This is a genomic window from Kibdelosporangium philippinense (assembly GCF_021390435.2).
Classification (GTDB): domain Bacteria; phylum Actinomycetota; class Actinomycetes; order Mycobacteriales; family Pseudonocardiaceae; genus Kibdelosporangium; species Kibdelosporangium philippinense.
The window spans coordinates 918,104-975,774 of sequence record NZ_JAJVCN010000003.1; the positions used below are offsets into that span (position 1 = coordinate 918,104).

Annotated in this window: 54 protein-coding genes, 2 tRNA genes and 1 other RNA gene (2 of these 57 running past the window's edge); 25 read left to right on the forward strand and 32 right to left on the reverse strand. The window is 64.3% G+C overall.

The window, feature by feature from the left end; genetic code table 11:
- Both LWC34_RS36200 and LWC34_RS36205 read left to right on the forward strand, forming a co-directional pair.
- Positions 1-381: the 3' end of an MFS transporter gene (locus LWC34_RS36200; protein WP_233729752.1), read on the forward strand. Its footprint begins 861 nt before the window's first position; 381 of the gene's 1,242 nt are visible here — the last part of the coding sequence; its start codon lies beyond the left edge, outside the window; it ends in the stop codon at positions 379-381.
- The gene (locus LWC34_RS36205; protein ID WP_233722402.1) at positions 378-1,835 is read left to right on the forward strand and encodes an IS1380 family transposase; all 1,458 of its coding nucleotides are present in this window, start codon (positions 378-380) and stop codon (positions 1,833-1,835) included. The genes LWC34_RS36200 and LWC34_RS36205 overlap by 4 nt, the downstream gene beginning before the upstream one ends.
- Positions 1,836-2,040: 205 nt before the next feature.
- Here LWC34_RS36205 and LWC34_RS36210 read toward each other — a convergent pair whose 3' ends face one another.
- Positions 2,041-3,045, reverse strand: a complete 1,005-nt coding sequence (locus LWC34_RS36210) for a ThiF family adenylyltransferase (protein ID WP_233729753.1) — start codon at positions 3,043-3,045, stop codon at positions 2,041-2,043.
- A gap of 120 nt (positions 3,046-3,165) precedes the next feature.
- Here LWC34_RS36210 and LWC34_RS36215 point away from each other — a divergent pair, with 120 nt between their 5' ends.
- A complete protein-coding gene (locus tag LWC34_RS36215) occupies positions 3,166-3,696 on the forward strand; it encodes a M48 metallopeptidase family protein (RefSeq protein WP_233729754.1) in 531 nt (176 codons plus the stop codon).
- Between the two features lie 68 nt (positions 3,697-3,764).
- On the opposite strand, the gene LWC34_RS36220 is transcribed toward LWC34_RS36215, so the two are convergent.
- On the reverse strand, positions 3,765-5,054 hold the full coding sequence (locus LWC34_RS36220) for a zinc-dependent metalloprotease (protein ID WP_233729755.1): 1,290 nt from the start codon (positions 5,052-5,054) through the stop codon (positions 3,765-3,767).
- Between the two features lie 44 nt (positions 5,055-5,098).
- Between LWC34_RS36220 and LWC34_RS36225 the strand changes: the two genes are divergently transcribed.
- On the forward strand, positions 5,099-6,196 hold the full coding sequence (locus tag LWC34_RS36225) for a YlbL family protein (protein WP_233729756.1): 1,098 nt from the start codon (positions 5,099-5,101) through the stop codon (positions 6,194-6,196).
- A 57-nt stretch (positions 6,197-6,253) separates the two neighbouring features.
- Here the strand turns inward: LWC34_RS36225 and LWC34_RS36230 are convergent, their stop codons facing one another.
- Positions 6,254-6,769 (reverse strand): PPA1309 family protein, encoded by a 516-nt coding sequence (locus LWC34_RS36230; RefSeq protein ID WP_372496694.1) that lies wholly within the window; start codon positions 6,767-6,769, stop codon positions 6,254-6,256.
- 123 nt (positions 6,770-6,892) lie between these two features.
- Here LWC34_RS36230 and LWC34_RS36235 point away from each other — a divergent pair, with 123 nt between their 5' ends.
- The 3 genes from LWC34_RS36235 to LWC34_RS36245 all read left to right on the forward strand — a co-directional run bounded on the left by LWC34_RS36235 (position 6,893) and on the right by LWC34_RS36245 (position 11,402).
- Complete coding sequence (locus LWC34_RS36235) at positions 6,893-9,913, forward strand: UPF0182 family protein (protein ID WP_233729758.1); 3,021 nt, start codon at positions 6,893-6,895, stop codon at positions 9,911-9,913.
- A gap of 138 nt (positions 9,914-10,051) precedes the next feature.
- Positions 10,052-10,125 (forward strand) — tRNA-Met (locus LWC34_RS36240).
- A 512-nt stretch (positions 10,126-10,637) separates the two neighbouring features.
- The gene (locus tag LWC34_RS36245; protein WP_233724674.1) at positions 10,638-11,402 is read left to right on the forward strand and encodes a transposase family protein; all 765 of its coding nucleotides are present in this window, start codon (positions 10,638-10,640) and stop codon (positions 11,400-11,402) included.
- Positions 11,403-11,405: 3 nt separating this feature from the next.
- Here the strand turns inward: LWC34_RS36245 and LWC34_RS36250 are convergent, their stop codons facing one another.
- The 3 genes from LWC34_RS36250 to LWC34_RS36260 all read right to left on the reverse strand — a co-directional run bounded on the left by LWC34_RS36250 (position 11,406) and on the right by LWC34_RS36260 (position 13,886).
- Positions 11,406-11,732: a helix-turn-helix domain-containing protein gene (locus tag LWC34_RS36250; protein WP_233730946.1), complete on the reverse strand. Its 327-nt coding sequence runs from the start codon at positions 11,730-11,732 to the stop codon at positions 11,406-11,408.
- A 497-nt stretch (positions 11,733-12,229) separates the two neighbouring features.
- Positions 12,230-13,321 carry an IS701 family transposase gene (locus tag LWC34_RS36255; RefSeq protein ID WP_443667746.1) on the reverse strand — a complete coding sequence of 364 codons (1,092 nt, stop codon included), beginning with the start codon at positions 13,319-13,321 and terminating at the stop codon, positions 12,230-12,232.
- A gap of 163 nt (positions 13,322-13,484) precedes the next feature.
- Entirely contained in the window at positions 13,485-13,886 is a 402-nt protein-coding gene (locus LWC34_RS36260; protein WP_233729759.1) for a DJ-1/PfpI family protein, read from the reverse strand.
- A gap of 116 nt (positions 13,887-14,002) precedes the next feature.
- Here LWC34_RS36260 and LWC34_RS36265 point away from each other — a divergent pair.
- The 8 genes from LWC34_RS36265 (at position 14,003) to LWC34_RS36300 (ending at position 20,661) form a co-directional block, all read left to right on the forward strand.
- A tRNA-Met gene (locus tag LWC34_RS36265) sits at positions 14,003-14,079 on the forward strand.
- 628 nt (positions 14,080-14,707) lie between these two features.
- Positions 14,708-15,805, forward strand: a complete 1,098-nt coding sequence (locus LWC34_RS36270) for a hypothetical protein (protein ID WP_233729760.1) — start codon at positions 14,708-14,710, stop codon at positions 15,803-15,805.
- A 103-nt stretch (positions 15,806-15,908) separates the two neighbouring features.
- Entirely contained in the window at positions 15,909-16,409 is a 501-nt protein-coding gene (locus tag LWC34_RS36275) for a helix-turn-helix transcriptional regulator (protein WP_233729761.1), read from the forward strand.
- Positions 16,410-16,484: 75 nt separating this feature from the next.
- Positions 16,485-17,582, forward strand: coding sequence for a peptide chain release factor 2 (gene prfB / locus LWC34_RS36280; protein ID WP_233729762.1), 1,098 nt, complete (start codon positions 16,485-16,487; stop codon positions 17,580-17,582).
- Between the two features lie 59 nt (positions 17,583-17,641).
- The gene (ftsE, locus tag LWC34_RS36285) at positions 17,642-18,331 is read left to right on the forward strand and encodes a cell division ATP-binding protein FtsE (RefSeq protein WP_233729763.1); all 690 of its coding nucleotides are present in this window, start codon (positions 17,642-17,644) and stop codon (positions 18,329-18,331) included.
- 42 nt (positions 18,332-18,373) lie between these two features.
- Positions 18,374-19,279: a permease-like cell division protein FtsX gene (ftsX, locus tag LWC34_RS36290; RefSeq protein ID WP_233729764.1), complete on the forward strand. Its 906-nt coding sequence runs from the start codon at positions 18,374-18,376 to the stop codon at positions 19,277-19,279.
- A gap of 30 nt (positions 19,280-19,309) precedes the next feature.
- On the forward strand, positions 19,310-19,792 hold the full coding sequence (gene smpB, locus LWC34_RS36295; protein ID WP_233729765.1) for an SsrA-binding protein SmpB: 483 nt from the start codon (positions 19,310-19,312) through the stop codon (positions 19,790-19,792).
- A complete protein-coding gene (locus LWC34_RS36300) occupies positions 19,789-20,661 on the forward strand; it encodes an amidohydrolase family protein (protein ID WP_233729766.1) in 873 nt (290 codons plus the stop codon). The genes smpB and LWC34_RS36300 overlap by 4 nt, the downstream gene beginning before the upstream one ends.
- 156 nt (positions 20,662-20,817) lie before the next feature.
- Here LWC34_RS36300 and LWC34_RS36305 read toward each other — a convergent pair whose 3' ends face one another.
- From LWC34_RS36305 to LWC34_RS36320, 4 genes are all read right to left on the reverse strand, one after another.
- The gene (locus LWC34_RS36305) at positions 20,818-22,410 is read right to left on the reverse strand and encodes an IS1182 family transposase (protein ID WP_233729767.1); all 1,593 of its coding nucleotides are present in this window, start codon (positions 22,408-22,410) and stop codon (positions 20,818-20,820) included.
- A 62-nt stretch (positions 22,411-22,472) separates the two neighbouring features.
- Positions 22,473-23,744, reverse strand: a complete 1,272-nt coding sequence (locus LWC34_RS36310; RefSeq protein WP_233729768.1) for an acyltransferase family protein — start codon at positions 23,742-23,744, stop codon at positions 22,473-22,475.
- Positions 23,745-23,856: 112 nt separating this feature from the next.
- A complete protein-coding gene (locus LWC34_RS36315) occupies positions 23,857-24,501 on the reverse strand; it encodes a response regulator transcription factor (RefSeq protein ID WP_233729769.1) in 645 nt (214 codons plus the stop codon).
- The gene (locus LWC34_RS36320) at positions 24,489-25,775 is read right to left on the reverse strand and encodes a sensor histidine kinase (protein ID WP_233729770.1); all 1,287 of its coding nucleotides are present in this window, start codon (positions 25,773-25,775) and stop codon (positions 24,489-24,491) included. The genes LWC34_RS36315 and LWC34_RS36320 overlap by 13 nt, the downstream gene beginning before the upstream one ends.
- Before the next feature lie 144 nt (positions 25,776-25,919).
- Here LWC34_RS36320 and ssrA point away from each other — a divergent pair.
- Positions 25,920-26,298: a transfer-messenger RNA gene (ssrA, locus tag LWC34_RS36325) on the forward strand.
- Positions 26,299-26,724: 426 nt separating this feature from the next.
- On the opposite strand, the gene LWC34_RS36330 is transcribed toward ssrA, so the two are convergent.
- Positions 26,725-28,182, reverse strand: coding sequence for an IS1380 family transposase (locus LWC34_RS36330; RefSeq protein ID WP_233722402.1), 1,458 nt, complete (start codon positions 28,180-28,182; stop codon positions 26,725-26,727).
- A 112-nt stretch (positions 28,183-28,294) separates the two neighbouring features.
- Between LWC34_RS36330 and LWC34_RS36335 the strand changes: the two genes are divergently transcribed.
- From LWC34_RS36335 to LWC34_RS36345, 3 genes are all read left to right on the forward strand, one after another.
- Positions 28,295-29,596, forward strand: a complete 1,302-nt coding sequence (locus tag LWC34_RS36335; RefSeq protein WP_233730947.1) for an ABC1 kinase family protein — start codon at positions 28,295-28,297, stop codon at positions 29,594-29,596.
- A gap of 101 nt (positions 29,597-29,697) precedes the next feature.
- On the forward strand, positions 29,698-30,594 hold the full coding sequence (locus tag LWC34_RS36340; RefSeq protein ID WP_233729771.1) for a hypothetical protein: 897 nt from the start codon (positions 29,698-29,700) through the stop codon (positions 30,592-30,594).
- Between the two features lie 1,094 nt (positions 30,595-31,688).
- Positions 31,689-32,039 (forward strand): YciI family protein, encoded by a 351-nt coding sequence (locus LWC34_RS36345; RefSeq protein ID WP_233729772.1) that lies wholly within the window; start codon positions 31,689-31,691, stop codon positions 32,037-32,039.
- 5 nt (positions 32,040-32,044) lie between these two features.
- Here LWC34_RS36345 and LWC34_RS36350 read toward each other — a convergent pair whose 3' ends face one another.
- The 5 genes from LWC34_RS36350 to LWC34_RS36365 all read right to left on the reverse strand — a co-directional run bounded on the left by LWC34_RS36350 (position 32,045) and on the right by LWC34_RS36365 (position 34,159).
- Entirely contained in the window at positions 32,045-32,218 is a 174-nt protein-coding gene (locus tag LWC34_RS36350; RefSeq protein WP_372496696.1) for a hypothetical protein, read from the reverse strand.
- 59 nt (positions 32,219-32,277) lie between these two features.
- A complete protein-coding gene (locus LWC34_RS36355; RefSeq protein ID WP_233729774.1) occupies positions 32,278-33,159 on the reverse strand; it encodes a class I SAM-dependent methyltransferase in 882 nt (293 codons plus the stop codon).
- Between the two features lie 68 nt (positions 33,160-33,227).
- A complete protein-coding gene (locus tag LWC34_RS57280; RefSeq protein ID WP_284051787.1) occupies positions 33,228-33,353 on the reverse strand; it encodes a hypothetical protein in 126 nt (41 codons plus the stop codon).
- Between the two features lie 77 nt (positions 33,354-33,430).
- Positions 33,431-33,802 carry a WhiB family transcriptional regulator gene (locus LWC34_RS36360; RefSeq protein WP_284051788.1) on the reverse strand — a complete coding sequence of 124 codons (372 nt, stop codon included), beginning with the start codon at positions 33,800-33,802 and terminating at the stop codon, positions 33,431-33,433.
- 123 nt (positions 33,803-33,925) lie between these two features.
- The gene (locus tag LWC34_RS36365) at positions 33,926-34,159 is read right to left on the reverse strand and encodes a hypothetical protein (RefSeq protein WP_233729775.1); all 234 of its coding nucleotides are present in this window, start codon (positions 34,157-34,159) and stop codon (positions 33,926-33,928) included.
- A 254-nt stretch (positions 34,160-34,413) separates the two neighbouring features.
- Here LWC34_RS36365 and LWC34_RS36370 point away from each other — a divergent pair, with 254 nt between their 5' ends.
- From LWC34_RS36370 to LWC34_RS36385, 4 genes are all read left to right on the forward strand, one after another.
- On the forward strand, positions 34,414-34,821 hold the full coding sequence (locus LWC34_RS36370) for a contact-dependent growth inhibition system immunity protein (protein WP_233729776.1): 408 nt from the start codon (positions 34,414-34,416) through the stop codon (positions 34,819-34,821).
- Between the two features lie 334 nt (positions 34,822-35,155).
- Positions 35,156-36,004 (forward strand): aldo/keto reductase, encoded by an 849-nt coding sequence (locus tag LWC34_RS36375; protein ID WP_233730949.1) that lies wholly within the window; start codon positions 35,156-35,158, stop codon positions 36,002-36,004.
- Between the two features lie 4 nt (positions 36,005-36,008).
- A complete protein-coding gene (locus LWC34_RS36380; protein WP_233729777.1) occupies positions 36,009-36,833 on the forward strand; it encodes an oxidoreductase in 825 nt (274 codons plus the stop codon).
- Entirely contained in the window at positions 36,820-37,413 is a 594-nt protein-coding gene (locus LWC34_RS36385; RefSeq protein ID WP_233729778.1) for a TetR/AcrR family transcriptional regulator, read from the forward strand. The genes LWC34_RS36380 and LWC34_RS36385 overlap by 14 nt, the downstream gene beginning before the upstream one ends.
- On the opposite strand, the gene LWC34_RS36390 is transcribed toward LWC34_RS36385, so the two are convergent.
- A complete protein-coding gene (locus LWC34_RS36390) occupies positions 37,402-39,489 on the reverse strand; it encodes an ATP-dependent DNA helicase UvrD2 (RefSeq protein ID WP_233729779.1) in 2,088 nt (695 codons plus the stop codon). The two genes, LWC34_RS36385 and LWC34_RS36390, sit on opposite strands and share 12 nt — an antisense overlap.
- A gap of 426 nt (positions 39,490-39,915) precedes the next feature.
- Between LWC34_RS36390 and LWC34_RS36395 the strand changes: the two genes are divergently transcribed.
- Positions 39,916-40,644 carry a DUF4191 domain-containing protein gene (locus LWC34_RS36395; RefSeq protein WP_233730950.1) on the forward strand — a complete coding sequence of 243 codons (729 nt, stop codon included), beginning with the start codon at positions 39,916-39,918 and terminating at the stop codon, positions 40,642-40,644.
- On the opposite strand, the gene LWC34_RS36400 is transcribed toward LWC34_RS36395, so the two are convergent.
- Both LWC34_RS36400 and LWC34_RS36405 read right to left on the reverse strand, forming a co-directional pair.
- Positions 40,645-42,636: a sensor histidine kinase gene (locus tag LWC34_RS36400; protein ID WP_233729780.1), complete on the reverse strand. Its 1,992-nt coding sequence runs from the start codon at positions 42,634-42,636 to the stop codon at positions 40,645-40,647.
- Positions 42,633-43,106 carry an RDD family protein gene (locus LWC34_RS36405; protein WP_233729781.1) on the reverse strand — a complete coding sequence of 158 codons (474 nt, stop codon included), beginning with the start codon at positions 43,104-43,106 and terminating at the stop codon, positions 42,633-42,635. Before LWC34_RS36405 ends, LWC34_RS36400 begins: the two co-directional genes overlap by 4 nt.
- A gap of 178 nt (positions 43,107-43,284) precedes the next feature.
- On the opposite strand from LWC34_RS36405, the gene glnA reads away from it, so the two are divergent.
- On the forward strand, positions 43,285-44,709 hold the full coding sequence (glnA, locus tag LWC34_RS36410) for a type I glutamate--ammonia ligase (RefSeq protein ID WP_233729782.1): 1,425 nt from the start codon (positions 43,285-43,287) through the stop codon (positions 44,707-44,709).
- A gap of 363 nt (positions 44,710-45,072) precedes the next feature.
- Here glnA and LWC34_RS36415 read toward each other — a convergent pair whose 3' ends face one another.
- From LWC34_RS36415 to LWC34_RS36480, 13 genes are all read right to left on the reverse strand, one after another.
- Positions 45,073-46,461, reverse strand: a complete 1,389-nt coding sequence (locus tag LWC34_RS36415) for an IS1380 family transposase (RefSeq protein WP_233723285.1) — start codon at positions 46,459-46,461, stop codon at positions 45,073-45,075.
- 76 nt (positions 46,462-46,537) lie between these two features.
- Positions 46,538-47,503, reverse strand: a complete 966-nt coding sequence (locus tag LWC34_RS36420) for a hypothetical protein (RefSeq protein WP_233729783.1) — start codon at positions 47,501-47,503, stop codon at positions 46,538-46,540.
- 103 nt (positions 47,504-47,606) lie between these two features.
- A complete protein-coding gene (locus LWC34_RS36425; RefSeq protein ID WP_233729784.1) occupies positions 47,607-48,830 on the reverse strand; it encodes a tyrosine-type recombinase/integrase in 1,224 nt (407 codons plus the stop codon).
- Between the two features lie 205 nt (positions 48,831-49,035).
- A complete protein-coding gene (locus tag LWC34_RS36435) occupies positions 49,036-50,604 on the reverse strand; it encodes a replication initiator (protein ID WP_233730951.1) in 1,569 nt (522 codons plus the stop codon).
- Between the two features lie 20 nt (positions 50,605-50,624).
- On the reverse strand, positions 50,625-51,020 hold the full coding sequence (locus LWC34_RS36440) for a hypothetical protein (protein WP_233729785.1): 396 nt from the start codon (positions 51,018-51,020) through the stop codon (positions 50,625-50,627).
- A complete protein-coding gene (locus LWC34_RS36445; protein WP_233729786.1) occupies positions 51,017-52,465 on the reverse strand; it encodes an FtsK/SpoIIIE domain-containing protein in 1,449 nt (482 codons plus the stop codon). The genes LWC34_RS36440 and LWC34_RS36445 overlap by 4 nt, the downstream gene beginning before the upstream one ends.
- Before the next feature lie 366 nt (positions 52,466-52,831).
- Positions 52,832-53,092 (reverse strand): hypothetical protein, encoded by a 261-nt coding sequence (locus LWC34_RS36450; protein ID WP_233729787.1) that lies wholly within the window; start codon positions 53,090-53,092, stop codon positions 52,832-52,834.
- A gap of 1 nt (position 53,093) precedes the next feature.
- On the reverse strand, positions 53,094-53,540 hold the full coding sequence (locus tag LWC34_RS36455; protein ID WP_233729788.1) for a hypothetical protein: 447 nt from the start codon (positions 53,538-53,540) through the stop codon (positions 53,094-53,096).
- 11 nt (positions 53,541-53,551) lie between these two features.
- Positions 53,552-53,845 (reverse strand): hypothetical protein, encoded by a 294-nt coding sequence (locus LWC34_RS36460; RefSeq protein ID WP_233729789.1) that lies wholly within the window; start codon positions 53,843-53,845, stop codon positions 53,552-53,554.
- 98 nt (positions 53,846-53,943) lie between these two features.
- Positions 53,944-54,504, reverse strand: coding sequence for a flavoprotein (locus tag LWC34_RS36465; protein WP_233729790.1), 561 nt, complete (start codon positions 54,502-54,504; stop codon positions 53,944-53,946).
- Positions 54,504-55,745, reverse strand: coding sequence for a helix-turn-helix domain-containing protein (locus LWC34_RS36470; RefSeq protein ID WP_233729791.1), 1,242 nt, complete (start codon positions 55,743-55,745; stop codon positions 54,504-54,506). The genes LWC34_RS36465 and LWC34_RS36470 overlap by 1 nt, the downstream gene beginning before the upstream one ends.
- An 80-nt stretch (positions 55,746-55,825) precedes the next feature.
- The gene (locus LWC34_RS36475; protein ID WP_233729792.1) at positions 55,826-56,860 is read right to left on the reverse strand and encodes a HEPN domain-containing protein; all 1,035 of its coding nucleotides are present in this window, start codon (positions 56,858-56,860) and stop codon (positions 55,826-55,828) included.
- A gap of 11 nt (positions 56,861-56,871) precedes the next feature.
- Positions 56,872-57,671: the 3' portion of a DUF262 domain-containing protein gene (locus LWC34_RS36480; RefSeq protein ID WP_233729793.1), read on the reverse strand. 505 nt of this gene lie beyond the right edge of the window; the window shows 800 of its 1,305 coding nt (coding positions 506-1,305); the start codon falls outside the window, past its right edge; it ends in the stop codon at positions 56,872-56,874.

Consider the following 57,671-nt stretch of genomic DNA (forward strand, 5'->3'; position numbering starts at 1 on the left):
GTCACCGACCAGCTCAGCCACAAGCAACCGACGCGTAAATGGACAACGGCGACCTGCTACGGCCTGCTCGCGGCGGTGCTGCTGATCGTCGGCTTCAACCTCGAAGCGAGCGGGCTCCAACTTGTTCTGATCGGAGCCGGTGTCTTCTTCTCGGCCGCCGCATCCGGCCCAGCGACCGCCATAGTCGCCAACCTCACGCACCCCTCCATCCGGGCCACCGGATTCGGAGCACTCACCCTGGTCAACAGCCTTCTCGGCCTAGCATTGGGCCCCTTAGCCCTGAGTATTCATGGCGATCTTGATTCGGGCGCCGTGTCGGAACAGGGAAAAGTGCTCCTGAGCTGGGAAGATGAGGTTGCTAATGCCTGTTCTTACCCATGAAGCTCTGGAGCACTTTCGACGTGGATGTTACTGGGTGGTCGCGGGATCTGGCGGTAGAAGTCGGTGGGCGTGGCGTGGTCAGTCATGCCGGGACCGCGGCGGTGCGGTTGCTGGCCGACCGCACCGGGTTGACGGAAGGCTTGTCGCGGGCGATGGCGCGGCGTGGGTTCATGCCGGTGCATGACCGTGGCCGGGTGTTCGCCGACACCGCGGTGTTGATCGCTGACGGCGGGCGGGTCCTGTCGGATCTGGCTGTCCTGCGCGATCAGGCCGAACTGTTCGGGCCGGTCGCCTCAGATCCGACGTTGTGGCGCACGTTGGACGCGGTCGGTCAGGTGCAGCGCAACAAGATCGCCCGTGTGCGTGCCCGGATCCGCGAGCATGTGTGGTCGTTGATCGAGCGACGGCACGGCCGGATTCCGCCGTCGCGGGTGGCCGACCGTGATCTGGGCACGACCGTGGTGGTCCGGTTGGATGGTTCGCTGGTGATCGCGCACTCGGACAAACAACTCGCCGCGGGAACCTACAAGGGCAGCTTCGGTCATCATCCGCTGCTGGCCATGTGTGACAACACCGGCGAATCGCTGGCCCTGTTGCTGCGCACAGGAAGCGCCGGATCCAACACGACAGCTGATCACCTCGAGGTCCTCGACGCCGCGATCGCCCAGATCCCGGCGAAACATCGAAGGAACCTTCTAGTCACCGTGGACGGCGCGGGCGCCTCCCACGGTCTCATCAAGTACATCACCGCGCTGAACGCCAAGCCAGGCAGGCAGGCGCACTACAGCGTCGGCTGGGAACTCGGTGCGCGGGAACGAGCCGCGATCGGCCGTGTCCCCGCGAAGGCATGGCAGGCAGTGCTCGATCACCACGGCGATCCTCGGCCGCTGGACAAAGCCGGCGTGGTGGAACTGACCGCGCTACTACGTCACCACCCCGACGGGGACCAACTGGAGAACTGGCCGGCCGATCTGCGGATCATCTGTCGTCGTGAGAAACCCCACCCCGGCGCACAGTTGTCCCTGTTCGAAGAAGCCGACGGCTGGCGCTACCAACTGGTGGCCACCAACACCCCGGGCAGCGGTTCGGGCGCCACCGTCCAGTTCCTGGAAGCCCGTCACCGCCCGCACGCCCGAGTCGAGGACCACGTCCGCTGCGGCAAGCAAACCGGCCTCGGTCACCTGCCCTCCACCAAGATCGAGATCAACCGGGCCTGGTGTCTGGCCGCCACCATCGCCATCGACCTGCTCGCCTGGCTGCGCCTGCTCTGCCTTGAGGGCACCCTCGCCAAAGCCGAACCCAAAACCCTGCGCTACCGGCTACTGCACACCGCCGCCCGCATCGTCCGCGGCCAACGCAAACGCAAGATCAAAATCCCGGAAACCTGGCCCTGGGCCGACCCTCTCGCCGCCTGCCTCCGGGCAGCGCTGGCCCTGCCACCACCAACTCGATGACCCCTGTCCCTGCCCCTCGACCTGAAAGGCCCGCCCCCCAACCCGGCGCCCAGCCAACACCGGCGGCCGGGCTCGAACCCTGACCATCACCACACAGCAACCAACTCAAGATCAACATCCGAACCGGCACAGGCGGACACGTCACCCACGTGAATGATCAAGGCTAGGTAATTCTCTCCTGTAGAACGCCGATCTCGCAGCCATTTCACTGTCGCGCGCCACACGTGCAGAACACATGTGGCGGCCATGGCCGTCGATCCAACTTGCCATGGAACGGATCAAGTTCAAGTGTTTCGTTCCAGATCGGCGGGCGTGTGCCACCGACCGAGAGGTATTCCAGCGCACGCATCGCCTGCTCGGCGCCCATGGCGGCCGTCGCGTACGCGCATGTGAGATCGGCATGCTGCCGTTGGCCGACCAACTGTGCCGCGACCGCTGGCCACTCCTGGTCAAGATCGGCTCGATGCAGGTCAGCGCAGCCGAGGCAGCTGCTGCGGCCGGGCACTACGAACGGCCCCACGATCCCGATGCCCTCACGAACCCGCACGCTCAGGTGCGGCACCGACTGCGACAACAGGCTGGTGACGAACTCCGGCTTCGGCACCGCGGAATCCGTCAGGACCACGAGATCCGGATCGGTCACGGGTCCGGATGGCAGCCGCAAGCGCGCCGCCTCGGCCCGCGGCTTGCCGATGTCCTCGTCGAGATATCCACAGCCTGTGTCCTCCGGCTCGACAACACCGTCCGCGTCCACCTCCACCGCGCCGATACCCGCGGTCACGAGCATCTGAGCCACGGCAAGGCCGATCCGCCCTGAGCCGTGCACGAGCACGGACGATTTCGTTCTGGTCTCCGCCAGTTGGCTCGGCTGGTTGCCTGTGCGCAGTGACCACGTCGCCGCGTCTGGGGAGAGCCGCCCAGGCATCGTGGTCTCGGTGACGTCCTCGATCAGGCCGAGCTCGTGCAGCTCGCTCAGCAACCCGGACAGGGTCAGCCGATCGCCCGGTGGCGCTTTGGCCAGCAACTGTCTTGTCCGAATCTGGCCGTCCAGATTTTGAATACTCTCCGCAACCGTTTTGGTTACTCCGCCGATCACGACGGCGTGCCGGGGATCGAGCCCGAGCTGGATCTCGCCGTCGCCACGACGCAACACCGGCAGGCCGGTGAGCACTTTCGGCCGGCGTGGCAGTGACCTTCCATCATGCGACATACCTCAAGGCTGGCAAGGGATCCACGAGATGCCAAACCTTTGTCCACAGGGGGCTGTGGGTAGAAGGTCACCCTCCTGGCAGTCTCCCAAATTGTCGGTGGGTGGTCGTACGGTTGTCGCGTGGCCGAACCAGTCGTCGAAGTACGTCGCAGTAAGCGCCGTACTCGGACAGTGACCGCGTATCGGGAGGGCGATGCTCTGATCGTCCTTCTGCCTGCGCGGATGTCCAAGAGAGAAGAAGCGCATTGGGTCGCCGAGATGCAACGCCGCCTACTGCGTAGCGAGTCCCGTCGCCGCTCCCCTGCGCGGACGTCGGACAGCGCGCTGCTCGCCAGGTGTGCGGAGCTTTCGTCGCGGCATTTGGACGGCGAAGCCGTACCACTGAGTGTTCGTTGGGTGCCACCAATGCGAACGCGTTGGGCATCCTGTACGCCCGTTGACCGGTCGATCCGGGTCAGCGAGCGGCTGAGGGAGGTGCCGTCATGGGTCCTGGACTACGTGCTGGTGCACGAACTCGCGCACCTGCTCGTGCCGGGGCATGACCATGAGTTCTGGGGCCTTGTGCAGCGTTATCCCAAGGCGGAGCGGGCCATCGGATATCTCGAAGGCCTTGCCTCCGCCTCGGGTTCGGGGCCGATGGTCGAGGATTAGTGGTCGTGACCACTTGGTCCTGACCGAGCCCGTGGCCATCCCATCGCCGGGATGGCCACGGGCTCGGATCACGACTCGTCGTCGTCCTTCTTCTCGGTTCGTTCCAATTCGGCGATCGGGTCCATGTCGGAGGTCGCTCCGACACGATCGGCGAAGTCCAGCGGCTCGTCGAGGTCGGCGGCGGTGGGCACCAGGTCCGGGTGCGCCCAGATGCCGTCGCGCTTCTCGATGCCGTGTTTCTCACCGACGATCAGCCACAACGACGCGGCGGCGCGCAGCTTGCGTGGCCGCAGCTCCAGACCGACAAGCGTGGCGAACGTCTGCTCGGCGGGACCGCCGGAGGCACGCCGCCTGCGCAGTGTTTCGCGCAACGCGTCAGCACCGGGCAGCCGGTCGCCGACGGCGTCCGCGACCACGACGTCCACCCAGCCTTCGACCAGCGCGAGCAGGGTCTCCAGGCGCACCAAGGCGGCCTGCTGCTCCGGCGTGGTCTGCGGCTCGAGCATGCCCGACTGCATGGCCTGCTCGATCGACTGCGGGTTGGCCGGGTCGACCTGGGACGCCAGCTGCTCCAAGGCCGAAGTGTCGACCGTTATGCCGCTGGCGAACTCCTCGACCGTCGCCAGCAGGCGCTGACGCAGCCACGGAACGTGCGCGAACAGGCGCTGGTGCGCGGCCTCGCGTGCGGCGAGGAACACGAGCACCTCGCTGGCGGGCCGCTCAAGGCCTTCACTGAACTTCGAGATGTTCGCGGGAAGCAGAGCGCCGGTGTTCTCGGGACCGAGCGGCAAGCCGATGTCGGTCGAGGTCAATACCTCGGCGCCGAGCTGTGCCAACGCGTTGCCCAGCTGGGATCCGAACGCCATCCCGCCCATCTGGCTGACCATGGACAGCAGCGGACCTGCGGCTTCCTTGGCCTCGGCTGGCATCGCCTCAACCCAGGCACCGGACATCCGCCTTGCCACCGGGTCGCACAGCCGCTGCCAGGTCGGCAGGGTCTTTTCCACCCAGTCCTTCGCCGTCCACGACTTGGTCGACTTGGCACCGGCTGGCAGGATCGTCGCGGCGTCCAGCCACACCTCGGCCAGACGGGCCGCGTCGGCGACCGCTTCCGGCGACTCCGCACCGGCCGGTTCGGTCTCGGCGAGCCGCTGCAGCGCGATCTGTTTGGCCAGGTCGTAGTTGACCGGCCCGGTCGACGATCCGGCCTGGCTGAGCATCTGGCCAAGTTGGCTGAGCATCTGGCCGAGCTGGTCGAACGGGTTCTCCTGCCCGCCGCCCGGCCCCTGGCCGGACGGGTTTTTCTTACCTTTGTCATCGGGCTCCGGCATGCTGAAGCCGAAGGGGAGCTCGTTCATACCTCCACGGTACGCGGGGTGTCGTAGTCGTAGGCTGTTGCCTCGTGAGTACTCCCAGCAAAGAGGCGACTCCTGAGACCGACCCGGCCGCGGAGAAGCGGGCGCGGGACGAACGCTGGCAGATCTCCCGGCGCGGGTGGACGGTTTTACTGAGTTTTCTGATCGTGATCACGCTGGGTCTGGTGGGTGCGTTCTGTCATGTTCCGTTCGTGGCGCTCGGCCCTGGCCCGACGTACGACACGCTCGGTTCGGTCGACAACACGCAGATCGTGCAGGTCGAGGGTGCGCAGACGTACCCGACGACCGGTCAGCTGCGGATGACGACGGTCTCGCTCAAGCGTGAGGTCACGCTGTTCAGCGCGTTCGGCCTGTGGGTGAGCGGGCGGTACGCGCTCGCGCCTCGCGAGGAGTACATCAAGCCTGGTCAGACCGAGGACGAGGTCCAGCAGCAGAACGTCAAGCTGTTCCAGGACTCGCAGAGCGACGCCGAGGTGGCGGCCATGCGGTTCCTGAACCACCCGGTGAAGGTCGTGGTCAGCGAGGTCACCGCGGGTGCGCCTGCCGACCGCGTGATCGAGCCGGGCGACCGGCTGCTGCGGGTCAACGGCAAGCAGATCACCCAGGCGGGGGACGTGGTCGCCGCGGTCGAGCCCACCAAGCCTGGTCAGGTGATCGAGGTCGTGCTGCAGCGCAACGGCCAGGAACGGACCGTTTCGGTGACGCTCGGATCTTCGGCTGACCGGCCGCAGGGCTACATGGGCATCCGTGGTGTCGACCGCGCCGATGTGCCGTTCAAGACCACGATCCACCTACAGGACGTCGGCGGCCCGTCGGCCGGGCTGATCTTCTCGCTGGCGATCATCGACCGGCTCACCCCGGACGACCTCGCCGGTGGCCAGCCGATCGCGGGCACCGGTGAGATCGACACGAGGGGCGTGGTCGGCCCGATCGGCGGCATCGGCTTCAAGCTGGTCGCGGCGGCCGAGGATGGCGCCAAGACGTTCCTCGTGCCGGCGGCCAACTGCGCGGAGGCCTTGGCTGACCCGCCGCCCGGCCTGCAGTTGATCAAAGTCGAGACCCTGGCAGGGGCCGTGCAGGCGCTCGAGGACCGCAAGGCCGGACGCCCGGTTCCAGGCTGCTGAAAGACCTCGTGAGTGGTTATCCGTGTTCTAACACGGATAACCACTCACGAGGTCTGATCAGGCGAAAGTCGCGTGCAGGGCTGCGGTGAGGTTGGGGGCCAGATCTGGGCCTTTCAGCAGGTCCTCGTGGTCACGCAGGCGCATGACGCACGCTTCGCCGCCGTCTCGCAGGACGGCCGCGACCAGCCGAGCCTCCTGGCGCTGCGGGTGCTCCGCCGCGAGCTGACGCAGCCTCGCCTCGTCCTCACCGGAGGCGTTCATCTCGGCTTCGGCATCCGGCGGCAGGACGACGATCTCCTGCACCAACGCACAGCCGCGGACCGCGTCCGGCCACATGATCCCGGCAAGCGCCGCGCCAAGGTCACCATCTGGCAACGAATCCTGTGCGATCGGAGTCAACTCGGATCCGGCGTCGAGCTGACCGGCCAGCTCGGGTTGCATCCGGAGCAGTTCGGCCGTCGGGACCAGGGCGAACAGCTGGGCAGGCTGGTCCCAACCGGCCGAAGCGACGAACTGCTCGACCTCCGCCGCGAGCGCGGGCAAGGCATCTGAAGTGCTCGACACGGCGGTCATCGTCGCATTCCAACGGCCAGTGACGGGAACCGGAACACCGTCCGTAGAGTTGGACATCTAGGACAGCTGTTTTCGTGTGCGGCTGTCGGCCAGACTCAAGATCGCTATTCAGGAGCGTGTCCAGTGGCCTCTCGGCCCTCGATCGGCTTGCCGAAGCTGTCTCGCCGCAGCCGCATCCTGCTGACCATCGCCGCGATAATCGTCTTTCTGCTCATCGTCGGCGCGCGGTTGATCGACACCTACGTCGACTGGTTGTGGTTCGGTGAGGTCGGTTTCCGATCAGTCTTCACCACCCAGATCCTCACCAGGATCGGGCTGTTCTTCGCGGTCGCCCTTTTTGTCGGCGGCCTGCTCGCGATCAGCCTGACCATCGCCTACAAGACCCGGCCGGTGTTCGTGCCGGTGTCGGGCACCGAGGATCCGCTAGCCAGATACCGCTCGACCATCGTGCAGCGGGTCCGCCTGTTCGGCATCGGCCTCCCGGTCGTCGTCGGCCTGTTCTCCGGCTGGGCCGCGCAGGGTGACTGGCAGCGAGTGCAGCTGTTGTTCAACGCCGTCCCGTTCGGCAAGACCGATCCGGAATTCGGCATCGACATCGGCTTCTACGCCTTCAAACTGCCGTTCTACGAGTGGCTGATCAGCTGGTTCTACGTCGCGCTGGTGATCGCGTTCATCGGCGCGGTCGTCGTGCACTACATCTTCGGTGGCATCCGGCTCGCCGGTCGTGGCGGTCAGCTCTCCGGCCCGGCCAGGGTGCACCTTTCCACCGTCGCCGGTCTTTTCGTGCTGGTTTACGCGGTCGACTACTTCTTCGACCGGTATGAACTGTTGTATTCCAGCCGCAACGAGACCTTCACCGGTGCCACGTACACCGACCTCAACGCGGTGCTGCCGGCCAAGTTGATCCTGATGTCCATCGCGATCTTCTGCGCCATCGCCTTCTTCGTCGGCGCGTTCCTGCGCAACCTGCAGCTCCCGGCGATCGCGCTGGTCCTGCTCGTGCTGTCCGGCCTGCTGGTCGGCACGGCGTGGCCCGCGATCCTCGACCAGTTCTCGGTCCGGCCGAACGCCAACGAGAAGGAAGCCAACTCGATCCAGCGAAATCTGAACGCCACGAAGGAGGCGTTCGGGCTGACGCCGGACAAGGTCAAGATCGAGGACTATCCCAAGGCGGGCACCCCCGAGCCGTCGGCGACCGCGATCCGCAACGACACGGGCACCATCCCGAACGTCCGGCTGCTCGACCCGGCCATCCTGTCGCCGACCTTCACCCAGCGTGAGGCAAGGGCGAACTTCTACGGCTTCCCCGACAAGCTGGACGTCGACCGGTACAAGGTCGGCGACAAGGTGCAGGACTATGTCGTCGCGGTCCGTGAGATCAAGACCTCGGGCCTGACCGAGCAGCAGAACTCGTGGATCAACCGGCACATGGTCTACACGCACGGCAACGGCTTCGTGGCGGCGCCCGCGAACACGATCGACCGTGCGCCTACCCCGGTCGGTGGCACGTCGGCGACCAACGCCAGCCAGCAAGGCGGATACCCCGTGTTCACGGTCAGCGACCTGAACGCGATCAACGCCAAAGCCAAGATGGACATCCCGGTCACCGAACCGCGGATCTACTACGGCGAGCTGGCCACCACGTACGCGATCGTCGGCGGCCAGGCGCAGGGAGAATTCGACTCGCCAGGCTCCCCTGAGTACAAGTACCAGGGTGCCGGTGGTGTCCCGGTCGACGGCCTGTTCAACCGGCTGGTGTTCGCTGCCTACGAAGGCGAGCGCAACATCCTGTTCAACACGGCCATCAGCGAAGGCTCGAAGATCATGTACAACCGTGACCCGCGCGAGCGGGTCCGGAAGGCAGCGCCTTGGCTGACGGTCGACACCGACCCGTACCCGGCGGTCGTCGACGGCCGGATCCAGTGGATCGTCGACGGCTACACGACGCTGGACAACTACCCGTACTCGCAGTCCACCTCGCTCGGCCAGGTCACCACCGACTCGCTCGCCGGTGTGCCGCGCCAGCAGGACCGCAAGATCGGGTACATCCGCAACTCGGTGAAGGCCACCGTCGACGCGTACAACGGAACGGTGACGCTGTACGGCATCGACGAGACCGACCCGGTGCTCAAGGCCTGGTCCGGCGTCTTCCCCGGCACGGTGAAGCCCGCGTCCGCCGTTTCACAGTCCCTCAAAGAGCACTTCCGGTACCCGGAGGACCTGTTCAAGGTCCAGCGTGACCTGCTGGCGAAGTACCACGTCAGCACGCCAGCCGAGTTCTACTCCACGCTGACGTTCTGGGACGTGCCCTCCGACCCGACAAAGGAAGGCAGCGACACCGGAACCGCGGCGAAGCAGCCGCCGTACTACGTCCTCGCACAGGCACCAGGCCAGACCCAGCCGACCTTCCAGGTGACAAGCGCGCTCACCGCGTTCCGTCAGCAATTCCTGGCCGCATGGGTTTCGGTGTCATCGGAACCGGCGGACTACGGCCAATTCAGAGTGCTCCGACTACCCACCCAAGGTGACGTGACACCAGGTCCGAACCAAGTCCAGAACCAGATGCGGACAACGGACAAGTTCACCCAGGAAAGAACCCTGTTCCAGAACACCGGCGTCGACGTGCAATACGGAAACCTGCTGACCCTCCCGGTCGGCGGCGGCGGACTGATCTACGTCGAACCGATCTACCTGAAACAGAAGGACATCAACGCGTTCCCGCAGCTCGCTCGGGTACTAGTCGCGTACAAGAACAAGGTCGGATTCGCCGCGACCCTGTCCGAAGCGCTCGATCAAGTCTTCGGCCCAGGCAGCGGATCAGGGACAACCCAGCCGGGCCAAGGCGGAGACACGACACCGCCGTCGACAGGCACGACACCGCCACCGGGCACGACACCACCGCCGACCGGCGGCGTGTCACCTGAGCTGAACGCGGCCATCACCGAGGTGAACACGGCAGTGGCCAAGCTCAGGACGGCTCAGCAGAGCGGCGGCCTGGCCGAGCTCGGCAAGGCCATCGAAGAACTCGACACGGCGCTGAAGAAGTACGAACAAGCGAAGTCGGCAGCGGCCACCCAGCCGCCGCCATCGTCGGCGCCGTCGAGCACGCCGCCACCGACGCCAACGCCCCAGGGCGGCGGCTGACAGAAAGCGAACGTCAGCGGCCGCTTGAACCACAGCGGCCGCTGACATCCGGAAACAACGACAACCACGGCGGAAGACACCAAAGAGCACCCCGATTTGCTCCACCCGGCAACCCCCAAGTAAACTAAAAGCAACCAACGCGGGGTGGAGCAGCTCGGTAGCTCGCTGGGCTCATAACCCAGAGGTCGCAGGTTCGAATCCTGTCCCCGCTACTCGGCCGGGCGGCCCCTGCTCAGTTGCTTCGCAACTTTCGCGGGGGCCGCTTCGCATTGTTTTGGGGGGCCGAGCCCCCCAAACCCCCCACGGTGCTTGCTCCTTGCCTTCCAGCGCTGGTTGCTTTTGCTTTGAACCAGCCGGTGGCTTGTCGCCTTTCGCTTTGGCTCTTTTGGGGCGGGCGGCTTTGCCTTTGGCCTCTTTGGGTTGGCGTTCTTGTCGGGGCCGTTGGCGACTGTGGCTTGGGTGGCTTTGCTGCCTTTGGGCTTGTGCCTGTTTTAACGTGGGGTGGGTTTGGCGGCTTGGGGGATGCTGGTGGGGGTGGGGCGGGTTTTGGGGTTAGAAGCGGCGGCGGTATTCGGCGGGGGAGACTCCTAGGGATCTTATGAAGGCTCGGCGCATTGTTTCTGGGAGCGTTATTCTGGCGACTTGATCACCTCAAAATAGGACAACGACCCCAGGCAAGTAAGATCGTTTTCCTCTCACAGAAGACAACTTACAGGCGGGGTCGTTGCGTTATCAGTCTACTACAGGGCTTGCTGCTGACCAGATCCAGGAGCTTGTCGCGCGCATCTGGCAGATCATCCAATGCCATGAGAACCAAGCGTGGCCTCCGACCGTGGGACTGTATCGCGCTGTCGTGATCACTTTGGTGTACGTCCGACAGAATCTGAACCAGGCGGCCGTGGGCGATCTGTTCGGCGTCAGTCAGTCGACCGTATCGCGGATCTATCGAGGCATTCTCCCATTGATTGGGCAGGCCCTGTGCCTGCACATTCCAAACCTCAAGGAGGCCATCCGCGGCCGGCTCGTCCTGGTCGACGGAACCGATGTCCCGACCGGCAACCGTGCTGGTCACGAAGACAACTTCTCCGGCAAGCGGCGCCGCGCGGGGCTGAACATCCAGGTCGCCGCCGATACGGAGGGAGGCCTGCTGGGAATATCCGCCCCTCTGCCTGGCTCGATGCATGACCGGAAAGCGTTCGCCGAGTGTGACTGGGAAGATCTTCTGGCCGAGACCTCAGTCATCGGTGACCCTGCCTATCAGGGCACTCACACGATTACGCCTCGCAAAAAGCCAAAGGGCGGCGAGCTCTCGGCTGGCGACAAGGTGAACAATAAATTCATCTCCTCACTTCGATCCGCCGTCGAGCGATGCATCGCGCATATCAAGAACTGGAAGATGATTGCGACCGGCTATCGAGGACGCCTTTCCGAGCTCCCCAACATCATCCGGATCATCACATCGCTCGAGTTCTATCGACTCGGCTGGTAACCCTCATGAATAACGCTCTGGGGTTCCGTAGCCGCAGTCTCTGGCTATGCGGTTTATTCCTGCCGCTGTGTCTTCCAGGAGTCTTCGGGCTGCTTCCAGCCTTACTCGGTCCACGTAGCGGCCGGGGGGCATGCCTGTCTCTGCTGTGAAGACTCGGGCGAATTGGCGGGGGGAGAGGTTTGCTCGCTCTGCTAGGGCTTCTACCGAGAGTTTTGCGCCTGGGTGCTCGATGATCCACTGCTGGACGTCTCTCAGCGGTTGGCGTTCCGCCGCTTGCAGGGTCAGTGGGGCGCTGAACTGGGTTTGGTTTCCCGGCCTTCTCAGGTACATCACCAGATGTCTGGCGATGATCAGGGCGCATTCCCTGCCTAGATCAACTAGGCCCCTTGAACTTCGACATTTGAATCAAGTTTTTCGGCGGCATAGCGTCGAGTGTGCCCGCTCCATATCTACAGACTCGTTGTCTGACCAGCCACTTTGGAGTGGCACGGCCGGTCATCACGGATGATCGGACTTCGGCGCAGCGGGTGGTGGCGGTCTGCCGATCATGACCGCAGGTCCTTGCGTGAGCTTGGCCAAAATCAAGCTGGTCGCGGAAGCCCAGCTCAGCCACCTACCTCGGCGGTCCGAGGCGACGCCTCACTACTACGGCAGCCGCACCTTGTGATATTTGAGGTGTTGTCGCTGGTAGTGGCTGCGGCGGGCTCGGGTTTGGTGGCGTCGTCGCCAGTCTGACCAGTGGTTGGTGTGGGTTTCGGGGTGGACCGGGTGGGTGAGGGTGGCCCAGAGTCGTCGAATTTCGTTACAGGACAACGGAATCAGTTGGCTTAAGGTGGCGAGATCGCCCCTTTTTGGTCATTGCGGCCGCGTTCTCGATATGCGGTGACGGCGAGGAACGCGGCGGCCAGCATCGCCAGGGTGATGTGCCGGTACCAGACGTCGTACTTGCGCACCTGATAGTGATCCAGTCCGGTCTCGTTCTTGGCGAACTGGAACGTTTCCTCGACCGCCCAACGGGATCCGGCTACCCGGACCAACTCGGCGACGGGTACTGGTTGGGTGCTGTGGCAGATGTAGTAGGCCAGCTCGCTGGGCTTGGAGATCGAGCGACGCACCAGCAGGAGGTGCTCGTCAGCGCCGGGGTCGATGAGCAGCCAATCGTAGAGGCGATGTCCCTTGCTGCCCTTACCGGCTGAGAGTCGTTGCCAGCCTCGTTTCGGCGCGGTCGCGGCGAGTTCGTCGGCTCGCTGAGGCCCGGTTGGAGTGGTGAACCGGTCGTCGCAGGAGACCGCCATGACGTAGTTGATGTCCTCGTCCTCCAGCCAGTCCCGCAGTCCGGGGTTGTCGCCGTAGGCTTCGTCGGCGGTGAACCAGCCCACCGTCTGCTTGCCGTGCTTGGCGATGAGTCGTTCGAGCATCCGCCGCGCCAGCTTCGGTTTGGTCGCGAACCCGACCGTGTCCGCGATGCCCGCCTCGGCACACCGCTCCCGGTCACCGGTCCAGGATTTCGGCAGGTAGAGCTCTCGGTCGATCAACGCCCGCCCCCGCGACGACACGTAGGTCAGGAACACGCCGAGCTGGCAGTTCTCGATACGCCCGGCAGTGCCGGAATACTGACGCTGCACGCCGGCGGATTTGGTGCCCTTCTTGAGAAAACCTGTCTCATCGCCCACCACGACCCCGCTGGGGTCGGCGAGAGTGTCCAGCACATAGGAACGTAGATCATCCCGCACCGCCTCGGCGTCCCAGCGGTAGAAGTTCAACAACCGCTGCATGCCATCCGGAGTCAGGTCACCAGCCTGCTCCGCGATGGTCCAGGAGTTCTTACGCTCGGCTGCCGAGAGCAGTCCCAGCAGGTACATCCGTGCCCGGCGACGTGAGTCCGCCTGCGCGAAACGCCCGGCCACCAGCGCGAACATCTCATCGAACCCCGCTCGCCACCGCGTGAGGCGATCATCAACTACAGTCTTCGACGCGGCCACCGCGTCTGCTTCGAGTCCTAACACACCTTGAAGTTGATCACGCGGTGGCCGCGTCCATGATCACGACCCCACACCAAGATCACACAGTGCGGTTGCCGTACTAGGTCTTCTTCGACCAGCGCCACCAGTGGGTTGTTACTCGACGGCCGGACAGCAGGCCTGCTTGCGCCAGCAGGAACACTCCGCTGCACACCGACACCACTCGCTCTGCTTTCATCGCGTGCTCACGGAACCAGTCCACCAACTCGGGTTGACCGTCCAAGGTGCCGTATCCGCCTGGCACTAGCAGGGTGTGGGGTTCGGGTGCTTCGTAGAGATCTATGTCCGGGGTGATTCTCAGGCCGCTTGAGCTTCTGATCACACCTCCGCCCACCGAGGCGGTGATCACTTCGTAGGTGTTCCGGCCCGCGTAGCGCGCCGCTCCGGTGAAGACCTCGAGCGGGCCTGTCACGTCGAGGCTCTGTATCCCGTCGAACAGGGGGATGAGCACGAGCTTCGACATGCCTTCATCGTGCTCAAAGGCGCTGGTGACCGCAATGACGGGGACCCCACTTTTCCGGTCACCCGACCCCCGTGAAAATGCCTCGACACGACCATGTAGAGTTGTCCTTACAACGACGCGGGGTGGAGCAGCTCGGTAGCTCGCTGGGCTCATAACCCAGAGGTCGCAGGTTCAAATCCTGTCCCCGCTACCAGATGGTGAAGGGCCTGGCATCTGCCAGGCCCTTCAGCTTTGTCCACGGCTTGGTTCGATGGCCGACCGTTCGTTGTAGACGTTCGCTTCCCATCCACTGTGACCGGTCATGACGCACAAGTCCCGGCAGGACAGCGGGTTCGTCCATTCGGGGGCGCGGAAGGCATGCAGCCCAATCGCTTCGCGGGCATCCTTCGTCCGGACGAAGCTGGCTGTGTGGCACAAGGGTGCACTCGGGCGGTGGGTTCGGTTGCGGCGCAGGGCATCCAGTGCATCTCGTCAGGAAACCGTTGGCGCTTCGATATACCGTCCGCCGCTCCTTCGTTCACATGGCGGAAGAAGTCGGCTGAACCGCGTCAGCACGATCGCTGCTGTCAAGCTCCGCAAGTCGGATACTGCGCCGCACGCGTGCAATCGACCTGCCCGAGTGAAATTTCTTGGATGTCCATTGTGGAGTTTGAGTATCGACACGTGCCGTGACGATGTGACCGCTCTGCGCTACGGCAACTGGATCACGCTGCGGCTATTCGTGGCCGGTCGGAGCCTTGCACCGACCGCTGACCGTGGATCAGCCGCCGACCGGCGCGCCGACTGTGTTCGGCGAGTGGTTGAACTGGCACACTGGGCACATGGAGCTCGTGCCCCCCTCACCGGAGATGGAGGCCTTGTTTTCCCGGCAGGAGGCTGAGTATGAGCGCCTGGTCCGGGGGAGCTCGTTGCCGTTACTCGGCATGGCCGAACCCGCGCCACAGCCTCGCTTACTCGGCGAGGCTGAGATCAACGATGGCATCGTGGAAAGCATCGGTCTTGCCTATGGCGACCTGATGCGACCAAGTGGACCGCTTGTCCAGGTGCACACCGCGCGGTGGTCGCAGAGCAGGCAAGGACCGCCAGATCTGCGTTACTTCTTGGAAAACTTGCTGGACAGCATGGGTGACGAGAATCCAGTGGACGGCGATCCCGTGCCAGCGCACGTCGTTGTGAACGGCACACCGCGGCCGGCTTCGTTGCTGCACACCAGACGCAAGCTGTGGGCGGCTCGTTGCTGGCACCAGGATTCCGATGTGATCGTCGTGGCGCGCGAGTGGGAACTGGCTTCGACGCATCTTGTCGCCGTGCCGTCGATCGAGTCTTTCCTTCGCGGGCGTAGGGAATACCTGCACGATCTCCGCACGAACCCGCCGACGATGCCGATCATCGACCGGCCATTCGACGTGGCCACAGCACATCGTTCGCTGATCGACGCGACACTCGCGCGCAGCCGCCAACTGGAAGCCGCGGCGCGCCAAGGGCGTCCGCCCCGCCTTCGCGCCAACGCCCGTAAGCACGGCGAACTCTGGGAAGCTGCCGTACGGGCGCAGATGCACCTGGCCGATCAGTCCAGACAGGACGCTAACGAGGCGGTGACCATTCTGGTGAACCAGTTGGGCCGTTTGCAGGAGAAAGCCGCCTGGTTCGCCGACAAGCGACTTCGCGACGCCGCCGTGACCGAGACTCTCTTGTACTGGACCGGGATGCGGCTCGAACTGCTCTCCGCGCCCGCGCAGGAGAGCTGGCGGACGGTGTGGGCGTCACAGCGTTCCTGGTTGCCGGACCCGTTCGCCCATCAGGAAAGAAGTTCTTCGCAGCACGATGATTCGTTGCGGCGCTGGCATGCTGAGCTTATGACCGGTCAGGACGAATGGCTTCGTGCCTGGTCGGAGTGGGTGCAGCGAAAAAGTCGCTGAGCCAATCGGGTGTACTTGCGACATCCGGGTGACGGTATAGCCATTGTGGACAGATGCCCTGCCCATTGTGGACAGCGAGCGAAATTCATGGCACGGTGGTTAGGTGTCTGAATTGAACGCAACAGCCGCGGCTCTGCTCGGCTTGCTCCATGACGGCCCGAAGACGGGTGGCCAGTTGGTCGCGGTGGCCCGTGAGCGCTTTGGCGCGTTCTTCAGCGTCACGCGCAGCCAGGTATACCGCGAGCTTCCCGCATTGGCCGACGGTGGCCTTGTCCGCCTTGGCAAGCAGGGCCCGCGCTCCAGCCAGCAGTACCTGATCACGGCCGCAGGCAAGAAGGCCTTCAAGACCTGGCTTGCCTCAGAGCCTGGTCCAGACCACCTGCGCAGCCCGCTGATCCTCCGCCTCGTGCACGCCAACAACCTGACCGCGAAGCAGCGCACCGCGTTGGTCGACTCCGCGAAGCAGGCGTACAACGCCGAGCTGGAAGAGGCCCGCAACTCGGTCAAGAACACTGACGACAACTACGCGAAGGCCATCGGCGAGTTCGCGGTGTCCCGGGCGAGGGCGGCGCTGAAACTGCTCGAAGCCGTCCCGAAAGACTGAATAAAAGAGGCCGGTCGGCGGCAAACAGCCGACCGGCAACGCACCGGCACGCGGTCTGACGTAACCTTCTTGGCCGTGAACCCGGACGTCGCAGCAGACCTGAACGATCTCTCCGCCACGTTGAAAAGCATCGAGGCGGTGACGGATCTCGATGCGCTGCGCGCTCAGGTGACCGAGCTGGAGCAGCAGGCCGCGCGCCCCGACCTCTGGGACGACCCGGAGAAGGGGCAGCAGGTGACCAGCCAGCTCTCCCACAAGCAGGGCGAGCTCCGGCGGGTGTCTGAGCTGCGTCAACGCCTCGACGACCTGCCAGTGCTCTACGAGCTGGCCGAAGACGAAGGTGACGCGGGCAGCCTTGCCGAAGCCGACACCGAGCGCGAAAAGCTGCGCGCGGACATTTCCACGCTCGAGGTCCGGACGCTTCTGTCCGGCGAATACGACGAACGTGACGCACTGGTCACGGTCCGTTCCGAAGCGGGCGGCGTGGATGCGGCTGACTTCGCCGAAATGCTCCTGCGGATGTACATGCGGTGGTCTGAGCGGCACGGCTATCAAGTCGAGGTCTACGACACCTCATACGCCGAAGAAGCCGGTATCAAGTCCGCCACGTTCAAAGTCACGGCGCCTTTCGCCTACGGCACTCTTTCCGTCGAACAAGGAACCCACCGGCTTGTGCGGATCTCGCCGTTCGACAACCAGGGCCGCAGGCAGACGTCTTTCGCCGGTGTCGAGGTTGTTCCGGTGGTCGAACAGTCCGACCACGTCGACATCGACGAGAAGGATCTGCGCATCGACGTCTACCGGTCCTCCGGTCCTGGCGGCCAGGGCGTGAACACGACCGACTCCGCGGTACGCATCACACACATACCGACAGGAATCGTCGTCTCGTGCCAGAACGAGCGCTCGCAGTTGCAGAACAAGGCCTCCGCGATGGCCGTTCTGCAGTCGAAGCTGCTGGAGCGTCAGCGCCAGGAAGAACAGGCCAAGATGGACGAGTTGAAGGGCGACGGCGGCTCTAGCTGGGGAAACCAGATGCGCTCGTACGTTCTTCACCCGTACCAGATGGTCAAGGATCTGCGCACGGAGTACGAAGTGGGGAATCCCTCCGCTGTTCTGGACGGCGATATCGACGGATTCCTCGAGGCTGGAATTCGGTGGCGGCGTACTAACTGAGAGTGTTAAACCATCCCTTGGCAACGGGCCGATAACGGTCGTGGGTAGACTCCGCGACCGTGATCCGGCTTGAACATGTTTCCAAGAGCTACAAGACGTCGACGCGTCCCGCGTTGGACGACGTCTCGGTGGACATGGACAAGGGGGAGTTCGTCTTCCTGATCGGTCCGTCCGGTTCGGGAAAGTCCACCTTCCTGCGCTTGTTGCTGCGTGAGGAAGTGCCCACCAAGGGCAAGCTTTACGTCAACAACTTCGACATCACGAGGATGTCGCGCCGCCGGATACCCCGGCTGCGGCAGTCCATCGGCTGTGTGTTCCAGGACTTCCGGCTGTTGGTCAACAAGACCGTCGCGGAGAACGTGGCGTTCGCGCTGGAAGTGATCGGCAAGCCCGCGCACACCATCCGCAAGGTGGTGCCCGAGGTGCTTGAGCTGGTCGGTCTTGACGGTAAGGCCAACCGCATGCCCAACGAGCTGTCCGGTGGTGAGCAGCAGCGTGTGGCGATCGCGCGCGCGTTCGTCAACCGGCCGCTGATGCTGCTCGCGGATGAGCCGACCGGAAACCTCGACCCCGACACCAGCCAGGACATCATGCTGCTGCTCGAGCGGATCAACCGCACGGGCACGACCGTCCTGATGGCCACGCATGACCATTCCATCGTGGACTCGATGCGCCGCAGGGTCGTCGAGCTCGCGTTCGGCAGGGTCATCCGCGATGACGCCCGAGGCGTGTACGGCGTGGGCCGCTAAGCCGAAGAAGTAATCCCCCGACCTGCGAGGAAACCCGCACCGATGCGTTTCAGTTTCGTGTTGACCGAAGTCCTGACCGGACTGCGGCGCAACGTCACGATGACCGTCGCGATGATCCTGACCACAGCCATCTCGCTTGGACTGCTGGGGGGCGGTCTGCTGGTGGTCCGGATGATCGACCACATGCGCGACAACTTCGGTGACGAAGTCGAAGTCAACGTGTACCTCAACAGGGACATCAGCACCACGGACAAGGACTGCAAGCAGCAGCCGTGTGCGGGTATCCAGTCCGCGCTCTCCCAGGACGCGAACGTCGAGGACGTCCGCTGGGAGAACCAGGACCAGGCCTTCGACCGGTTCCAGCGCGTCTTCTCCGGCCAGCCTGAGCTGCTGGAACTGACCCGCAAGGAGTCGTTGCCGGCGACGTTCCACCTGAAGCTGCGCAACCCGGACCGGGCCGACGTCATCGTGCAGACGTACAGCAACAAACCTGGCGTCGACCGGGTCGAGGACCAGGGTGTGTTCCTCGAACGGTTCTTCGGCGTGCTCAACGGTGTCCGGAACGGAACATGGGTGGTGGCGGCCATTCAGGCCGTCGCCGCGTTGTTGCTGATCTCGAACACCATCCAGGTTTCGGCGTTCACGCGGCGGACCGAGGTCGGCATCATGCGCCTGGTCGGCGCCACGCGCTGGTACACGCAGCTGCCGTTCCTCTTGGAGGCGGTGGTCGCCGGCCTTGTCGGTGCGTTGCTGGCGATCGGTGGCCTCGTCGGTATCAAGGGGATCTTCATCGACAACGTGCTCGCTGAACCGATAGCCGCGAACATCATCCCGAGAATCCCGCTACTGGACATCTTCTGGCCGGTCGCGCCGATCCTGATCGTCGTCGCGATGCTGATCTCGGCGGTCACGGGGTACGTCACCCTGCGGCTCTACGTGCGAACTTAACCGTTCGCACGCGAGGGTAAAGTTCAGTTCATGGCGAAAGAACGTGGTCAGAAGGTGATCGCGTCGAACCGGAAGGCGCGGCACGACTACGAGATCCTGGACACCTACGAGTGCGGGATCGTCCTGGTCGGGACCGAGGTCAAGAGCCTGCGGCTCGGTCGTGCGTCGCTGGTCGACGCGTTCGCCACGGTGGACGACGGTGAGGTGTGGCTGCGTGGGCTGCACATCACCGAGTACGAGATGGGCACGTGGACCAACCACGAGCCGCGGCGCAGGCGCAAGCTGCTGCTGCACAAGGGCGAGATCCTCAAGCTGATCGGCAAGACCAAGGAGAGCGGCCTTTCCCTCGTGCCGTTGTCGATGTACTTCAAGGACGGCAAGGTCAAGGTCGAACTGGCGCTGGCCAGGGGTAAGCGGGCGTACGACAAGCGCCAGTCCCTGGCAAAGCGGACTGCCGAACGCGAGATGGTCAAGGCCGTCGGCCGGGCGCGTAAACGTGGCGGCGGCTGGTGAAGGACTCCGAGGTCCGGTCCTGGGTGACCGGCCTCGGCCTGCCCGGTCTCATCGATATTCACGTGCACTTTATGCCGGAATCGGTGCTGCGCAAGATCTGGGCGTATTTCGATAACGCCGCTCAGAATTATGGCGTCGACTGGCCGATTCGCTATCGATTCGATGAGGACGAGCGGCTGCGGCTGCTGCGTTCGTTCGGCGTGGTCAAGTTCGCGCCGTTGGTCTATCCCCATAAACCCGGGATGGCTGAATGGCTGAACGAGTGGATTCGTGAGTTCTCGGCTCGTACCCCGGATGCTGTTCTGACCGCGACATTGTTTCCGGAACACGATGTCGATTCGTACCTGGCGAAAGCGTTGGATGCGGGCGCGCGGTGTGTGAAGGCGCACGTCCAGATCGGCGGCTACGACCCGCGTGCGTCCGAACTGGACAGTGCGTGGGGCATGATCGCCGAAGCAGGCGTGCCCGTGGTTGTGCACTGTGGACACGGCCCGCTGCGTGGCGCGTTCACGGGTCTTGACGTGTTCGCTGAGGTGATGCGTCGCCACCCGTCGCTGACGCTCGTGCTCGCGCATGCCGGGATGCCGGAGTACGACGCGGCGTTCGACCTGGTCAGCCGGTATCCGAACGTGTACGTGGACACGACCATGGTCGGCGTGGACTTCGGCACGCCCATGCCGGACTTCCTGCCGTGGATGGTGCATTTCCCTGACCGGGTCGTGCTGGGCACGGACTTCCCGAACATCCCGTACGAATACGCCCACCAGATCGAAGTGATCGCGCGGTGGGCGGAGGACGCGCGGCTCGGCCCCGATTTCCTCAGGGCAGCGCTGCACGACACTCCTGCCCGGTTGCTAGGAGGCCGCTGAATTAGGGTGGTTTGCGGGTTGGTTGTCACCGAGTGATGGCAGGCGAGGACCTGGGCCTTGCTGATTCATGGGTGATGCTGGGCGTTCAGGGAGCCCAGGGCGGTTGCTCGACGAGGTTCACAATCCCCAAGACTGGGGGTTGGGCCGTGGTTTCCCTCAGGTAGCCAGGGTCCAAGCGCCCGCCGTATGGGTCAGGCCGCGACCGATGAGGTTGCGGAGGTTCAAGGCTGCGGTGCGGCGTTTGAGCCAGGCGTTGTTCTTGCCGGTGCCTAGATATCGGAGTTTGAGACGTCGGCCACCGCGGCTGGCGATCTGGGAGATGACCCGTTCCACGTTGGGGCGGAACGTCCTGTAGCTCTCGCGCAGTTCGGGCTTGTCCGCCCAGTCGCGTCGGGCTTGGCGCAGCAGGTCATCTCGTGGGTGCAGAACGATTTTACGGCCGGTCTTGGACGTGGTGCACTGTGCACGCAGTGAGCAGGCACGACAGAGAGCGCCAAAGGTGGCGACCCGGGTCCGGCTGATCGGGCGGGTGATGTCGTTGGGGCAGGTGACCGTGCCCGCTTGCTCGTCCACGGTGAAGTCGTCCACGGTGAAGTCGTCCACGGTGAAGTCGTCCACGGTGAATCCGCCCTCGACCGGAGCCCGCAGCGGCTTGGGCTTGATCACCGCCTCATGCCCGGCATCGTCGATCCCACCGCGTAGATCCCCTGTGCCATAGGCGGAATCGCCGTACCACGCGCGCTTGCCGTCCTCGGCGTCGAGGAACTCCTCGGCCACAGCGGGGTCGGAGTTCTCCGTGCCGGCGGCCGTGGTCACCTTCTCGTCGGTGACGATCCCGGTCTCGGGCTCGGCCGCCACGTGCGCCCGATACCCGTCCCGCCGGTTCTCCGGGGACTTGCGGGTATGCCGCGCATCCGGATCCACTGTGGACACCACCCGGTCCGGGGCGACCTTGCGGGCGATCCGCCACCGCCCATCAGTGCCGTCACTGCCCTCGGCGGGCTCGGCATCCTGACCGGCGACCAACGCCAGCAACGCCAACGCGAACTCCGCGTCGCCTTCCAGTTCGGTATCGGCCAGCGCCGCCACCAGCGCGTTCGCATCGTTGACCAGCGCGGAGACCAGCGCGTCCCTGGCGGCCGGGTCGTCCCAGTCGATCCTCGGCTTGTCCGGCCGACTGTAGTCATGGCCGGTACACACCTTCGCGATCTGCCCCGCCGCGCCGGGCACCTGCCGATCCACCCGCCGGATCGCCGAGATCAGCTGGGTGATGGTGTCCTGGGTGGCGACCGCGTCGGCCAGGATCGTGGAATCCACCGCCCGCTTGCGGCGGCCACGCAGGATCCCGGTCTCCTCGACGACCGTGCGCACCGCGTCGTTGATCCGATGCGGCCGCCCCGAGGTGGCCAGTCGTTTGCGCCAGTACACCAGCGTCGAGGGGTCGAATCCCTTGTCGTCCAATGCCATCCCGGTCGCGACCTTCCACCGCAGGTCACACCGGGCCGCCTCAGCGGTCTCCCGATCCGAGAGATCATGCAGGGTCTGCAACACCAGGATGGAGGCCATCACCGACGCCGGGATCGAGGGCCGTCCCTTGCCCGAGGGGAACAGATCCTCGAACTCTCCATCGGGGAACAGATTCCGGCGATGCCCGGCCAGGAACGCGAACATGCTCCCCGCCGGGACCAGATGACCGACCAGCGCCTCCGCGTCCAGCAGCTCCCGATCACCACGCTCCACACCCTGCATGAAACGATTCTCCCAGCTCAAACCCACATCCTGGGGCGACACGCCGATTATTCAGCGGCCTCCTAGGCGTTGCGGACGACGCTGACCGACGGTAGCCGGTAGCGCACGGCCAGCAGTCCACTGAGGACAACTCCGCCCCAGATCGTCGCACCGGTTGACAGGAGACTGTCACCAGGCGCGAACCCGGTCGCCGCGATGCCCAACGTGCCGACTGCGATCGCTGCCGTACCAAGCATCACTTGCAGCGCGGGCGGCTGGACGACGAGCGGGCCGGGTGCGTGCGCCTCGAACCGGCCGAAGGCCCGCAGCAGCCCGTACAACACCGCGGCGGCGGAGCCGATCCACAGCGGCAGCATCGCGAACCAGAGCAGGCTGCCCGGTTCGGGAGTGCTGTAGCCGAGGCCGATCGTCCACACGCCTGCCACCGCGACCATGGCGGACATGTGCCACAGGTACAGGCTCATTGACCGCACTCCGACCCATGTGAGCACCTGCGCGGCCGCTGGTTTGGCGACCAGTGAACGGATGAGCGGACGGGCAAGCAGCACCAGGCCGATCTGACCGATGCCCAACGTGATCAGGCACGTGGTCGGCGGGCCCGCGTTCGACACCGGCGCACCCGGCATGCCGACCATGCTGAGCGGATACGGCCCGAACCCGACCATCAGCGCGGTCGCTCCGAAGCCCGCGATCGCCATCGCGGCGGCCGCACGCATCGACGGCGGGTTTTTGGCGTAGTGGAAGCCAAGCTGGTGCACCGCGAGCCATACGAAGGCGGCGTTGACGAAGCCGACCATCGGCAGATCCGCGAAGCGAAGGATGTCGACCAGCACCGCGGCACCGGCAAGAACGGCGAACACGCGCAGCCCGTAACGCTCCTGAGCCTTGATCATCCACGGCGTCACGAGAATCGCGGCGAGATACACGGCCATGAACCACAGCAGCTGGCCGACGACTCCGCTGCCCATGTTCAGCGGCTGCGTCGGCACCCCCAGCGTGCTGAGCAGGTGTGGAACCACCAGCCACACCGCGATCAACGGCAGCATCGGGATCGCCAGCCGGTGCACGCGGCTGGACAGCCAGTCACGGTCCGACCCGCCCCGGCCACGATGCGCCCGTAGCGACAACGTGTTCGCCGCCCCACCGGCGAAGAAGACCAACGGCATCACTTGGCCGATCCAGGTCAGCACCCACCAACCTGGTGTGGCGTAAGCGTTTCCGGCGGTCAGCTCGGTTCCGTTCCAGCCGAGCACCGGAACCAGCCAGTGCTGGAACACGACCAGCACGATGGCCAGAACCCTGACCACGTCAAGAAAAGGATCTCGCTTCGACACCGTGTCCCCCTACTTCGCTTGGCTACCAATAGCTTTGCGAATCGGGGGCGGAAGATCACTGGTGTCTGCTCCCAGACCGGATAGGGGGTTTTCCCTACCCTTTGAGGTCGTGTTACCTGCGTTCCAAATACGCCAGCACGGCCCGCACGCGGCGGTGCTCCTCCTGGCTCGGTTCGAGACCCAGCTTGGCGAAGATGTTGCCGACGTGCTTCTCCACCGCGCCGTCCGAGACCGTCAGGGACTTCGCGATGGCCGCGTTGGACATGCCTTGTGCCATCAGACCGAGGACTTCGCGTTCGCGAGGCGTCAACGCGTCGATGGGATTACGTCTGCCCCGTGCCATGAGCTGCGAGATCACCTCCTGATCAATGGCCGTCCCGCCGCGAGCGACCCGGTTGACCGCGTCGACGAACTCGGCGACGTCGGCCACCCGCTCCTTGAGCAGATAGCCGACCCCGCCAGCCCCGGACGAGATCAGCTCGACCGCGTAGCGCTCCTCGACGTACTGCGAGAGCACAAGCACCGGCAAGTCCGGCGTGCGTTCCCGGGCCCGCAACACGGCCCGCAGTCCTTCGTCGGTGAACGTCGGCGGCATCCGGACGTCCACAATGGCCAGATCCGGCTTGTGCTCGGCGAGAACCTCGAGCAGCCGCTCGCCGTCCTCGACGGCGGCGACGGTCTCGATGCCCTCGTCCGCGAGCAGCCGCTCGATCCCGGCACGCAGCAGAACGGAGTCCTCCGCGATCACCACTCGCACGGCAGGTCCGCCCGGATCACAGTCGGCCCGCCAATGGGGCTCACCACGGTCAGCACGCCGTCAATCGTCGCAGCCCGGTCAGCCAGACCGGCCAGGCCACCCCCGGGGCGAGTCTCCGCGCCACCCAAACCGTTGTCCGTGATCTGCACGACAACCTTGTTGTCCTCGCGGTGTACCAGCACCGATGCCTGGGAGGCGTTGGAGTACTTGGCGATGTTGGTCAACGCCTCGGCGACCGTGAAATAGGCGGTGCTCTCGACTGCCGCGGGCGGACGCCGATCCGACGACAACCCGTCCTCAACCTGAACCTCAACGGGCACAGGGGATTTCGCGGCGAGCGACGACAGCGCCGCGTCCAATCCACGGTCCCCGAGGACTGCGGGGTAGATACCGCGCGCGAGATCCCGTAGCTCCGCGACGGCCTGCTTGGCGTCCGCGTGCGCCTCGTCGATCAACGCCTTCGCGCCCTCCGGGTCGCGTTCCATCTTGCTCTTGGCCCGGCCAAGGCCCATCGCCACGGCGACAAGCCGCTGCTGCGCGCCATCGTGCAGATCACGCTCGATCCGGCGCCGCTCAGCCTCGGCAGCGTCGACACCGCGCGCCCGGCTCGCCTGCAGATGCGCGGCCTCCGCAGCCAGCAACATCGCCTTGCTCGGACCCAGCAGCGCACGCGCCAGCTTGCCGTGCATGACTCCCAACAAGCGAGTCGTCACCAACGCGATCGCCACCAATAGCGCGCCGACCGCGGCCGGGAGGAGCGTGTCGTCGAACGAGTTGACGACGTACGCGAACCCACGGTCCGTTCCGAACAAGATGTTGCCGGCATCGACCCAGCGGTACCAGATCGGCAGCGTCAGCAACGCGAGACCTGTCGCCCAAGCCGTGACCATCCACGAGAACGAAAACATCGACACCGGCAGCAGGATGAACAGATACAGCAGGTCACGCCACGTCGCCGGATCGAAGAACCGCCCCTTGAACCACCCGAACAAGCCAGCCGGAACCGGCCGATACGGATCCGGGATGTAGTAGCCGAGCGTCGCGTACACGAGACGTCGCTCGATCCGGGCGAAACCCCTGATCAGCATCATCGTGAACGTCAGAAGCGGGAACCCGACCCAGACCACCAACGTGCCGAACGACGCCGACAACAACCCCACTACCAGCGGAAACCACGTCACAGCCGTGATGAAGCTGGTGAGCAGGTAGACATTCGCGCCGACGGCCTTCGGCTGATGCTGCCGCCCGTCGACCTGCTCCACCTGAGTCATCATGGCGACAAGCATCCCAAGCCCAGGTCACAGCCGCGATGGAGTAAGCAGGTATCCCTGGGGTAGGGCCAGCCCTACCCCCGCGCGGTAACCGGAATGAACTGTCCGGCCCGGGGCGTTATGATTGAGCGAAGTAGTCCACAACCAGGGGGTGAACGGTTTCGACTCTGGACGTTGAGTTAAGGGAAGCGTGCAGGTGCAGGCGAGAGACCACCTCAAGCGTCATCGCAAAAAAATAAGCGCCAAGAGTGCAACCACTCAGCGCGACGTTGCTCTTGCTGCCTAAGCAGTAGCAGCGTCCCTTGTCGGCCCGGGAGTGCCTTCGGCCCGGTCGCCGGCATCATCTAGAAGGCTCACCGTCGCGTTCGGTCGCGGGACGCGGTTGGGAAGCAAACAGCGACTGGGCCCGTCACACTGGACTAGTTCACGAGACCAGCGGGGCCAAGCAGAGACATAGTGAACTGCGCACGGAGAAGCCTTGATGAGGCGACAGAGGACCCGGGTTCGATTCCCGGCACCTCCACGTCCTCAGGACGACCCTGCTCAGTTGCTTCGCAACTTTCGCCGGGTCGTCCTTTGTTATTTTGGGGGGCCGAGCCCCCCAAACCCCCCACGTGCCGCCTTCGGCGGCCTTGCTTTCCAGCGTGGTGGTGTTCGCGGCTCGTGATGTGCCCGCTGGCTACAGCGTTTGCTGATTAACAGTGCGGCAATGGCTCCGAGGTAGGTCAGCGGTGCCAGCCGTAGTGCTCCTAGCAATCCGAGACGGTCGGCCAGCATTCCGACCACTAGCCTTGATCATTCACGTGGGTGACGTGTCCGCCTGTGCCGGTTCGGATGTTGATCTTGAGTTGGTTGCTGTGTGGTGATGGTCAGGGTTCGAGCCCGGCCGCCGGTGTTGGCTGGGCGCCGGGTTGGGGGGCGGGCCTTTCAGGTCGAGGGGCAGGGACAGGGGTCATCGAGTTGGTGGTGGCAGGGCCAGCGCTGCCCGGAGGCAGGCGGCGAGAGGGTCGGCCCAGGGCCAGGTTTCCGGGATTTTGATCTTGCGTTTGCGTTGGCCGCGGACGATGCGGGCGGCGGTGTGCAGTAGCCGGTAGCGCAGGGTTTTGGGTTCGGCTTTGGCGAGGGTGCCCTCAAGGCAGAGCAGGCGCAGCCAGGCGAGCAGGTCGATGGCGATGGTGGCGGCCAGACACCAGGCCCGGTTGATCTCGATCTTGGTGGAGGGCAGGTGACCGAGGCCGGTTTGCTTGCCGCAGCGGACGTGGTCCTCGACTCGGGCGTGCGGGCGGTGACGGGCTTCCAGGAACTGGACGGTGGCGCCCGAACCGCTGCCCGGGGTGTTGGTGGCCACCAGTTGGTAGCGCCAGCCGTCGGCTTCTTCGAACAGGGACAACTGTGCGCCGGGGTGGGGTTTCTCACGACGACAGATGATCCGCAGATCGGCCGGCCAGTTCTCCAGTTGGTCCCCGTCGGGGTGGTGACGTAGTAGCGCGGTCAGTTCCACCACGCCGGCTTTGTCCAGCGGCCGAGGATCGCCGTGGTGATCGAGCACTGCCTGCCATGCCTTCGCGGGGACACGGCCGATCGCGGCTCGTTCCCGCGCACCGAGTTCCCAGCCGACGCTGTAGTGCGCCTGCCTGCCTGGCTTGGCGTTCAGCGCGGTGATGTACTTGATGAGACCGTGGGAGGCGCCCGCGCCGTCCACGGTGACTAGAAGGTTCCTTCGATGTTTCGCCGGGATCTGGGCGATCGCGGCGTCGAGGACCTCGAGGTGATCAGCTGTCGTGTTGGATCCGGCGCTTCCTGTGCGCAGCAACAGGGCCAGCGATTCGCCGGTGTTGTCACACATGGCCAGCAGCGGATGATGACCGAAGCTGCCCTTGTAGGTTCCCGCGGCGAGTTGTTTGTCCGAGTGCGCGATCACCAGCGAACCATCCAACCGGACCACCACGGTCGTGCCCAGATCACGGTCGGCCACCCGCGACGGCGGAATCCGGCCGTGCCGTCGCTCGATCAACGACCACACATGCTCGCGGATCCGGGCACGCACACGGGCGATCTTGTTGCGCTGCACCTGACCGACCGCGTCCAACGTGCGCCACAACGTCGGATCTGAGGCGACCGGCCCGAACAGTTCGGCCTGATCGCGCAGGACAGCCAGATCCGACAGGACCCGCCCGCCGTCAGCGATCAACACCGCGGTGTCGGCGAACACCCGGCCACGGTCATGCACCGGCATGAACCCACGCCGCGCCATCGCCCGCGACAAGCCTTCCGTCAACCCGGTGCGGTCGGCCAGCAACCGCACCGCCGCGGTCCCGGCATGACTGACCACGCCACGCCCACCGACTTCTACCGCCAGATCCCGCGACCACCCAGTAACATCCACGTCGAAAGTGCTCCAGAGCTTCATGGGTAAGAACAGGCATTAGCAACCTCATCTTCCCAGCTCAGGAGCACTTTTCCCTGTTCCGACACGGCGCCCGAATCAAGATCGCCATGAATACTCAGGGCTAGTGAACGAGATGCCGCGCAAGACCGTCGCCAGAACGGCACGGCTCGCCAGCCTCCCGTTGGGGGTCGCCAGCCGGGTAGTCGGCGGCTGGGGGAAACGGCTCGTCGGGCAGGACGCCGCCGAAGTGAACGCCCAGATGTCTGCCAAGACCGCGGAGCAGCTGTTCGCGGTATTGGGCCAGCTCAAGGGCGGTGCGATGAAGTTCGGCCAGGCCCTGTCGGTGTTCGAGGCGGCCGTGCCGGACGACATGGCAGCGCCGTATCGGGAGGCGCTGACCAAGCTGCAGACCGCGGCGCCGCCGATGCCAGCACGGGCTACGCACCGAGTGCTCGCCGAGCAATTGGGCCGTTCGTGGCGTTCCCGGTTCGTGGAATTCGACGACCAACCAGCGGCGTCGGCGAGTATCGGTCAGGTCCATCGCGGCATTTGGCACGACGGCCGACCGGTGGCGGTGAAAGTCCAATATCCGGGCGCGGACGAAGCATTGATGTCCGATTTAAGGCAGCTTTCCCGGTTCAGCCGATTGTTTCAGGCGTTGGTGCCGGGGACCGAGATCAAGCCGCTGTTGGCCGAGCTGACCGCGCGGATGGCCGAGGAGCTCGACTACCGGCAGGAAGCGGACAACCAGCGCGCGGTCGCGGCGGCATTCGACAGCGACGAACACTTCATCGTCCCCAAAGTGATCGCCAGCGCGCCGAAAGTGCTCGTCAGCGAATGGGTGGACGGCAAACCGCTCGCCAAGATCATCCGTGCGGGGGCGAAGGAGAAGCGTGACCACGCCGGCTATCTGCTGGCGCTGTTCCACTACTCCGCGCCCGCGCGGGCAGGGATGCTGCACGCCGATCCACATCCCGGAAACTTCATGCTTGCGAAAGACGGCCGGATGTGCGTGATCGACTTCGGCGGAGTGGCCAGGCTGCCAGGCGGCACACCGGAACCGTTGGGCCGGTTGATGCGGTTCGCCATGCAGGGCGATTCCGAGAGCCTGTACGAGACGCTGCGTGCGGAGGGTTTCGTCCGGCCAGGGACCCAGGTGCCCGCCGAACACGTGCAGGCCTACCTGGCGCCGTTCATCGAGCCGCTGCTGACTGAGCGATTCCACTTCACCAGGAAGTGGATGCAGTCGCAGGCGGAGCGAGTCGGTGATCTTGGTGGGCAGGACTTCCGGACGGGGCGGTCGCTGAACCTGCCGCCGCAGTACCTGCTGATCCACCGGGTGTTGGCGGGTACGACAGGGATCCTCTGCCAGCTCGACGCGGAGTTGCCGGTCCGCGAAATAGTCGACGAATGGCAACCCGGTTTCAAGGCCTGACCTGGAGAAAACCAGAGCCATTCGACCATAGCCACCAGAAGTTATCCACAGCAGAACCAACCCCACTTTCGGACTCAAGCCCAGATCAGCAAGATCGAAGCATGACCGAAAACGAAGAATCAGTAGTCCGCCGAAGCACCCTGATGGCCGCGGGCCACTCGAACTATTCCGTGGCCCTGCGCTGCCGACCGGACGGACCATGGCAGCAGCTCCTGCCCGGGGTGCTGTTGTTGAAAAGCGGCCCGCCGACAAGACGACAACGCCTCAAAGCAGCGGTCCTCTACGCCGGGCAAGACGCGGTGATCACCGGCATCGAATCCCTGCGATCACAAGGCTTGTACACGTTCGACACCGACGAAGTACACATCCTGGTGCCCGCATCCCGCCGCTTGTCCTCCCGTGAGTACGTACAGGTAGAACGCACATCGCGAATGCCAAGACCCCGGCTCGTCAAAGGACTGGCGGTCGCCCCACCCCACCGCGCGACCATAGACGCGGCCCGCCGAATCCGTGACCCATCAGAACGACGAGCACTGCTTTTCGCACCAATAGAAGCAGGCCTCTGCACAATCGAGCAGCTGAGAGCAGAGATAGACGCGGGAGCCCAACGCGGGACAGCGCTCCTGCGAGAACTCATGAACGAAATCCTGGCACCCCCACTAACGAGCACAGTCCAGCAAAGCTGGGCAAAACGCGTGATCAAAGAAGCACCCCTACCCCCACCAGAATGGGATGTCCCAGTGCACACAGCAGCAGGCCAAGCCATCGGAATAGCGGACGCCTGGTGGGACAGCGTGGGCCTCGCCTGGGACTTCGGCAACCAACGCGACCGCTCAATCCGCAGGAGAGAGGAAGCATTCACCAACGCTGGCCTGCACTTCGTCCGCACCACAGTCGCCGAACTACGCAGCAACGTCGACGCCGTAGTCCTCGCCCTAGCCCGCGCATATCTGAACGCCGCCAACAGACCCCGCCCACCCGTCCAAGCCCTGACCTGACGACCAATCCCGAACCACACAACAGCCCGACCACGTCGTTCCACACACACCACGCCTACCCCAAACAATCAAACGGCCTACCCAGCCATCCACGTACCCGACCCAACAACGCCGAATCTTTACCCAAACCGCCCCAACACAGCCGACAAACCAACCAACCCACCCACGCGCCCGCCCCAACAACCCCAACACCCACCGTCACCCGCAAACACAGCCGACAACCCATCCCGGCCACCCACACGCGCCCAACCCAACAACCCACACGACAACACCAAACCAAGCAGCACCCCAACCAGCCCTCTACCTCAGAACAGCCACACGCCCATCCCGCTCCCGGCGTAACCCATCACCGAACTAAGCGCCTCACCGCACCGCCCAACAATCAACCCACCATTCCACTCACCAAGGCACCGCCACCCTCACTCACACCCAACTCGACCCACCCGCGTGGCAACAACGAACCCGCAATGCCGCCAACAGCCAACCGGCCCTGGCCACCGACAGCCCCAGCCATGATGAACACATCCGAAACCCGATATCCCATCGCAGGAGGCCGAACAAATGACGACAGCGGAGATCGAGTCGGCCCCGAGTGTTTACGGTTTCCCAGGGCAGATGCTCGGCACCTATCTCGCCGGGCTGGTGACCAAAGGCGAACCATCCAGCCTGACACACAAGGAAACTGCCAAACCACAGCCCGCTGTGACGCCGAGGGAGTGGCCACAGTGGAGCGTTGGGATCCCGCAGACATCACCGCACCACCGTCCGTCGCGCCAACCAACGCACACGGCCCCGCTGGTCACCAACCGGCGGCGAAGGCCAGGCCCGGAACGCCCTCAGGTGACCCGTCCTGGACTGCCCGGATCCTTAGCCCTGACACACGAAGTCCCGACCGGAACCCAAGTCGTTTCCCGCACGATGCCTCGGGCAGCAAGGCCTTCATGACCGCAGCGGTGTTCGACCAAACTTTGATCATCACCGATTGGGGGTGCGCTAGCCCCGCTGGCTGGACAAACACATCATCAGCCAGAAGTGTCGATTCCAGGCGAAGCCGTTCGTGTAAGGGGTGAAGGCCGATTCAAGGAGGACACACCATGCAGCAGTACATGCTGACGATCTACCAACCCGACGGCGATCCGCCGCCGCCCGAGGTCCTTGACCCGATCATGCGGGAGCTCGACACGCTCAACCAGGAAATCAGGGATGCGGGCGCCTGGGTGTTCGCCGGCGGGCTACACCCGCCGGGAACAGCGACCGTGTTGCACCACAAGGACGGCGACACGCTCGTCACTGATGGGCCGTTCGTCGAGGGGAAAGAGCACATCGGCGGGTTCACCGTGATCCAGGCACCCGATCTGGACGCGGCGCTGGAGTGGGGCCGCAAACTCACGAAGGTGCTCGGTCTACCGATCGAAGTCAGGCCGATGTACTGGGGGCACTGCTAAATCGATCACCAGTATTCCTCCGGCAGCTTGCCCTCGATGTCTCGTACGTGCGCGCGGGCGCACGTCGGGCACAGCCAGGTCATGCGGTCGTTGGATCGCTCGGAAACCCAAGCCAGAGCCTCCATCGGTGCGGCGGACGACTTCGATCTGCCGCACCGGGAGCACGTCGCTTCACTCACCCGGAGAACATAGAGCATGCCCGCTCAGTGGGACGCGGGTGAATGCGCCGGACGCCGGTTCAGCCGCGTCGGCCCAGGTTGATGGTGCCTGAGGCCAGGTAGAACAGGTCGTCGCGGGCGCCGATGAACGCGGAGTCGGCCGGATCGAGCAGACGCGCGAGCGCGATCCGGTCGTCCTCAGCCAACCGGTCGACGCCGACCTCGGCCATGAACGCCAACCATTTGACCGCCGCGGTACGTACGTCATCCGACACAGGCGCCGGATGGTCGATCAAGTAACTGAAGGAGGTGACGCCGGTCAGTCCAGCGTCCACAAGGGACCGCGTCCAGCCGACCGGGAGACGCACGGATCCGGGGATGTCCGTGCGCATCTGAGCGAACCACGCTTTGGCTGCCGCGGTCAGCCGGTCGATGAGCCCTGGCTCGCCGACGCCAAGATCCCAAGGCAGGCACTGGGTTCCGAGCCCGCCTTCGGCAAGCGCGAGCCAGCCGCCCTGCGCAAGCAAGCCGGCCAACCGGTTGACGCCTTCCTGCTGGTCACGCAGGTGATGCACGACCGAGGAAGCCCAAACCAGTTCGGCTGAGGGCAGCCGAGTGCCGAGTTCGTCGCTGGCCGCGTCACCGAGCACGGTGTCCACTTTGACTGTCGCACCTGGACCGGACAGTGCGGTGTGGACGTGATCTGTTGCCGCGTCGAGAAGTTCTTCGACGGCGTCGACCAGGACAAGGCGCCCACCACCGCGCGCACGAAGGGCAAGGCCAAGCTGCGCGGCCATCCCGCCCGCACCGGACCCGACGTCGATGACGGTGGCGCCGGGGTTCAGCATGGCGACAAGGCGATCGGCTGTGCCGCGGTTCGCCTCTGCGCCAATGGCGTCACGGCGTCGCAGGTCAGCGAGCCGTGCGGTCCAATCGAAGTCGTCGTGAGTGTGCACGCCCATGGCTACTACTTAACCAAAAGACGGGTGCCCGTCCGAAGACGAGCACCCGTCGGCAGGTTCGCTCTCGATCAGAGCGAGGATGCCGCGCGTTCAGCGCGCTTTGCCGCCCACTGCGACACCCGGTTCCACCGCTTCGCGGTGGTCAGACGGCGGACCAGACGCAACTTGCTCGCTGCCTGTTCCGCCTCACGCATTCGAGATCTTGCAAGATCTTCGTAGAGCAACATCGAGTTGACACCCTTTGGGAAAACTGCGTGTTCCGTTATCGAGGTCATGCCGCTGCCCCCTGCGCGCTCGCCGCGACAGTCGCGTCCTTACGCGGACGGCCACGCGGCCTCTTCCGCGCGATGACGACACCGCGCTCGAAGATCTCGCCACCCCAGACGCCCCACGGCTCGTGCCGTGCGACCGCACCGGCCAAGCACTCGGCCCGGACGGGGCAGCTTCCGCAAAGCGCCTTCGCCTTCTCGAGGTCGGCTGGTGCCTCTGCGAACCAGAGGTCAGGGTTGATGGCTGAACGGCAAGGCAAGTCGAGCCCTGCCAGGGGTGCAGCGTCGAGCAGGCCGGTCATTCCCGCCTCCGCCAGGTCGATGGGGTTGTCAGTTGATCTGTCCTCGGTCTGAGGTACAGCGATCGGAGACATGAAGTGGAGCTCCTGTCATCAATCTGTGTGGTGTGCTGGTTTTCTTGTGGGACAACAAAAAACACGAAGGCCGCGGATCCGATTCCGGGTCCGCGGCCTTCGTGAGCCTTGAGGGTTCCTGACCTAGGTCAGGTCCTTCTGCGCTCCTGCGCGGACAAGGAAGTACGGAAAATCGCCAGTTCGGACTGTGGGCACAGCGGTGCCTGGGATCACGATGTGCGTGCGCTCGGCCATGTGTCCGCCCCGCAGCCGGAGGCTGCGCAGCTGCTCATTGGCTTGCTGCCATGCGGCAGGCTTCAGCGAGCCTTTGGACAACGGGAGGCCGGGAGCGTCACAGATGATCGTGTAGTTCTTCACCGTGGACTCGCCCCCCTTCTCTACCGTTGTCCCCCGCCGGGGGAGACTTCGAAAGTCCTCGGGCCTTCTCGACCCGGCTAATGCAGGTTATTAGTGGCGCAGGTGTCGCCGCAACAGGTTTTTGACAGAATCTGGTGACGCCGGTCACATCACCGCCCGATTGGGCGACACAGCCCGCCAACCAGGGCGTTTTTACGGTTGCCAACCGGTCACCGGCAGTCCATCGTCACCGCCACGCAAGCACAGGGGAGAGCATGGACAAGAAGCTGTCGCTCGAACAGATCGAGAACAACGCATGGGGCGAAGCACCAGCAGACGCAACCGGTCTAATGAGGACGGTCTACAACCTGCGCGGCAAGCCAATCGGCGAACTGGAACCGGGAGACATCAGAACCCTGCTCAGCCAGCAGGAAGGAATCAAAATCCTGCTGCCCGCAGCACTGGACCTGCTGGAGTCCGAGCCGCTGATGGACGCCAGCTACTACGCGGGCGACCTCCTGGCGGCAGTACTGCGCCTCCCCCAGTCCCATTGGACCGCGAACCCAACGAACCGAACGAGAATCGAAGAAATCATCAAGCGCGCGAAGCACATGCTCGACCTAGACGAAGACCTCTCGACGCCGAACAAGGCAATAGAGGAAGCGGTCGAGAACTTCACCTGAGCCGCGCACGATCCCAAACTCGCGCCGAAGCGCGGCGGCCAAGACCACCAGGTCGGCCGCCGCGGCTTCACGCTTCGCGAATGGCACGGCCACCATCCACACTTTCGACGCCGAGATCCTCCGCCGAGCCGACCCCAAGCCATGCCACCCCAGCTAAGCCGAGCCGAGCTAGCCGCGTGACCGCGAACCTCGCCGCCCGAACGCAAACACGGCCACCAACCTCGTCCCCTCCCCCTCAACGTGTAGTTGCGCATCTCCTATCGCGCGCTAAAGTGAACTAGTCGTTCAGTTTAGTTACGGCATCACTCACTGGAAGGACCACACCGTGACCACGATGGCTCAAGCCTCGGGGACCTTCGCGATCGGCGGAGATCTCACGGTCAACCGCCTCGGCTTCGGGGCCATGCGGATCACCGGACCAGGTATCTGGGGCGATCCGAAGGACCCCGAAGAGGCACTGCGCGTCCTGCGCCGGGCGGTGGAGCTTGGCGTCAACTTCATCGACACGGCTGACGCATACGGCCCGATCGTCTCCGAGCAGCTCATCAAGAAGGCACTGCACCCGTACGCGGACGACCTCGTCATCGCGACCAAGGGCGGATTCACCAGGCAGGGCCCTGGCGAATGGACAGCGCTCGGCCGTCCCGAATACCTCAAGCAGCAGGCCGAGCTGAGCCTCCGACACCTCGGACTTGAGCGGATCGACCTGTATCAGCTGCACCGGATTGACCCGACGGTCCCGCTCGAAGACCAGATCGGCGCGCTGAAGGAACTGCAGGAGCAAGGCAAGATCCGGCACATCGGCCTGAGCGAGGTCTCGGTCGCCGATGTCGAAGCGGCTAGCGAGATCGCGCCGATCGTGTCCGTGCAAAACCTTTACAACCTGACCAACCGGTCGGCCGAGGAACTGCTGGACTACTCCACTGCCAACGGCATCGGGTTCATCCCGTGGAACCCGCTCGCGGTCGGCAAGCTGGCCACGCAAAGCAGCCCGCTGGCCAAGTTCGCCGAGCAGCACAAGGCGACCCCGTCGCAGCTGGCGCTGGCCTGGCTGCTGAAGCGCTCGCCGGTAATGCTGCCCATCCCAGGCACGTCAACGGTCGCGCACCTTGAGGACAACATGGCGGGCGCGGGCGTCGAGCTCACTGACGACGAATTCGAAGTTCTGACCAAGGCGGTCTGACGGCATGAGCGTGTGGTTCGTGACGGGCGCGTCCCGCAGGCTTGGCGCCGAAATCGTCGAGAAAGCGCTCGCCGCGGGCCACCAGGTCGTCGCGACCGCACGCGATACCGACGCGATCCTGGGCGACAAGGTCCTGCCTGTCGCTCTGGACGTGACCGACGAAGCGCAGGCCGCCGACGCGGTACGTCTGGCAGTCGAAAAGTTCGGGCGTATCGATGTGCTGGTGAACAACGCGGGCCGTGGCCTGCTCGGTGCCGTTGAGGAAGCGTCCGACGCGGCGGCCCGCGCGGTGTACGAAACGAATGTGTTCGGCGTCTTGAACGTCATCCGTGCGGTGCTGCCAACGATGCGAGCGCAGCGGTCGGGACAGATCATCAACCTCAGCTCGGTCGGTGGATTCGTCGGCTCAGCGGGCTGGGGCATCTACAACTCGACCAAATTCGCGGTCGAAGGTCTGTCCGAGGCGCTGGCCAAGGAAGTGGCGCCGTTGGGAATCGGTGTCACGATTGTCGAGCCAGGCTATTTCCGCACGGACTTCCTCGATGGGACGAGCCTGCACACCGAAGCGACCGTCATCGACGACTACGCCACGACAGCAGGCGCGACAAGGGACCGAGCCGTGACCGCGAACCACGCCCAGCCTGGCGATCCGGCCAAAGCCGCCGCGGCGATCGTCGAACTCGCGCACGCGGAGAACCCGCCGCTCAGAATCCAACTCGGCCGCGATTCGTTCGCCGCCGTCGCGGCGAAACTGACATTCGTCGCCCAAGAACAGGACGCCTGGCGCGACCTGTCGACCTCAACGGATCACGACAATGCCGGTATCTGAAAACACGGGCATCCAGGCCTTCCCCAATGGCGCGCGCAGCCAGCGCGTGCACGAATCCGCCCTGACGGCCGCCGTCGAACTGCTTGAGGAAGGCGGCCTGACGGCAGCGACCTGCGACGCTGTCTCGGCGCGCTCGGGCGTCAGCAAAGCGACGATCTACAAGCACTGGCCGTCCAAAACGGCCATCGCGGCCGAGGCATTCGGCCGGTTGATGGGCGAGGCCCTCCCTCTGCCGAACACCGGCTCGGCGGTCGGTGATCTGACCGAGCAGGTCCGTCAGGTCAGCGCGTTCTACGCAGCCCAGCCCGTTTTCGCACAGCTGCTTGCGGCGTGCGTCACCGATCCCGCAGCCGCGCCCTATTTCCGGCATTTCTTCCTAGCCGGCCGCCGTGAAGCGATCGCGACGCTGTGGCAACGCGCAGTCGACCGCGGCGAGACCAAACCGTCGGTCGACGCCGAGACCGCCACGGACATCCTGTTCGGCCCGTTGATCTTCCGTCTGATGACCGGCCACAAGCCGCTCACCGAGGAAGAAGCCGACAAGATCGCGGCAGCGGCACTCGGCGGACTACTTCGCTGACCCGTTGTTGACTAACGCGAGCACGTCCTCCCCGAACCGGTTGAGCTTGGCCGCCCCGATCCCTGAGATCGAAACAAGGCCAGCGGTATCGGTCGGCCGTTGTTCGGCGATGGCCATCAGCGTCGCGTCAGTGAAGACGACGTACGCCGGAACCTTGAGTTCCTTGGCGCGCGTCATTCGCCAGTCGCGCAGTTTGCTCAGTAGCTCCTCATCGACATCCGATGGGCAGTCCGTGCACCGCCCCAATTTGGTCGCGACTGTGCCGACTAGTGACCGACCACAGATGCGGCACGACAGCTTCGTCGCAGGCCCCTTGCTGTGGTTGTGACCGTTGTCCCGCCGCACCACACGCGCGGTCGGGTGATCGTCCGGGATCAGGCCGTACAGGAAACGACAGCGCCGACGGTGCCGACGCCCACCTGGCGAGCGTGACAACGACCACGACAGCCATAGGTGTTCGCGCGCACGCGTGACGCCGACGTACAGGAGGCGCCTTTCCTCTTCGATCGCAGGCTCGTCACCGTCGGCGAACTGGATCGGCAACGTCCCGTCAACCAGTCCGATCAGGAAAACCGCATCCCATTCAAGGCCCTTCGAAGCGTGCAACGACGCCAGCGTGACGCCCTCGACGGTGGGCGGATGCTGCGCGGCCGCGCGCGTCTCAAGCTCGGCGACGAACCTCGGCAGATCCGCGCCCTCCAATGTGGCGGTCAGTTCCTCCGCGAGTTCGACGATGGCCAGCAACGATTCCCAGCGTTCCCGCGCCGACCCACCCGTCGGCGGTTCGGCCGTCAGACCAACTCGCTCCAGCGCCTTGCGTACGAGATCCGGCAACTCACCCTCAGGCGCGTCCGCACTCGCCATCCGCAAGACCGACATCGCCTGCCGAACCTCTTGGCGCTCAAAGAATCGCTCGCCTCCGCGAACCAAGTACGGAATTCCCGCCTCGGTCAACGCCTGCTCGAACACCTCCGACTGCGCGTTGACCCGGAAGAGCACAGCGATCTCGCTCAACGGCGTCCCCGCGTCCACCAAGTCCTTGATCCGCTCGGCGACAGCAGCCGCCTCGGCAGGCTCATCGTCGTACTCATGGAACTGCGGCACAGGACCAGCCGGACGCTGCCCGATCAGCTTCAGCCGCGAACCCGCGGGTCGATCGCGCGCCGCCGAGATGACCTGGTTCGCCAGCGTGACCACCTGCGGAGTCGAGCGGTAGTCCCGTTCCAGCCGAACCACGCTCGCTTCGGGAAAGCGCCGGGTGAACTCCAGCAGTGGCCGCGGCGAAGCGCCCGCGAACGAGTAGATCGTCTGGTTCGCGTCGCCGACGACCGTCAGATCATCACGTTGCCCGAGCCAACCGTCGAGCACGCGTTGCTGCAGCGGCGTGACGTCCTGATATTCGTCGACCACAAAGCAGCGGTACCGCTCGTGAAACTCCTCGGCGACTTGAGGATGCTCCTCCAACACGGCCGCGGTGTGCAGCAGCAGATCGTCGAAGTCCAGAACCTTGGCCCGGTTCTTGAGCTTCTCGTAACCCTGGTAGACCGCGACGACCTGCTCGGCGGGCACCGGCGGCGTGCGGTGCCTGCGGCGGACCGCATCCGGATAGTCGTCCGGCGAGACAAGGGACGCCTTGGCCCACTCGATCTCGCTCGCGAGGTCGCGCAGCACCTCGACCTCGGTCGGCGCGCCGACCTTGTGCGCGGCCTGGCCGACCAGTCGAAGCTTGCCCTCGATCAGATCCCACGGCGCGTCGCCGACCACCCGCGGCCAGAAATACCGCAGCTGGCGCAGTGCAGCGCTGTGGAACGTCCGCGCCTGCGCAGCCGGAATACCCAACGCCCGCAACCGGGTGCGCATCTCGCCAGCCGCCCGGTTGGTGAACGTGACCGCGAGAACCTGACCTGCGGAGACGTGCCCTGTGTGGCAGAGGTAGGCGATCCGATGCGTGATCGTTCTGGTCTTGCCCGTGCCCGCGCCGGCGAGTACGCAGACCGGCCCGCGCGGAGCCTGCACAGCCGCGCGCTGCTCCGGATCCAGGCCCTCCAGGAGGTTTTTTTCTGCTTCGCCGACCATGATTTCATCCTGACAGAGCCCCTCTACGAGCCGTCAACGCCTTGGGCTGGCGTGTCGGCGCGAACGGTCCGTTCGCAAATCCAGTTGTCCACAACCACCCAGTAACCCCTTTGACCAGCCCATATCGCCGATAGACTGGCCAGGGGTCGTCCCCCCGGGAGTGGTGGGGGATGTCTGGGGTTTGGCGAGGTTGGTTGGCGCCGGTTGGGATTTCGGGCAGGGCGAGTGGCCTCCTGATGGCGAGGCAAGGCTCGGAGTGCGTTGCGTACGAGGCCTCTTACCAGGTTTTATCCGACAAACCGGGCTCGCGTCGCCTACCAACGAGATGCACCTTTTCGCCACGAGCGGGCGGCCTCTGGGCCGGTGGGGCGGCTCTGGGTGAACGGTCTCTTCGTACGGTTTCGCCCGGCCCGTATCCTGGTCTTCATGGCCAGTAAGCAGGACAAGGAAGCCCTCAAGGCGGCTAAGGCCGCGCGCAAGGCGGAGTCGAAGGCGAAGCGCAGCCAGATCTGGCAGGCCTTCAAGATGCAGCGCAAGGAAGACAAGCTGCTGATCCCGTGGATGCTCGGCGTCTTCCTGGTGATCACCGGCGCGGTGTTCCTGCTCGGCATGCTGTTCGACATCCAGTGGATGGCGCTGCCGGTCGGCATCATGTTCGGCGTGCTCGGCGCGGTGATCGTGTTCGGCCGCCGGGTCCAGAAAAACGTGTTCAACAAGGCCGACGGCCAGCCGGGCGCGGGCGCGTGGGCGCTGGAGAACCTCAAGCGTGGCTGGCGCGTGACCCCAACCGTCGCGGCGACGACGCAACTGGACGCGGTGCACCGTGTGCTGGGCCGCCCGGGCATCGTGCTGGTCGGCGAGGGCGCGCCGCACCGGGTCAAGACGCTGCTGGCGCAGGAGAAGAAGCGCATCGCGCGGATCGTCGGTGACACGCCGATCTACGACATGATCATCGGCAACGAGGAGGGCCAGGTTCCGCTGGCCAAACTGCAGTCGCGGATGATGAAGCTGCCTCGCAACCTCGGCCCCAAGCAGGTCGACGTGATCGAGAAGCGGCTGTCCGCGCTGGCCAGCCGTGGCGCCGCGTTGCCGAAGGGCCCGATGCCGCAGGGCGCCAAGATGCGCAACGTTCAGCGCACCATCCGCCGTCGCTGATCAACGATTCCGTAACGGAAGTACCGCACGGACGAGCGTTCCGTGCTCGGTGGACTGGCAGGAGAACTGGCCTGCGATCTCCTGCGCCCGCTGGGCCATGAACTTCAGTCCCATGCCGCGGCTGCCGGCGTCGGTCGGCAGCCCGACTCCGTCGTCCTGGATCTCCAGGACGACACCCTCGCCGTTGAACGACAGGGTGACCGATGCCGACGTCGCCTTGGCGTGCTTGACGATGTTGGTCAGCGCCTCGGCGACGATCCGATAAGCGGCGACTTCGATGGTCTGTGACAACGCGGACACGTCGTCCGGCAGCCGCGTCTCAACCTTCAACGTCGGCGCCGACAGGAACACCGCGAGTTCACGCAGCGCGCCGACGAGCCCCAGCGTTTCCAGCTCCGGCGGGCGTAGGCGGTACGCGACGCGACGCACGATGCCCAGCGCGTCGTGAATCGACGACACCGCACGATCCATCAACTCAATGGCCGGGGCATCGTCCGGCAACTTGGCGCGCACCGCGTCAAGTTGCAGCCGGATACCGGCGAGCGTCGGTCCGACGTCGTCATGCAAGTCGCGCGAGAGCCGTCCTCGTTCCTCTTCGCGCGCGGTGACCAACTGTTCCCGGCTGCGTAGGAGTTCTTCGTCCAACCGGAGCGCGGCGACGACCGGCGCCACTTGGTCAGCAAGTTGAGCGAGGGCTTGTGTGAGCATCTCGTCCAAGTGGGTACGTCCTTCGGGCGCTGCGACGAGCAGCCTTCCCACGACTGTGCCTCTGTGCCAGAGAACGAATGTCACCGGTTCGGCTTCGTCGTCCGCGCATTTGCGGACCTCGGCCAATGTTCGTACGCCGTCGGCTGTTTCGAGTTCGAGCCGGGCGAACCGCAGGTGCAGCGAGTTGACGATCTCCTCGCATACCGCCGCGGGTACGTCGGACACGTCGATACGGTCACGCATCCGTTGTCCCAGAGCGGTTACGGCTTCGACGATGTCCACTCGCCGTCCCCAGGTGATCTGGCCGACCCATCGGGTCAGCATCAGCGCGATGGGGAAGATCGCCGCGCCGAACAGGCCGGCTTCGAAGACCGAGTCGATCGGCGTGATGAACGACCAGACGGCGTACAGACCGAGGTAACAGGCGAGCAGGCTGGCCGTGACGACAACGGACACGATCGCCCGGCGGATCGTGATGTCCAAGTCGTACAAGCGATCCCGCGTCATCGCGACACCGATCGCGATCGGTACGAGCGCTGCGGCAAGAACTTCGAGAATGTGGTGCGCCACTTGGGGAATCGGCACGTACGTCCGGAAAACCGCTTGTACGCCACCGAAAAGCAGAGCCCAGAACAGCAGGGACAGTCGTCGCGCCTGCACCCCTGTCGTTCCGCGCCACCGAACTCCGAGGCCGATCAACGCGATCACCGACCCGGCGATCAAGATCCACTCGGAGGTCTCGACCAGGAAGTTCGCCAACCCTTGCAGCTCAGGCACAGCCGCCGGGTTGGAGACGGTGTACTTGCTGCCGTGCACGCCTTCCTGAAGCGTCCCACCGACCAGGTACGCCAGGATGCCGAACGACGAGAACCCGACCGCCCACCACCACCGTGGACTCGGCAACCGGCCGTCCGGATAGATCAACGGCAGCAGGGTCGCGATCGCCCAGATCGGCGGCGACCAGCCCGCGTGCTGGATCGCTTCGATCAGGCGGGCGGCCGGGTCGTCCGGCGAGTCGAACGCGCCGACCAGCGCGGTCATCAGGGCCATGAAGCCGTCCCACGCGGCGATCGTGACCAGCGCCCAGCCGACCAGGTTCTTGGGCTTTCGCCAGGTCACGAGCATGCCCATGGCGGCGTAGAAGATCGCGATCTCGACGTCGAGCGGCATGGCCGAATAGCCGGAGTAGCCCCAGGCGTCGAGAGCTTCGGTGACGATCGCCGCGGCAACTCCGGTGAGCAGCCCGAACAGCGCAAGGCCCGTGGCGATCAGCCGGCCGGTCAACGGGTGCGCACGACCACCGTGCCGAAGAGCTTGTCGTGCAGTCCCCTACGGTCTGCGTCCCAGATCACAGCGGGGATGATCAAAGCGACCAAGATTGTCCTCGGTATCGCCCGCAACGGGCCGACCATCGGGTTCTCCCCCAGCCGGGCGACACTGATACCAAGCACCTTCATCCCGGGCGTGAACCCGAAGAAGGACACCGCGATCACCGTGATCGAGAACCACGCGAGCAGGCTCCAGTTCCGCGGGAGCTCAGGCGCGGTGAACAGGCCTGCTACCAGCATTGATAGCACGGCGTCGATCAGCAGGGCGAGCGCGCGCACGCCTGTCCCAGCCACCGAGCCGGGGCCTTCTTTTGGCAGGCCCAAGCGCTCGCCCGGCCAGCTCTGCGCTGGACGGTCGCCGGCGTCGGCGCCGGGCTCGAGCGCGGCGCGGGGCCCGGACAACCACGATCCGGTCCACCTTGTCACCCCACCAGAGTAGAACGACGTCACAAGGCGCCGTCCAACGCCTCACATTTGGGACATTGCGAGGGTCGTTAACATCGGCGAAACACCCGGGTGACGGTCGGGCAACACCACGCTCATAGCTTCACGACGGAAGTGGGGCGCCCGTCGGCGCCAAGCACTGAGTAAGGAGCCTACGAGCGTGTTCAATAGCCCCGACGAGGTCTTGCGCTTCATCAAGGACGAGCAGGTTCGGTTCGTCGACGTCCGGTTCTGTGACCTGCCGGGCATCATGCAGCACTTCACGGTCCCGGCGGAGTCGTTCGACGAGTCCGCGTTCGAGGATGGCCTCGCCTTCGACGGGTCCTCGGTCCGGGGCTTCCAGTCCATTCACGAATCGGACATGCTGCTGCTGCCGGACCCCTACACCGCCCGGCTCGACCCCTTCCGGATCAACAAGACGCTGATCCTGAACTTCTTCGTGCACGACCCGTTCACCAAAGAGCCGTACAGCCGTGACCCGCGCAACATCGCGCGCAAGGCGGAGCAGTACATCTCCGAGTCCGGTATCGCCGACACGGCGTACTTCGGTCCCGAGGCGGAGTTCTACATCTTCGACTCGGTGCGTTTCGACAACGCGGAGAACGGTTCCTTCCACGAGATCGACTCGGTCGAAGGCTGGTGGAACACCGGCGCCGACGAAGAAGGCGGAAACCGCGGGTACAAGACGAAGTTCAAGGGCGGCTACTTCCCGGTGCCGCCGGTCGACCACTTCGCCGACCTGCGTGACCAGATCACGCTGAACCTGGCGGACTCCGGCTTCACGGTCGAGCGCGGCCACCACGAGGTCGGCACAGCGGGCCAGGCGGAGATCAACTACAAGTTCAACACCCTGCTGCACGCGGCGGACGACCTGCAGCTGTTCAAGTACATCGTGAAGAACACGGCATGGGCCGCGGGCAAGACCGCGACCTTCATGCCGAAGCCGCTGTACGGCGACAACGGCTCGGGCATGCACGCCCACCAGTCGCTGTGGAAGGACGGCGAGCCGCTGTTCCACGACGAGTCCGGCTACGCGGGCCTGTCCGACGCGGCGCGTCACTACATCGGTGGAATCCTGCACCACGCCCCGTCGCTGCTGGCGTTCACGAACCCGACGGTGAACTCGTACCACCGCTTGGTGCCGGGCTACGAGGCCCCGGTCTCGCTGGTCTACTCGCAGCGCAACCGCTCGGCCTGTGTGCGTATCCCGATCACCGGCAACAACCCGAAGGCCAAGCGCATCGAGTTCCGTTGCCCGGACAGCTCGGGTAACCCGTACCTCGCCTTCTCGGCGATGGTGATGGCAGGCCTCGACGGCATCAAGAACAAGATCGAGCCGCCGGCCCCGATCGACAAGGACCTCTACGAACTGCCGCCCGAGGAGGCCAAGAACGTCAAGCAGGTCCCAGCCGACCTCGGCACGGTGCTCGACACCCTCGAGTCCGACCACGACTTCCTGCTCGAAGGCGGCGTGTTCACGCCGGACGTGATCGAGACCTGGATCGCCTTCAAGCGCGAGCACGAGATCGACCCGCTGCGTCTGCGCCCGCACCCGTACGAGTTCGCGCTGTACTACGACGTCTGATCGTTCTGGGCCTCCGACCTGCCATTTCTTGGTTGTTCGGAGGCTCCAGGCCGTCACCAGGCCGTGAGCCGGTGATACCTCAGACACAGGCCGGGCGGTCGAGGGATTTCCCCGACCGCCCGGCCTGAGCTATGTCCTGCGCTTCATGCGGCGTCTGCCTATGACGCATCAGCTGTCCTTACTAGGGCTCTTCATCGACATCACAACTAACCCAGGTGTTTCATGTGATCCCGGGATGATCTTGTGTTGAGTCTGGTTGATCTCGCGGCGAGCGATTCGAGAGATAGGCGCGAGCATGCCGCCGACCTGCTGTCGTGTCGGCCGCTCCGGGGTCTTTCGGGTCGTCGGGACAGGGTGGACGGGTCAGGTGAACGCGGCACGGATCCTCAACCACGCCTCGGCGATGGCATCGGCGTATTTCCAGGTCCGGTCGATACGGAGGCGGACCTGCCGGGCGCTGCGGGTGATGCGGGCGGCCACGTGCAACACCAGATTGCGGAAGGTGGCGATCTCGGCATGCGCCAACTCCGGTGTGCCGGTGAACCCGAGCAGTTTGGCCCAGCACACCAGATCCGTGGCTGCCAGCAGGGTTTCCAGCCAGGCGACGTTCTCATCCCACCCCCGGCAGGGAAGGTTACGCAGCCCGGCGGCTTTGCCTTCCCGGATGCGGTCTTCGACCCGGGCGTGCTGGCGGTGGTCAAGCTCCAGCCCGGCGTTCTGACCGGGGATCACCCGCTCGGGAATGTCGGTGATGAACGCGGTGATCCGGTGCCCGTCGACGTCGGTGAACCGCAACTGCGCACCGGGATGGGGACGTTCGGCGCGCAGCAGCACCCGGGAGCCTTCCGGCCAGGCTGTCAGGTCCAGCAGGCCGGTGACCTCGGCGACCCAGGCGCCGTCCCGGATCCCGCCATCCGACTCGATCGCGGATTGCCAGCACTGGTCGGGCACCTCATCCACGATGGCCTGGATGCGGGCGTCCACGGGGAACCCGAAGGAGAACCACACCCCACGATCCCGGCACGCCGTCGCGAAGGCGTGGGTGGCGCCGGCGGAGTCCGAGCGGGCCACCACCCGCACCGTGTCCGGGTCACCCGGCCGAGGCCGGGCGTGCTCGGGCAGGGCGGCCAACGCCTGCTCCAGCACGGTGACATGATCGGCGGCGGTGTTGCTGCCCGCGTTGCCCGGACGCAGCAACCCGGCCAGGGCCTCGCCGCCGGAGACCTCCGGGCGGTCCAGAAACGCCAGCAACGGGTGAAACCCGAACGTGCGTTTCCAGGTTTTCGCCGCGTTTTGCTTGGTCTCCGCGTGCGAGATCGTGACTGTGGCGTCGAAATCGATCCGCAGCAGCTGTGTCAGGTCCGGGGTGGCGCCGGCGGCCCAGGCCCGTTCCCGTGCCGCTGCCCGCGCGGCACGCACCCTGGACAGATGGGCCGGGTCAACGCGGTCCAGCATCCGCCAGGTGGTCGGCATCGACGCGACCGGCCCGCATACCTCGTGCCGGTCGCCGAACACCTCGATGTGGGAGACACAGTCGCCGCCATCTGCGATCGCGACCGCCAGGTCGGTGAACACCCGGCCTGGCGCGTGCTGCCACCGTCCGGCATAGGTGTCGGCCAGCGCAGTGCTGATCCCGCTCACCAGCCCGGTATCCCAGGCCAGTTCCCGCAGCATTCCGACCCCGGCATGCGACACGACACCCGTACCGTCCGCGCTGACCTTGACCCGGCGGGACCGTTCGATACGCTTCATCCGCGAAGTGCCTTCCCGTTCGAGAACCTGGACCCTAGACAAGTCCCAGTTTCCCTTACAGGGCAGGCACTTCGTTCTATCTACGGCTCGTGTCGCGGCTATCCGCGTGAAACACCTGGGCTAACTTCTCCCAATCACCGTCAAGATCACTCCCGTCAAACTTGACGGCGTCACATCCAGGAACCCGGAGAGTAATAGCATTCATGTCCGTCGAATAAAGACTCATCTCAGCGGAAACCTTGTCGACGTCGGATATTGCTCCACGAGGCCGCGGAGACGCCGCGACACTGTCTTCCGGGATCGCCACAACCGCAACCCTTCGACCATCGACACCAACAACGTGCGGCTTCCCCCGCTCATCAAGGCCCACAGTAACCTCAGACGGACGCGCCATTCCGACGCTCCGAACAAGTGCATGAGCGAGAGTCTCGTCGGCCGGACGGCCAGGAAATGGAATACGTCTCACGTTTCGAACATTGAGACCCTGTAGATTGTCAAGGCCACGATAATGCGCCTGCACTCGCGAAACGAGATCATCCAGTGAAACCCCTTGGTCGCCACCGACCCTAAAACCCATCCAACCACCGGGCGAATTTGGACGCCACGGCATGTAGTCCACGACCACGCCGGTAGTTCCCACAGTCAGCGTGACCTCTAGCCCGTCCAAGCCCAGTAACAGATCGGCCAGAATCTGCGGAACCCGCGTACCACGCCCCGTCGATGACAGTTCGACCGCCTCAGCAAGACACGTCGATTCGAGAATCCACGGATAATCGACACTTCGAGCATCAACATCAAGCCACCGGATATCATCAACCGGAATTCGTTGCCTCCACGCGCTACGCTTGAGATCCGACGTCAACCCACTTAGGTATATCACCTTTTCCGAGAGAGCTAGCGCAACGACATCTTTTCCCTTAACCCGACTGCTAATTGGCGAGTAGTAAAACGTTTCGACTACGATGAGATTTTCATCCAGGACCTCATCGCCGAGCCATTTGACAAACTTTCGCCCGAGCCGGTAGTTGCCAACGATGCCCATAGCGCCGCCCTTCGTCGTGGTTGGTTATCGCACAAGTGGCATTTCGGGTTACACACGAGCGGCAGGACGGCATTAGCGAATTCCGTAGCAGTGATGTTCGACGTCATGCCGCTTCTCCGAAGACGTGGTCTATGGCCTTCCGTGTTCGCTCCGAACTGGACGGCATCAGGTGCGTGTAGGTCCGGAGCGTGAATGCCGGGTCAGCGTGACCGAGGTACTCGGCCAAGGCCCGGATGCTCTCACCAGCGTCCAGGAGGACCGAGGCATAGAAATGCCTCAATGCATGGAAGCCCTCCGCACGACCAGGGTCAGCGATTCCAGCCGCCCGGAGTGCGGTTTTCCACACGTAGTGGTTGAACGAGTGCCGATGAAGCGGCCCGCTCTCCCGCGTGTAGAGCAGAAGATCAACATTGACCAGCTTGCCGTCCGGCTCCTGCCAAGGCAGCGTCACACTCAACGGAGGATGCTTCTCGCCATGCTCCTTCGCCGCATCGGCTACGGATGTCGGTAGCGGGACTTCCCGACTCTTGCCGTGCTTCGGCGGCCCGAAGACCATCCGGCCGCGAACAATCTTGATTTGCCGAACAACCTTGATGACATTGTTGTCCCGATCAATATCGTCCGGCGACAGCCCGAAGACCTCGCCCTGCCGCAGACCACAACCGGCGCCAAGGTTCACCATCACCTTGTACCGCTCCCCCAACGACTCGCGGACAGCCTTGGTGCGTTCCTCGGTCCACGGCACGATCTTCGGATACTCACCACGAGGCTTGGTGACCGATGGCGCGTTGCATGGGTTCTTGTTCAGCCGCTCGTCGTCGATGGCAGCCGTGAAGATCCCCGAGACGTTCGCGAAGATGACACGCCGGTACGTCTCAGCTAGGCCTTTCTTCTGTAGCGCCCGATCCCACGCCTGAATATCCGACGGCTTGATCGCCCGGATCTCCTTGTTGCCGAAGTACGGGAACACGTGCAACTTGAGCCGCCACTCGACACCCTCACGGGTCGACTCGTCGAAAGTCTTCGCCTCAAGCCATGCTTCCGCGAGCTCCTTGAAAGTGATCTTCCCTGCTTCAGGGTCGAGGTACGTACCTTTCCGCGTCTGGTTCTCCATCTCATTCAGGAAGTCCTGAGCCACACCGAGTTGGCGATCCGGATACATCTTGGACCGTTCGTTGCCGTCCGGGGCGAGGTAGCGGACCTTGTACCGCATGCCGCGCCCATACAGCTCGGTCTTTTCCTTCACCGGCTTTCCCTTGGCGTTGAGCACGGGACTGCCATCCTCGCCAAGTTTTGGCCGATACCACCGGTCTTGAATGTGTCCCACGTCTTCCCCTCAGGCCGCGTCGTTCTCGTCCAGGGCGTCGAACCACGCCCGAACCTGAGCCGGGTCCCAGCGAAGGTGCTTACCCACCCTGCGCCCCGAGGTCCGTAGTTGGTCTTGCGCCAACCGCGAATCGTGTTGACCGGGATGTCCAGGAACTCCGAGAGCTCCTCAATCCCCCACAGCGCCTCGAACTCCATGACTCCCCCTATGCCGCCGGAATTGCCGAAAGATCTGCCGCAGCGAGCAGCGCTCTGTCGTACTCAGCCCGCCATCGGATGCGTTCGGCGATGGCGTGCATGAGCAAGTGATCGCGTGGAGGCGCGTTCTGGTCGCTCGGGTCGACCTTGCGCCAGATCAACTGAGAAGTGTCCGCGACTGGTTTGACGATGCCGACGGCTGAGAGCATGTCGGCGACGAAGGCCTTCCGGTCTTCCTTGTGGTCGACCAGGGTCTTCCCGGACCACTTGCGGGACACGAGGACTCGACGGCCGGGCAATCCGAGCGTGGTCCGTCGATGCGCCTTTCCCTTGCAGTGCCCGGGAACTGTCTTGCTGTTGGCGCCCTTGGGATTGACGCCGTAGAGCAGCCATACGGCGCACTTCGGCGAGCACGGTGTGACGACCAGCTCCGCATGAAGCCGGTCATGGTGTGCCGCTTGGCGTTCACTGGTGGCTTCGACGACTTCACCGACGGACTTGGTGAGGTACTTGGTCAGGTAGCCGATGTGGCGCCCCGATTCCTCTGTGCCGCCAAGGATGCCCTTGGAGTGCACTTGAGCGCCGAAGCTCACCACATGAGACGGCTCATCCGCCGCCGTCACCGCCTCATCCCATGAGGCCAACGGCAGCCGGGTCACTGGGTCGACAAACACCTTTGCTTGGGTGTCCCACACTGGCGACGGATCACCGTCGAGGTAGACGCGTTCGTCGTGCTTCGGCCACCAGACTTGGTGGTAGGTCGCTGCTGTGACGAGTTTCAGCAGCTCATGCGGTATCGAACCGCGGATTGCCGCGTGCAGGTGAGGAGCGCCGCGCTTCTGTGGTTCGACGGTGGCGAAGTATTGGACGTCCCAGCCGACGACGCGCCGGAGGTTCTGCCACCACCGGTCCACAAGCGACGAGAAGTGCACCGCGTCCCGTGCCGCACGGCGGTAGTCGTAGGTGTTCGGGTTGACCGGTGTGCCGTCATCGCGCACGCGCCCGTAGGTGTCGAGCGTGAGCGTGACGAACATCGAAGGCCGGTACTTCCCCGCGAACTCCCGCCCCACGGTGCGCTTGTCGACCCGTCGCCGAGGCAGGTCCGGGGCATCCTGCCGCCGCTTTGTGGACCGCTTGACCGCCTTCTTCGCCGGAGCGTCCGGGGAAGGTAGACGGCCCCGCATGCCCAGTTGCCGAAGTTCCTCGTCGGTCTTGGCGATCTCCTCCCGCAGTTCGTCCGCCTCGTCCAGATCACCTGCACTCACGGCAAGCTTGTGGGCCTCGAATAGGTCCGCTCGCAGCTCCAGCAACGCAGTCTGATCGGCCGTTGGCTTGTCAGGAGTGAAGTCAGGTTCGTCGACCAGGTGCCAGCCTTCCCGACACTGGGTGATCCGTAGCGCCCGTGCTTTCCTCGCGCACGGCCCGCACACCGATTCCACAGTGGAACCACACGGCACAGCAACGTATTGGAGTTCCCCGGTTTCCGGGTCGCCGACCTCCATCGTGAAGGGGCGGATGCACACGCCGTGTTGTTCCGCTGTCGCTTTGACGACATCAGCGGCGAGTGGGATGCGCATGCGTTCGGCTCGTGTCTCGGTCACGCCGCCACCTCCTCACCGAGGGAGGCCCACGCCCGCAACCATGCCCACGACAGCTCGATCCGGCAGCCGTAGCCGAGGCCTGGCACGTCGGGCCCGTTGAAGAGGCCGCCGAAGACCTTGACCTGGGTGTTGTCGGTGAGCTCACCGCGGATTTCCAGGTGAAGTTGCTCGTCATCGGGCCAATGCGGCCGCCACACGGTCGCGGTGACGTTGTCCAACGTGTCCGCCCACGCCAACAACTCCGCCGCCAACTCAGGCAGCGACCCGCCCGCCAGCTGCACGGTCCCACTCGGCCCACCCCTCAGGGCCCTCACCGTCACTTGCACTGGTTCGTTGAGCTCGAACCCGCCGAGGTGTTCCGCGACGGAGGTCAGCACGCGACTGGTGTTCATGCCGCCTCACCGCCCGGGAACTGCAGCACCTCAGCCGACCAGCCGTTGATATAGGCCCGCAGGTCCCACAAGTCGTCATCGGTCGCGTAGAACGCCCGAGCTCGCATCGGTTCGCGCTTGCCATCCTCCTTGGCCCACGCCACGCCGGGAGTCAGCTCGGAGATCTCATGAGCCTCCGCGCCGCGTTCCCGGACGCCGTCACCGAGCACCATGTCAACCTGTGCCGGTTCGTCCAGCCGCATCGCGATCCGCGTAGTGAACAGGTTGCGGAACGGCACGATCTCCTTACGCGGGTCCTGCACCAAGGCCAGCGTCGCGAACCCCGGTGCCCGTCCCTGTGAGGTGATGGTCTGGATAGCCGCTTGAGCGCGTTCCTTGAGTTTCTTGTCCGTCTGGTAGGCGATCACGTCCGCCAGCTCGTCCACGATCAGCAACGTGAATGGCTCACCACTCTCCCGCGTCCACAACCGCCGCAAACCCCGGTACTCACCAGCCCGCCGCCGTACGTCATTGGCGATCTCTTCCAGCAGGGCCACCGCATCAGGACCGTTGTCGTAGACGACCTTGTGGAACACCTCCGGGCACTGGCCGAGCTCCATCCCGCCCTTGGGGTCGATTCCGTACAGCCGGACCGTGCCCGTTTTGATCAACGGCGCCAACGCCCACACCACCGACCACAACAGTGAACCCTTGCCCGCGCCCTGGACGCCGACGACGAGAATCTGGTTACCCAGCAAGCGAATCCGCCACGGCTTACCGGTCTCAGTCTTGCCGACTGTGATCCGCTTCAAGTCGGCTGCTGCGGCCATCGCGGGGAGCGGTATCGGACGTGTGAGGGGATCGGAGTGGATCAGGTCGAGCTCGATCCGGCCCGGCTTGATGACCCGCACCCGACATGAGTTCGCGTGGAAGGAGTGCGCCAAGCCGGACGCACGTTGCGCCCATTGTTCGGGTGCTTGGCCTTTGATCATCTTGACGCGGACTTTGTCGCGCCAGCCTTCCGACCGGACCCGCTTGAGCTTCGGCCGATACTCTCGCCCCTTCGCAGTCCCAGCCAGATTCGACAGACGCATGACGGTCCGCCAGTCCCACGCGTAGACGGTCAGTCGTCGGACTTCGGTCCGCAGCCAACGGCACCACCGCGTGTAGGAGTCGGCCGACCGCCACCACCAGACCACCAAGCTCATGATCAGCACGGAGGCCAGGGCGCCAGTCCAGTAGTGGCCCGCCCACCAGTCGAGCCACAGCGCCGCAGCCAGGAGCGTCATCAGGACCGGGTAGTACCAGCAAAGCCGAATCACCTTGGCCGCCGACCAAATCAGCAGCCAAGCCAGCGCCAGTGGCGAGACGACGAGCTTGACCCAACCGGGCAGCATGGTCCACCACGGCAACCGAGGCCGAGCAACTTCGAGAGGCGCGGGGTCGACCCACCGTGAATCGCGCATCACCAACCACCCCGCTCGATCACAGGAGTGGTGATGTCGCCAAACGCCAACGCCAACGCGCCCAAGCACGTCGAGCACTCAGTGTCGCCGGGCAGCAGCCGAGCGAACTTCTTGCATTTCTCACACCGCGTTCGGGTGACCCCACTTGCGGACACCACGGGTGTGGGTTCTACGCTCTCCACTGTCTACTCCAGGTGGGTAGGCAGCACAGAAGCGGAACAGGTTGGTAGCCAGGAGTCCGCTTCTGTGCCTACGGGAATCGTTGTCCTGCAACAGGACGTGCGCCATCGCCACACGACCCGTCGTGCGTATTAGTGTCTAATGTGGAATCTGGAAGCTAGGGCCGGGAGACCTCCGCCCGTGGCGTCATGACGGCCCTCGCAAGCTCTTGGCGAACGTGTCCCACATCTGCACCCGCGAACTCAGCTCGTCGTAAAGCTCTGACAGCTGCTCAACCACTGCCGCGTGACACCGCAACAGCACGGCTTCTTCCCACGCCACAGCAGCAGAGGCCTCGTCGACATCGGCGAGCGTGTCAGCCAGGACCGTGAACCGCGTGGCGTGAGACCGCAGCGCACGCACAACGTCGCCTGACGACGCGTCCGGCCGCTGAGTCCCGGTGCCCATGTCACGCCGCCTTAGCGTCGCCAGCGGACTTCATCGAGCGCGCAGGCGCAGCGTCCACCGCCCGCATCCCCGTGGCGCGGACCGTCCAGGTGATCCACTTCGCCTGTCCGGATGTCTCGGCGCGTGGCTGGACCGAAAGCCCTTCCAGCACAACCGGTCGGAACGGCATCCCCGGGACGGCGGCAGGCGGGACTGGCTGGACCTTGGCCGCGAACAGCACCGTGAACGACTTGTCCCGGTCCTTCTCGGCCGAGGGATCGGCGAACGTGCCCTTGAACAACGGCAGCCCGGTCGGCTCGTCGATCCGTGGCCTCACCGGACGGTTGCGCGCACGGTCCTCTTGAGACTGGTACTCGGTCAGCTGCTGAATCTCGCCAACCAGAAACACACCCTGCGGAAACATCACATCGTGGTCGATACCGAACGACATTCCTTGTGGCACAGCCATAATCGATAACCTCAGCTCTTGGAATCGGGGCGCAGACTGCGCACAGCGGCCCAGTCTTCCCCGGCATCAGGGACGTAGCTCCGCGTGCGGTTCTGTTCCTCGCACCAGGCCGCGAAGTCGGCAGCAGCGTTGGCCAGGGCACGCGCGAAGTGAGCGGCATCAGCCAACCCGCCGACACGGGCCGGGACCTGAATGGTGAACCCGGCCTGATCGTTTCCGGCGATCAACTGGCGCACGCCGGGGATGGGCTCGTGCACCTGCGCGAGATCATCCTTCGCGGGCTGGACGACGACGAAAAAGGTCATGGCGCCTCCGGTTCCTTGACGGCACCCGGTCGGGTGCGTGCGGTTCAAGGAAACCGTCGATCAGCCACAACACCCCGGACAAACTGTCCGGGTACCCCTCAGCGACCCTCTTGAACTGCGGAAACGATGGCATCCAGAATCGCGGCCCAGGGCAGCTCCTTGCCCGGAGCCGAGCGTGGCTTGTGCAGCGGCCAGATGTCCTCACCCATCACCAGCCGCACACCCGACCTGGTCAAGGCCGCGATGTGGTCATCCCAGGCAGGCTGATTCGCGTGCGCCGCGTTGACGCGCGGGAACACGACTACCGGGACCTCACCGAGCCCGATTGCCTCGCAGACCTGGGTTAGGGCTTGGTTGTCCGCGAGCCCTAGGGCCATCTTTGCGACCGTGTTGGATGTCGCGGGCACCACGGCGTAGCAGTCGATCTTCGGGTGTGGGCTGTCCTCCCAAGGCATCCGGGGCTTGTACCGCACCGGCAATCCGGTCAGCTGCTCGATCTTGTCGACCTCACCCATGGCATCCAGCCACGTCCACGCCGTCGGCGTCAGCGTCACCGCCACCCGCAAGCCACGCTCAATCGCAGGCTGGATCAGCTTCGGCGTGATCTCTTCCAACCCACCGGCCGCGCTCCCGACCAGGCCCACCACAGGTGCGCTCATCAGCTCTCACTCACCGCACGGCACCGCTCCGCCAACGCGAGCAACAGCGAGGACTTCTTGCCGCCCGTCACGGGTGCCCGCCGATACATGGTCCGCACGACCTCACGCGCGATTGCACTGTGCCGCAACAACTGTGGCGATTTCTGTTCCGCGGAGAGCAGCACCTGAAGCGCTTCCCCATCCTTGGCGAGCAGGCTCAGCGCCCGCGCCAGGTCGATCAGGTGCGTGACTTGCCGCTCGATCGGCAACCCGTCCGTGTCCACCTGTGCGCCGTGGTCGACCACATAGGAGATGTCGCCCAGATCCAGCGACGCAGAGAGTTGGTGAAGCTGCACATTGCCCGGACCGAACCCTGTTTGCCAGTAGTTGGCGTCCCTGCCCAACGCATTGGCCGCCTGCTCGGCCTTGCCGAGGAGCTCGTTCGCCGTCGCGCGCTCTTGGTGCCGCGCCGCAGCAACCGCCGCCCGCAGATGCAACATCCCGTAGAGACTCAGCGCGCCCGGGTCGCCCTCGCGCATCCTCGGTTCGAGGTACTTCGCGGCCGCGTCCCCAAGCTCCAGCGCATCCTCAAACCGCCCCGTCGCCAACAACGCATGCGTGCCCGACCGCGCCGCCGAAGCCAACACCAACGGATCGTCAGCCGCATCGGCCGCGTGCATCGCCCGCTCCGCCGCGATCCACGCCAAGTCCGCCTCACCGATCTTGCTCAACGTCGTGGCCGCCAGGTGATGAATCCGCGCCGACACCGTCGCCGCCAACCGGGCATAGGCCTCGTCCACGCTGCTGGACTCCATCTGCTGCGCCGTCTTGATCAATCTCGGCAAGACCGCGACCACACGCCCGATCTGCCCGGCCTGGTAGTCCATCCAGGCCGCCTCAGTCCACTGCGCGACAGGCTTCGGGTCCACATACTCCGGCGAGATCGACGGCCCGAACAACGTCTTCGACAACCGATGCGGAGTCATCAGCGCATCACGAATCGCCGGAACATCGTCGTTCTTCTGCTCGTCCTCCAGCAACACCGGCTCACCGAGCAGATCCCCCAGCGACACCCGCAGCGCCCGAGCCACCTCCACCAGCACATCCAGCCGATTGATGTCCCGCTCACCACGCTCGATCTTGCTCAACCAGTCCTCAGACCGCCCCACAAGACCCGCCAACGTCGACTGCGCCAACCCACGACGCCGCCGGTAGAACGCAATACGCTCCCCGACCGTCAGCGGATCACCAGCCCCACGCACACCTTGAGGTTAGCAGCCCCAACCTATCAGTGGGTTATTCCTTTCGCTTCAGTCAAAATGACTGGCAACGAAACAAACAACTAAACGGGCTCCAATGCTCCCCAGCTACCGAAAATTCCATCCGGCGGAGACGTAAGATCTGAGTTGGGAGTCCGCCAAAGGTGAAGGCCAAGTTTCTTTCGCACAGCAAAATCTAGCAGCAAGCCGACTTCCACACCAGCAGGCGCTTGCTCGACCCGTTGATCGGATACCTGAATCTCAAGCACACGCCCCCACCGTGTCGAGTTTCCAGCAGGCGCGAGAATAAAATCGCCCTCTGAAACCAATGACTCCAGCGCCGAGAATACCACAATCCGATTCTTCTTATAGTACTCTTTCGGAACACCTAGCGAAACGCTTTGACCGTTCTTGATCGAAGCTTCCACAACAAGACCAGCTAGGCTGGCCACGAGACCTAACGAAATTGCCCTCACGTAATCGACCTTTGCTAGTAGCCGCTCATATGAGAGGATCTCGTCTGGAATTGCCCTGTGCGCAACCTCATTGCGTCGTTCCACTAGATCGTCTAGTTCATTCTTAAGCACAGCCGTAAGAGCACTGTCCGTCTCGTTGATACTAGACATCCAGGTCTTAACCGCGTCAGAGCGGCGAATCTTACTTTGCACGTCTGGAATCGCCCAGAGAAAAAGCTCAGCTAATGCATCCCAGCGTAGATTCGAGCCATGAAGAGCTACAAGCTCAAGTCGCAGATCGAAGGACGAAGTGGAGTCATCCAGACAGGACGACAGACTCTTAGCAACGTCGAGCTCAGTAACCTCACTATATCTCCCGACGCCCAGACTCTGCCCCAATAGAGCTGAAGCGTTACGCACGTAACGGCGGCGCAGGCTAGACATTTGCTCTGCGGACAAATTGGCAGCGTCGGCTAGCAGCATCTGGCTAAATCGAAACGCAACCCGTTCAGCGAAGTTTTCGAAAGATGCATATAGGGCAGAGATGCATCCAATATAGGCAAATCTACGCTGGTCGGAAGTCTGCCGCTCTTCAGAACTACTTACAAGGAAGCGGCGGATGCGTTCGAGATCGAATGACAACTCATTGTACTGCAGCATCATGTGATGTCAGCCTAACTCGCGATAGCGCCCAATGCTGTCTTCAACGCGTCGATTGCGAAACCATTTCGACGGTGAGCGTCTGCCGTATTAGTCTTACGCCCACCAAAGACGGGAGAATGATTGTCATACATCGAGCTGACTGCATCTCGAACGACCTGCGGATCACTCAGAAGCGTCGCTATCTGCTCGTTCGTTAGGGCCGAACTCGCATACATCAAGGCGTCATAAGCAATCTTGCTAAAGTGCCGATTGCTCCCCTTGACCTGAAAAGCCGTCGCCCCGCTGACTGTGTGCCAGAATTCGATGTTCTGCCGAAAAAGCCGCTTATACTCCGCGAGGGTTTCCGAGTCGAACTTGTTCCCCTTAATCAAAAACTCGTCCAGGAAGTCTGTAATACGGTTCAACCCCTGAGAGAACTTGGAAAGGTGTCGATAAGCAAAGAACCGAAGTACAATCTCGACATCTTCCATCGATTCAAACATCTTGCGACCCATATTGGTGACCTCGACACCTTCGGGATCTCGCTCAGATGCTACTGACTCGCCATCCTCTGCCTCTTCATCGTCCAGGGGAACAGAGGCCTCAACCTCAAGCGGTGTTCCAAGCATCGCACGCAACTCTGTCGTCTTGGATAGTTCCAGACACAGATCATTTAGTCGGCCGTTATAAACCGCGTTACGCGTCTCTTGACCACTCAGACGTACACCACCAGAGTTAAGTCTTTCGAAGACCAACTTTTTTAGGAATGCAGCCTGCTCCTCGGTCGCAGCCGTCTCATTTAGCAGAATGATCGACGACAAATACCTTCGGT

Coding starts and splice junctions, on each gene's coding strand:
- LWC34_RS36210 (WP_233729753.1), bottom strand. CDS start 3,045: ATGTCGCATGATGGAAGGTCACTGCCACGCCGGCCGAAAGTGCTCACC.
- LWC34_RS36375 (WP_233730949.1), top strand. CDS start 35,156: ATGGCTCAAGCCTCGGGGACCTTCGCGATCGGCGGAGATCTCACGGTC.
- LWC34_RS36385 (WP_233729778.1), top strand. CDS start 36,820: ATGCCGGTATCTGAAAACACGGGCATCCAGGCCTTCCCCAATGGCGCG.
- LWC34_RS36395 (WP_233730950.1), top strand. CDS start 39,916: ATGGCCAGTAAGCAGGACAAGGAAGCCCTCAAGGCGGCTAAGGCCGCG.
- LWC34_RS36445 (WP_233729786.1), bottom strand. CDS start 52,465: ATGCGCGATTCACGGTGGGTCGACCCCGCGCCTCTCGAAGTTGCTCGG.
- LWC34_RS36435 (WP_233730951.1), bottom strand. CDS start 50,604: ATGCGCATCCCACTCGCCGCTGATGTCGTCAAAGCGACAGCGGAACAA.
- LWC34_RS36205 (WP_233722402.1), top strand. CDS start 378: ATGAAGCTCTGGAGCACTTTCGACGTGGATGTTACTGGGTGGTCGCGG.
- LWC34_RS36415 (WP_233723285.1), bottom strand. CDS start 46,461: ATGAAGCGTATCGAACGGTCCCGCCGGGTCAAGGTCAGCGCGGACGGT.
- LWC34_RS36420 (WP_233729783.1), bottom strand. CDS start 47,503: ATGGGCATCGTTGGCAACTACCGGCTCGGGCGAAAGTTTGTCAAATGG.
- LWC34_RS36465 (WP_233729790.1), bottom strand. CDS start 54,504: ATGAGCGCACCTGTGGTGGGCCTGGTCGGGAGCGCGGCCGGTGGGTTG.
- LWC34_RS36390 (WP_233729779.1), bottom strand. CDS start 39,489: ATGGTCGGCGAAGCAGAAAAAAACCTCCTGGAGGGCCTGGATCCGGAG.
- LWC34_RS36440 (WP_233729785.1), bottom strand. CDS start 51,020: ATGAACACCAGTCGCGTGCTGACCTCCGTCGCGGAACACCTCGGCGGG.
- LWC34_RS36335 (WP_233730947.1), top strand. CDS start 28,295: ATGCCGCGCAAGACCGTCGCCAGAACGGCACGGCTCGCCAGCCTCCCG.
- LWC34_RS36340 (WP_233729771.1), top strand. CDS start 29,698: ATGACCGAAAACGAAGAATCAGTAGTCCGCCGAAGCACCCTGATGGCC.
- LWC34_RS36460 (WP_233729789.1), bottom strand. CDS start 53,845: ATGACCTTTTTCGTCGTCGTCCAGCCCGCGAAGGATGATCTCGCGCAG.
- smpB (WP_233729765.1), top strand. CDS start 19,310: ATGGCGAAAGAACGTGGTCAGAAGGTGATCGCGTCGAACCGGAAGGCG.
- LWC34_RS36270 (WP_233729760.1), top strand. CDS start 14,708: ATGGAGCTCGTGCCCCCCTCACCGGAGATGGAGGCCTTGTTTTCCCGG.
- LWC34_RS36255 (WP_443667746.1), bottom strand. CDS start 13,321: ATGTTCGCGCTGGTGGCCGGGCGTTTCGCGCAGGCGGACTCACGTCGC.
- LWC34_RS36330 (WP_233722402.1), bottom strand. CDS start 28,182: ATGAAGCTCTGGAGCACTTTCGACGTGGATGTTACTGGGTGGTCGCGG.
- LWC34_RS36450 (WP_233729787.1), bottom strand. CDS start 53,092: ATGGGCACCGGGACTCAGCGGCCGGACGCGTCGTCAGGCGACGTTGTG.
- LWC34_RS36370 (WP_233729776.1), top strand. CDS start 34,414: ATGGACAAGAAGCTGTCGCTCGAACAGATCGAGAACAACGCATGGGGC.
- LWC34_RS36475 (WP_233729792.1), bottom strand. CDS start 56,860: ATGATGCTGCAGTACAATGAGTTGTCATTCGATCTCGAACGCATCCGC.
- LWC34_RS36345 (WP_233729772.1), top strand. CDS start 31,689: ATGCAGCAGTACATGCTGACGATCTACCAACCCGACGGCGATCCGCCG.
- LWC34_RS36380 (WP_233729777.1), top strand. CDS start 36,009: ATGAGCGTGTGGTTCGTGACGGGCGCGTCCCGCAGGCTTGGCGCCGAA.
- ftsX (WP_233729764.1), top strand. CDS start 18,374: ATGCGTTTCAGTTTCGTGTTGACCGAAGTCCTGACCGGACTGCGGCGC.
- LWC34_RS36320 (WP_233729770.1), bottom strand. CDS start 25,775: ATGATGACTCAGGTGGAGCAGGTCGACGGGCGGCAGCATCAGCCGAAG.
- LWC34_RS36250 (WP_233730946.1), bottom strand. CDS start 11,732: ATGTACCTGAGAAGGCCGGGAAACCAAACCCAGTTCAGCGCCCCACTG.
- LWC34_RS36455 (WP_233729788.1), bottom strand. CDS start 53,540: ATGGCTGTGCCACAAGGAATGTCGTTCGGTATCGACCACGATGTGATG.
- LWC34_RS36305 (WP_233729767.1), bottom strand. CDS start 22,410: ATGCAGGGTGTGGAGCGTGGTGATCGGGAGCTGCTGGACGCGGAGGCG.
- LWC34_RS36360 (WP_284051788.1), bottom strand. CDS start 33,802: ATGTCTCCGATCGCTGTACCTCAGACCGAGGACAGATCAACTGACAAC.
- LWC34_RS36220 (WP_233729755.1), bottom strand. CDS start 5,054: ATGAACGAGCTCCCCTTCGGCTTCAGCATGCCGGAGCCCGATGACAAA.
- LWC34_RS36355 (WP_233729774.1), bottom strand. CDS start 33,159: ATGGGCGTGCACACTCACGACGACTTCGATTGGACCGCACGGCTCGCT.
- LWC34_RS36230 (WP_372496694.1), bottom strand. CDS start 6,769: ATGACCGCCGTGTCGAGCACTTCAGATGCCTTGCCCGCGCTCGCGGCG.
- LWC34_RS57280 (WP_284051787.1), bottom strand. CDS start 33,353: ATGCGTGAGGCGGAACAGGCAGCGAGCAAGTTGCGTCTGGTCCGCCGT.
- LWC34_RS36260 (WP_233729759.1), bottom strand. CDS start 13,886: ATGTCGAAGCTCGTGCTCATCCCCCTGTTCGACGGGATACAGAGCCTC.